The 56805-nt window shown below is 68.0% G+C and carries 58 protein-coding genes and 2 riboswitches (1 of these 60 only partly in view); of the genes, 24 read left to right on the top strand and 34 right to left on the bottom strand.

The window, feature by feature from the left end:
• From ACM9NP_RS16305 to ACM9NP_RS16290, 4 genes are all read right to left on the bottom strand, one after another.
• Positions 1-580 carry the 5' portion of an ABC transporter permease gene (locus tag ACM9NP_RS16305; protein WP_415647559.1) on the bottom strand. It extends 1274 nt beyond the left edge of the window, so the window shows 580 of its 1854 coding nt (coding positions 1-580); it begins with the start codon at positions 578-580; the stop codon falls past the left edge of the window.
• Between the two features lie 3 nt (positions 581-583).
• Entirely contained in the window at positions 584-1342 is a 759-nt protein-coding gene (locus ACM9NP_RS16300) for an ABC transporter ATP-binding protein (RefSeq protein WP_415647558.1), read from the bottom strand.
• The gene (locus ACM9NP_RS16295; protein WP_415647557.1) at positions 1342-1920 is read right to left on the bottom strand and encodes a PadR family transcriptional regulator; all 579 of its coding nucleotides are present in this window, start codon (positions 1918-1920) and stop codon (positions 1342-1344) included. Before ACM9NP_RS16295 ends, ACM9NP_RS16300 begins: the two co-directional genes overlap by 1 nt.
• A gap of 335 nt (positions 1921-2255) precedes the next feature.
• The gene (locus ACM9NP_RS16290; protein WP_415647556.1) at positions 2256-2843 is read right to left on the bottom strand and encodes a TMEM165/GDT1 family protein; all 588 of its coding nucleotides are present in this window, start codon (positions 2841-2843) and stop codon (positions 2256-2258) included.
• Positions 2844-3359: 516 nt separating this feature from the next.
• On the opposite strand from ACM9NP_RS16290, the gene ACM9NP_RS16285 reads away from it, so the two are divergent.
• The 7 genes from ACM9NP_RS16285 (at position 3360) to ACM9NP_RS16255 (ending at position 12617) form a co-directional block, all read left to right on the top strand.
• On the top strand, positions 3360-4151 hold the full coding sequence (locus tag ACM9NP_RS16285; RefSeq protein ID WP_415647567.1) for a DUF817 family protein: 792 nt from the start codon (positions 3360-3362) through the stop codon (positions 4149-4151).
• 176 nt (positions 4152-4327) lie between these two features.
• Positions 4328-4443: riboswitch (cobalamin riboswitch) on the top strand.
• Between the two features lie 128 nt (positions 4444-4571).
• Complete coding sequence (locus ACM9NP_RS16280; RefSeq protein ID WP_415647555.1) at positions 4572-5885, top strand: prenyltransferase/squalene oxidase repeat-containing protein; 1314 nt, start codon at positions 4572-4574, stop codon at positions 5883-5885.
• A complete protein-coding gene (locus tag ACM9NP_RS16275) occupies positions 5882-6757 on the top strand; it encodes a hypothetical protein (protein WP_415647554.1) in 876 nt (291 codons plus the stop codon). The genes ACM9NP_RS16280 and ACM9NP_RS16275 overlap by 4 nt, the downstream gene beginning before the upstream one ends.
• A complete protein-coding gene (locus tag ACM9NP_RS16270) occupies positions 6718-7887 on the top strand; it encodes a CbiQ family ECF transporter T component (protein ID WP_415647553.1) in 1170 nt (389 codons plus the stop codon). The genes ACM9NP_RS16275 and ACM9NP_RS16270 overlap by 40 nt, the downstream gene beginning before the upstream one ends.
• On the top strand, positions 7884-9500 hold the full coding sequence (locus ACM9NP_RS16265) for an ABC transporter ATP-binding protein (protein ID WP_415647552.1): 1617 nt from the start codon (positions 7884-7886) through the stop codon (positions 9498-9500). The genes ACM9NP_RS16270 and ACM9NP_RS16265 overlap by 4 nt, the downstream gene beginning before the upstream one ends.
• An 80-nt stretch (positions 9501-9580) precedes the next feature.
• Positions 9581-10384 carry an ECF transporter S component gene (locus ACM9NP_RS16260; protein ID WP_415647566.1) on the top strand — a complete coding sequence of 268 codons (804 nt, stop codon included), beginning with the start codon at positions 9581-9583 and terminating at the stop codon, positions 10382-10384.
• Between the two features lie 160 nt (positions 10385-10544).
• Positions 10545-12617: an Hsp70 family protein gene (locus tag ACM9NP_RS16255; RefSeq protein WP_415647551.1), complete on the top strand. Its 2073-nt coding sequence runs from the start codon at positions 10545-10547 to the stop codon at positions 12615-12617.
• A 2-nt stretch (positions 12618-12619) separates the two neighbouring features.
• On the opposite strand, the gene ACM9NP_RS16250 is transcribed toward ACM9NP_RS16255, so the two are convergent.
• The 6 genes from ACM9NP_RS16250 to ACM9NP_RS16225 all read right to left on the bottom strand — a co-directional run bounded on the left by ACM9NP_RS16250 (position 12620) and on the right by ACM9NP_RS16225 (position 18426).
• Positions 12620-14233, bottom strand: a complete 1614-nt coding sequence (locus ACM9NP_RS16250; protein ID WP_415647550.1) for an MDR family MFS transporter — start codon at positions 14231-14233, stop codon at positions 12620-12622.
• Positions 14234-14235: 2 nt separating this feature from the next.
• Entirely contained in the window at positions 14236-14748 is a 513-nt protein-coding gene (locus tag ACM9NP_RS16245) for a MarR family winged helix-turn-helix transcriptional regulator (protein ID WP_415647549.1), read from the bottom strand.
• 155 nt (positions 14749-14903) lie between these two features.
• Positions 14904-15896 carry a phage baseplate protein gene (locus ACM9NP_RS16240; protein WP_415647548.1) on the bottom strand — a complete coding sequence of 331 codons (993 nt, stop codon included), beginning with the start codon at positions 15894-15896 and terminating at the stop codon, positions 14904-14906.
• A gap of 97 nt (positions 15897-15993) precedes the next feature.
• Positions 15994-16800, bottom strand: coding sequence for a class I SAM-dependent methyltransferase (locus ACM9NP_RS16235; protein ID WP_415647547.1), 807 nt, complete (start codon positions 16798-16800; stop codon positions 15994-15996).
• 63 nt (positions 16801-16863) lie between these two features.
• Positions 16864-17484, bottom strand: coding sequence for a YigZ family protein (locus tag ACM9NP_RS16230; protein ID WP_415647546.1), 621 nt, complete (start codon positions 17482-17484; stop codon positions 16864-16866).
• Between the two features lie 3 nt (positions 17485-17487).
• Positions 17488-18426, bottom strand: coding sequence for a phosphotransferase enzyme family protein (locus tag ACM9NP_RS16225; protein WP_415647545.1), 939 nt, complete (start codon positions 18424-18426; stop codon positions 17488-17490).
• Between the two features lie 136 nt (positions 18427-18562).
• Between ACM9NP_RS16225 and ACM9NP_RS16220 the strand changes: the two genes are divergently transcribed.
• From ACM9NP_RS16220 to ACM9NP_RS16195, 6 genes are all read left to right on the top strand, one after another.
• Positions 18563-19255: a DNA methyltransferase gene (locus tag ACM9NP_RS16220; RefSeq protein WP_415647544.1), complete on the top strand. Its 693-nt coding sequence runs from the start codon at positions 18563-18565 to the stop codon at positions 19253-19255.
• Entirely contained in the window at positions 19252-19554 is a 303-nt protein-coding gene (locus ACM9NP_RS16215; protein ID WP_415647543.1) for a thiamine-binding protein, read from the top strand. The genes ACM9NP_RS16220 and ACM9NP_RS16215 overlap by 4 nt, the downstream gene beginning before the upstream one ends.
• Position 19555: 1 nt before the next feature.
• Positions 19556-20659 (top strand): winged helix DNA-binding domain-containing protein, encoded by a 1104-nt coding sequence (locus ACM9NP_RS16210; protein ID WP_415647542.1) that lies wholly within the window; start codon positions 19556-19558, stop codon positions 20657-20659.
• Positions 20652-21203 carry a GNAT family N-acetyltransferase gene (locus ACM9NP_RS16205; protein WP_415647541.1) on the top strand — a complete coding sequence of 184 codons (552 nt, stop codon included), beginning with the start codon at positions 20652-20654 and terminating at the stop codon, positions 21201-21203. Before ACM9NP_RS16210 ends, ACM9NP_RS16205 begins: the two co-directional genes overlap by 8 nt.
• 90 nt (positions 21204-21293) lie before the next feature.
• On the top strand, positions 21294-22841 hold the full coding sequence (locus ACM9NP_RS16200; RefSeq protein WP_415647540.1) for a helix-turn-helix domain-containing protein: 1548 nt from the start codon (positions 21294-21296) through the stop codon (positions 22839-22841).
• A gap of 133 nt (positions 22842-22974) precedes the next feature.
• Positions 22975-23514, top strand: coding sequence for a PadR family transcriptional regulator (locus tag ACM9NP_RS16195; protein WP_415647539.1), 540 nt, complete (start codon positions 22975-22977; stop codon positions 23512-23514).
• Here the strand turns inward: ACM9NP_RS16195 and ACM9NP_RS16190 are convergent.
• Complete coding sequence (locus ACM9NP_RS16190; RefSeq protein WP_415647538.1) at positions 23491-24366, bottom strand: helix-turn-helix domain-containing protein; 876 nt, start codon at positions 24364-24366, stop codon at positions 23491-23493. The two genes, ACM9NP_RS16195 and ACM9NP_RS16190, sit on opposite strands and share 24 nt — an antisense overlap.
• A 315-nt stretch (positions 24367-24681) precedes the next feature.
• On the opposite strand from ACM9NP_RS16190, the gene ACM9NP_RS16185 reads away from it, so the two are divergent.
• Genes ACM9NP_RS16185 through ACM9NP_RS16175 form a run of 3 tightly spaced genes read left to right on the top strand, consistent with a single transcriptional unit; the run spans position 24682 to position 27469 of the window.
• The gene (locus ACM9NP_RS16185; protein ID WP_415647537.1) at positions 24682-25308 is read left to right on the top strand and encodes a GOLPH3/VPS74 family protein; all 627 of its coding nucleotides are present in this window, start codon (positions 24682-24684) and stop codon (positions 25306-25308) included.
• A gap of 47 nt (positions 25309-25355) precedes the next feature.
• Positions 25356-26882, top strand: a complete 1527-nt coding sequence (locus ACM9NP_RS16180; protein ID WP_415647536.1) for an APC family permease — start codon at positions 25356-25358, stop codon at positions 26880-26882.
• A complete protein-coding gene (locus ACM9NP_RS16175) occupies positions 26879-27469 on the top strand; it encodes a GNAT family N-acetyltransferase (RefSeq protein ID WP_415647535.1) in 591 nt (196 codons plus the stop codon). The genes ACM9NP_RS16180 and ACM9NP_RS16175 overlap by 4 nt, the downstream gene beginning before the upstream one ends.
• 102 nt (positions 27470-27571) lie before the next feature.
• Here ACM9NP_RS16175 and ACM9NP_RS16170 read toward each other — a convergent pair whose 3' ends face one another.
• Entirely contained in the window at positions 27572-28363 is a 792-nt protein-coding gene (locus tag ACM9NP_RS16170) for a helix-turn-helix domain-containing protein (RefSeq protein ID WP_415647534.1), read from the bottom strand.
• 127 nt (positions 28364-28490) lie between these two features.
• Here ACM9NP_RS16170 and ACM9NP_RS16165 point away from each other — a divergent pair, with 127 nt between their 5' ends.
• Positions 28491-28853 (top strand): nuclear transport factor 2 family protein, encoded by a 363-nt coding sequence (locus tag ACM9NP_RS16165; protein ID WP_415647533.1) that lies wholly within the window; start codon positions 28491-28493, stop codon positions 28851-28853.
• 318 nt (positions 28854-29171) lie between these two features.
• Complete coding sequence (locus tag ACM9NP_RS16160) at positions 29172-30347, top strand: pyroglutamyl peptidase (RefSeq protein ID WP_415647532.1); 1176 nt, start codon at positions 29172-29174, stop codon at positions 30345-30347.
• Positions 30348-30408: 61 nt separating this feature from the next.
• Here the strand turns inward: ACM9NP_RS16160 and ACM9NP_RS16155 are convergent, their stop codons facing one another.
• The 4 genes from ACM9NP_RS16155 to ACM9NP_RS16140 all read right to left on the bottom strand — a co-directional run bounded on the left by ACM9NP_RS16155 (position 30409) and on the right by ACM9NP_RS16140 (position 34380).
• Complete coding sequence (locus tag ACM9NP_RS16155) at positions 30409-30846, bottom strand: Lrp/AsnC family transcriptional regulator (protein ID WP_415647531.1); 438 nt, start codon at positions 30844-30846, stop codon at positions 30409-30411.
• A gap of 91 nt (positions 30847-30937) precedes the next feature.
• On the bottom strand, positions 30938-32542 hold the full coding sequence (locus ACM9NP_RS16150) for a carboxylesterase/lipase family protein (RefSeq protein WP_415647530.1): 1605 nt from the start codon (positions 32540-32542) through the stop codon (positions 30938-30940).
• Positions 32539-33120, bottom strand: coding sequence for a TetR/AcrR family transcriptional regulator (locus ACM9NP_RS16145; protein ID WP_415647529.1), 582 nt, complete (start codon positions 33118-33120; stop codon positions 32539-32541). Before ACM9NP_RS16145 ends, ACM9NP_RS16150 begins: the two co-directional genes overlap by 4 nt.
• A 114-nt stretch (positions 33121-33234) precedes the next feature.
• Complete coding sequence (locus tag ACM9NP_RS16140) at positions 33235-34380, bottom strand: acyl-CoA dehydrogenase family protein (protein ID WP_415647528.1); 1146 nt, start codon at positions 34378-34380, stop codon at positions 33235-33237.
• Between the two features lie 135 nt (positions 34381-34515).
• On the opposite strand from ACM9NP_RS16140, the gene ACM9NP_RS16135 reads away from it, so the two are divergent.
• The gene (locus ACM9NP_RS16135) at positions 34516-35418 is read left to right on the top strand and encodes a 5'-3' exonuclease (RefSeq protein WP_415647527.1); all 903 of its coding nucleotides are present in this window, start codon (positions 34516-34518) and stop codon (positions 35416-35418) included.
• Positions 35419-35576: 158 nt separating this feature from the next.
• Here the strand turns inward: ACM9NP_RS16135 and ACM9NP_RS16130 are convergent, their stop codons facing one another.
• From ACM9NP_RS16130 to ACM9NP_RS16095, 8 genes are all read right to left on the bottom strand, one after another.
• A complete protein-coding gene (locus ACM9NP_RS16130) occupies positions 35577-36893 on the bottom strand; it encodes a phosphotransferase (RefSeq protein WP_415647526.1) in 1317 nt (438 codons plus the stop codon).
• Positions 36886-37638 carry an SIR2 family NAD-dependent protein deacylase gene (locus ACM9NP_RS16125; RefSeq protein WP_415647525.1) on the bottom strand — a complete coding sequence of 251 codons (753 nt, stop codon included), beginning with the start codon at positions 37636-37638 and terminating at the stop codon, positions 36886-36888. Before ACM9NP_RS16125 ends, ACM9NP_RS16130 begins: the two co-directional genes overlap by 8 nt.
• The gene (locus ACM9NP_RS16120) at positions 37616-38626 is read right to left on the bottom strand and encodes a DMT family transporter (protein WP_415647524.1); all 1011 of its coding nucleotides are present in this window, start codon (positions 38624-38626) and stop codon (positions 37616-37618) included. Before ACM9NP_RS16120 ends, ACM9NP_RS16125 begins: the two co-directional genes overlap by 23 nt.
• Positions 38614-39456: an ATP phosphoribosyltransferase gene (gene hisG / locus ACM9NP_RS16115; protein WP_415647523.1), complete on the bottom strand. Its 843-nt coding sequence runs from the start codon at positions 39454-39456 to the stop codon at positions 38614-38616. Before hisG ends, ACM9NP_RS16120 begins: the two co-directional genes overlap by 13 nt.
• Positions 39457-39492: 36 nt before the next feature.
• Positions 39493-39756: a phosphoribosyl-ATP diphosphatase gene (locus ACM9NP_RS16110; protein WP_415647522.1), complete on the bottom strand. Its 264-nt coding sequence runs from the start codon at positions 39754-39756 to the stop codon at positions 39493-39495.
• A 91-nt stretch (positions 39757-39847) separates the two neighbouring features.
• A complete protein-coding gene (gene ribH, locus ACM9NP_RS16105; RefSeq protein WP_415647521.1) occupies positions 39848-40330 on the bottom strand; it encodes a 6,7-dimethyl-8-ribityllumazine synthase in 483 nt (160 codons plus the stop codon).
• Between the two features lie 2 nt (positions 40331-40332).
• Complete coding sequence (locus ACM9NP_RS16100) at positions 40333-41562, bottom strand: bifunctional 3,4-dihydroxy-2-butanone-4-phosphate synthase/GTP cyclohydrolase II (RefSeq protein ID WP_415647520.1); 1230 nt, start codon at positions 41560-41562, stop codon at positions 40333-40335.
• Complete coding sequence (locus ACM9NP_RS16095; RefSeq protein WP_415647519.1) at positions 41559-42140, bottom strand: riboflavin synthase; 582 nt, start codon at positions 42138-42140, stop codon at positions 41559-41561. Before ACM9NP_RS16095 ends, ACM9NP_RS16100 begins: the two co-directional genes overlap by 4 nt.
• A 95-nt stretch (positions 42141-42235) precedes the next feature.
• Positions 42236-42386, bottom strand: a riboswitch (FMN riboswitch).
• 629 nt (positions 42387-43015) lie between these two features.
• On the opposite strand from ACM9NP_RS16095, the gene erm reads away from it, so the two are divergent.
• Both erm and ACM9NP_RS16085 read left to right on the top strand, forming a co-directional pair.
• Positions 43016-43783: a 23S ribosomal RNA methyltransferase Erm gene (gene erm, locus ACM9NP_RS16090; protein ID WP_415647518.1), complete on the top strand. Its 768-nt coding sequence runs from the start codon at positions 43016-43018 to the stop codon at positions 43781-43783.
• Between the two features lie 7 nt (positions 43784-43790).
• The gene (locus ACM9NP_RS16085; protein WP_415647517.1) at positions 43791-44564 is read left to right on the top strand and encodes an SDR family NAD(P)-dependent oxidoreductase; all 774 of its coding nucleotides are present in this window, start codon (positions 43791-43793) and stop codon (positions 44562-44564) included.
• A gap of 24 nt (positions 44565-44588) precedes the next feature.
• Here the strand turns inward: ACM9NP_RS16085 and ACM9NP_RS16080 are convergent, their stop codons facing one another.
• The 5 genes from ACM9NP_RS16080 to def all read right to left on the bottom strand — a co-directional run bounded on the left by ACM9NP_RS16080 (position 44589) and on the right by def (position 49393).
• Positions 44589-45626, bottom strand: coding sequence for a response regulator (locus ACM9NP_RS16080; RefSeq protein ID WP_415647516.1), 1038 nt, complete (start codon positions 45624-45626; stop codon positions 44589-44591).
• Positions 45623-46339 (bottom strand): ribulose-phosphate 3-epimerase, encoded by a 717-nt coding sequence (gene rpe, locus ACM9NP_RS16075; RefSeq protein ID WP_415647515.1) that lies wholly within the window; start codon positions 46337-46339, stop codon positions 45623-45625. Before rpe ends, ACM9NP_RS16080 begins: the two co-directional genes overlap by 4 nt.
• A gap of 224 nt (positions 46340-46563) precedes the next feature.
• A complete protein-coding gene (locus tag ACM9NP_RS16070; protein WP_415647514.1) occupies positions 46564-47922 on the bottom strand; it encodes an RsmB/NOP family class I SAM-dependent RNA methyltransferase in 1359 nt (452 codons plus the stop codon).
• Positions 47919-48845 carry a methionyl-tRNA formyltransferase gene (gene fmt / locus ACM9NP_RS16065; RefSeq protein ID WP_415647513.1) on the bottom strand — a complete coding sequence of 309 codons (927 nt, stop codon included), beginning with the start codon at positions 48843-48845 and terminating at the stop codon, positions 47919-47921. Before fmt ends, ACM9NP_RS16070 begins: the two co-directional genes overlap by 4 nt.
• Positions 48842-49393 (bottom strand): peptide deformylase, encoded by a 552-nt coding sequence (gene def, locus ACM9NP_RS16060; RefSeq protein ID WP_415647512.1) that lies wholly within the window; start codon positions 49391-49393, stop codon positions 48842-48844. Before def ends, fmt begins: the two co-directional genes overlap by 4 nt.
• 140 nt (positions 49394-49533) lie before the next feature.
• Here def and ACM9NP_RS16055 point away from each other — a divergent pair, with 140 nt between their 5' ends.
• Positions 49534-50010, top strand: a complete 477-nt coding sequence (locus ACM9NP_RS16055) for a Dps family protein (protein WP_415647511.1) — start codon at positions 49534-49536, stop codon at positions 50008-50010.
• A 265-nt stretch (positions 50011-50275) separates the two neighbouring features.
• Here the strand turns inward: ACM9NP_RS16055 and ACM9NP_RS16050 are convergent, their stop codons facing one another.
• The gene (locus ACM9NP_RS16050) at positions 50276-52183 is read right to left on the bottom strand and encodes a primosomal protein N' (RefSeq protein WP_415647565.1); all 1908 of its coding nucleotides are present in this window, start codon (positions 52181-52183) and stop codon (positions 50276-50278) included.
• A gap of 350 nt (positions 52184-52533) precedes the next feature.
• Here ACM9NP_RS16050 and ACM9NP_RS16045 point away from each other — a divergent pair, with 350 nt between their 5' ends.
• Both ACM9NP_RS16045 and ACM9NP_RS16040 read left to right on the top strand, forming a co-directional pair.
• Positions 52534-52734, top strand: coding sequence for a hypothetical protein (locus ACM9NP_RS16045; RefSeq protein WP_415647510.1), 201 nt, complete (start codon positions 52534-52536; stop codon positions 52732-52734).
• A gap of 304 nt (positions 52735-53038) precedes the next feature.
• On the top strand, positions 53039-53440 hold the full coding sequence (locus tag ACM9NP_RS16040; protein ID WP_415647564.1) for a nuclear transport factor 2 family protein: 402 nt from the start codon (positions 53039-53041) through the stop codon (positions 53438-53440).
• A 198-nt stretch (positions 53441-53638) separates the two neighbouring features.
• Here the strand turns inward: ACM9NP_RS16040 and ACM9NP_RS16035 are convergent, their stop codons facing one another.
• The 4 genes from ACM9NP_RS16035 to ACM9NP_RS16020 form a co-directional block, all read right to left on the bottom strand.
• Positions 53639-54757, bottom strand: coding sequence for a serine hydrolase domain-containing protein (locus ACM9NP_RS16035; protein WP_415647509.1), 1119 nt, complete (start codon positions 54755-54757; stop codon positions 53639-53641).
• A 34-nt stretch (positions 54758-54791) separates the two neighbouring features.
• Positions 54792-55421: a hypothetical protein gene (locus ACM9NP_RS16030; protein WP_415647508.1), complete on the bottom strand. Its 630-nt coding sequence runs from the start codon at positions 55419-55421 to the stop codon at positions 54792-54794.
• A complete protein-coding gene (locus ACM9NP_RS16025) occupies positions 55418-55924 on the bottom strand; it encodes a SigE family RNA polymerase sigma factor (RefSeq protein WP_415647507.1) in 507 nt (168 codons plus the stop codon). Before ACM9NP_RS16025 ends, ACM9NP_RS16030 begins: the two co-directional genes overlap by 4 nt.
• A 443-nt stretch (positions 55925-56367) precedes the next feature.
• Positions 56368-56613, bottom strand: a complete 246-nt coding sequence (locus tag ACM9NP_RS16020; RefSeq protein WP_415647563.1) for an SUKH-3 domain-containing protein — start codon at positions 56611-56613, stop codon at positions 56368-56370.
• Positions 56614-56805: the final 192 nt, after the last annotated feature.

Here is a 56805-nt window from a genome sequence, read left to right as displayed (position 1 = left end):
GCTTCTCGTCGCCTTCGAAGTAACAGGGGGCGAAGCAGGACTTTGGATACGGCGGGGTGTTCGCGGTGACCGCGACGCCGACGACCTCGAAGGTATTACCGTCCAATGTGATCTTGTCGCCGGTGCCGAGCGCGAGCGCTTCGGCGAAACTGGCCTCGATCACGGCGCCGCCGTCACGAACCCAGACCCCGTCGGTCAGCGCAGGTTGGTCGACCCCCGCAGGGGCGGTGCCACGGCCCTGGGCCCACGCGACCGCGGAGACTCCGTCGGCCGACAACACCGATTGCGAGTAGGGAAACGGGCCGCTGTGGGCGGCGACGCCGGGTTCGTCGGCGAGCGCTTCCAGACTGGCGATGTCGGCGGGTTCGTCCTCGACGGGCGCCACGCTGGCCATGACGTCCGGCCCGGACGTGGCCTCCCGAGTCCCCTCGAACGGCTGACTGACCACCCCTTGCAATACGAGCCCAAGGGTCAGCATCGCAGTGGCGGACGTGAGTGTGAGCAACAGCAGCGCGGCCTCGGCCGGGCGGCGACGCAGGTCTCGCATCGCGAGTCGACACACCAGCAGGATCCTGCCCATCGGTCAGCCCCCCATTCCGGTCAGCTCGCCGAGCCGACGGCCACCACTGTGGCTCAGTCGGGTTTCCTCGACGAAGACGCCGTCCCGCATCGAGATGAGCCGGTCCGCGGTTGCCGCGACCCGCGCGTCGTGTGTGGCGATCACCAGGGTCTGACCGGCGGTGTGCAGGCCGTCCAACAGCCGCAGCACTTCTGTGGTCGCCGCAGTGTCCAGATTGCCGGTCGGTTCGTCGGCAAAGACCACCAGCGGGTCATTGACGAGCGCTCGGGCGATCGCGACCCGCTGACGTTGACCGCCCGACATTTCGGTCGGCAGGTGCCCAGCGCGGTCGGCCAGACCGACGCGCTCCAGGAGCTCGGACGCGCTCCGCCTCGCCGCGCGCGGTGAGACTCCAGCCAGTAGGGCGGGCAGCTCGACGTTCTCGACGGCGGTGAGCTCGTCCATGAGGTGGAAGGCCTGGAACACGAAGCCGATGTTCCGGCGGCGCAACAGAGCCAGCGCCCGTTCGTCCATTATGTCGACGCGACGTCCCGAGATCCACACCTCCCCGCCGGAGGGCCGTTCCAGGCCGCCCAGCACGTGCAACAACGTCGACTTTCCACTTCCGCTGGGGCCCATGATGGCCAACGTCTCGCCGGCCGTGACCTCCAGACGGACTCTCTCGACGGCGTGCACCAGCCCGGCTCCCCAGCCGTACTGTTTTCGCAGTTCATGAGCGCGCAATACCGGGTCACTACTCGACGGTGATTCGATGATCTCCATTAAAATCCTTTTCGGATAGTCCAATGTTGAGCGCATGCCTCGAGCCAGTGAAGGTCGGCCTGGAGTCTGAGCACCACGCCTTCGAGCAAGAGGCCGGCGGCCGAACCTTCCGGCTCGGCCAAAGCGGCCCGCTGCACCGCGGCGAGTTCGGCGAGGACGGCATGACGCTGCACATCCACGAGTCGTTCCGGATCGCCCAGCCCGGCCTCCGCGGCGGCCACGAGCTTCAAGTGGAATTCGGCCGGTGCCGGCTTCGGCCAACTCATGTCGCCGAGCCACTCGGTGACACGTTCCCGCCCGGCGGCGGTCAACTCGTAGACCTTGCGATCCGGCCGGTCGGACTGGCCGACTCGCCGTGATGTCACCAGTCCGGCCTTGTCGAGCCGATTCAGCGTCACGTATACGTGACCCGCGTTCAGCACCTCCGCCAATGGGCCGAGCGCGACCTGAAGCCGCGCCCGCAGCTGATAGCCGTGGGACGGCTCCTTTGCCAGCAGCGCCAGCAACACCTCCTGCACGACCCGCAGCTGATAGCCGTGGGACGGCTCCTTGCCCGATGTGTCGACAGCCTGAGACACGAGACCCTCCCTAACCGTTAGGTACGAAAGATAACCGTTAGATAGGGAGCTGTCAATTGCCTGATGCCATCGAGGTCCTTGTGGGTATGAAGCCGAGGAAGCCGATCGGGCGTCACTGGTTTCGGATCTTGGCCGACGTTCTCATAGAGGCGCGCCGATTGGCGGGCTCCCGTCGGGGCCGCCGGTTCGGTGGTGGTGCCGTGGTCGCCCGAATCCCGGGCTGCGACCCGGCCGACGTGTTGGAACGGGATCATTAGCCACATAGGACCGGCGATCTGAGCGGTACTCCAGTGGGAGCGGGCCCCCTGAGCAGCCCGCGCCCACTGGAGTGGGCCTCAGCCGAGTTGACCGATGGCGTCGATCAACAGCCAGACGCCGAAGATGACGAACAGGGCCGCCGCACCGTACTTGATGGTCTTCTCCGGCAGGCGCTTGCCGAGCGCCCGGCCGACGAGGATGGCCAACGCGTCGGCCGCGACCATGCCCAAAGTGGAGCCCAACCACGTTCCGAACCACCCGTACTGGGTGGCCAGGGTGATCGTGGCCAGCATCGTCTTGTCGCCGAGTTCGGCGAGGAAGAACGCCGCGCCCACCGCGATGATCGCCTTCTTGTCGGTCTTCTCGGCCTTCTGTTTCTCCTCGTCCGTGAGGGAGTCACCGCGAAGTGTCCAGGCGCCGAACGCCAGGAACGCGACCGCCGCGATCAGGGCGATCCAACCGGTCGGCAGCGCGGCACCGAGACCGTAGCCGACGGCGACCGACACCGCGTGCACGACGGCGGTGGCGATGGTGATGCCGATGAGCACCGGCCAGGGCTTGAAGCGCGTGGCGAACGTGAGCGCCATGAGTTGTGACTTGTCGCCCAACTCGGCGACGAAGATGACACCAAAGCTCACCGCGAGCGCGATGAAGAACCCGGTCATGAGAGGGGAAGCCTTCCCGGTCGACGCCGGGACGTGATTCGCGCAAGAGGCGACCTCGGCCCGGCTGTGGATACAGCTGGAGCCGAAGGTCTCGTCCACCCTGGGGCCAGGGCCGCATGACCGGACGGGCCCGAGGACGCGTCAGTATGTCGATCATGCGCTTGGAGGACTACTCCCCTTCGCAGCCAACACCTTAACCCGCCGAACCGTCCGAGCGACAGGGGTCGTGACCGAGCCCACGGGCGCCCGGGAACGCGACGGATCGGGATGCTTCACCGCCCCGGGGCCCTCGGCCGGCGCTTCACCCGGACGCGAACGCGGAGCGCCCGGTTCTCGACACGAGCGTTCCCAGGACACCGCTGAAAACAGCGAATCGTCCGACTGCCGGTCACACCCGTTCCTATGTACGGTTCGGCGAATGGAACTCGACCCCACCGTCGCCGGACTCCTCCCCGACAGCGCGATCCCGACGACGTTCAAGCGGCACGACGCCGTGCCGAGGCGCGCGTGGTGACGATGATCCGCCGACCGCGCCGAGCGGCGCACGTCGTCGCGCAGCTGGTCCGCTTCGGTTGGCTGGAGGCGAAGGCGTGTGCCTTCGCCGTCGCAATCGTCGCGGGGCTGGCACTCTCGACGCTCGTTCCGTTGCCCGTCAACCGCTTCGACGCCTTGGCCGTCTACGGCGTGGCCGTGACGCTGCTGTTCTGGTTCGCGGGTTGGGACGATCGCGCCGACACCGCGACGATCCTGTGGTTCCACCTGGTGGGCCTTGGCTTCGAACTCGTCAAGGTGACGATCGGCTCGTGGCACTACCCCGATCCGGGACTGCTCACGATCGCGGGCGTCCCCGTGTTCGCGGGTTTCATGTACGCGGCCGTCGGTAGTTATGTGTGCCGGGCCTGGCATCTTTTGGACTTGAGGCTCGGCGGTTACCGACCGGTGGCGACGGCCCTCGTCGCCGTCGCCGTTTACGCGAACTTCCTGACCAGCGGCTGGCTCGTCGACGTTCGTTCGGCGCTGGCCGTTCTACTCGTCTACGTCACGACGGGCACGCGCGTCTATTTCACCGTCGGAGCGGTGCGATACCGCATGCCGCTCATCGTGTCCTTCGTTCTCATCGCGGTCTTCCTCTGGATCGCCGAGAACGTGTCGACGTTCCTGGGCGCGTGGGTGTATCCGCATCAGGCCCAGAGCTGGCAGCCGGTACATCTGAGCAAACTGTGGGCCTGGGCCCTGCTCATCTGCGTGTCCTTTGTGCTGGTCGCCTCCGGTCGGTGGCGGCGGTCCGAACCGTGGCCGCGCGGATGACGGGTGACACTTCCCCGGCGACGGATCGCACCCCCGCACCGACCGGCGATCGCGATCCACATCGCCCCGCGTATGCTCCCGCCGTCCCCCTTCACGGCCGACTCGGTGCGGGACTGGTCACCACACACATTGTGCGGATACCATCGTGAACAGCCCCCCGCGTCCCGACGCGCACAACTTCATACACAGCCCACGTTTCGGGGGAAGCCGGTGAGAATCCGGCGCTGACCTGCAACCGTGAGCGGCCCATGTGGCCGCGAGCCGGAATACCCGACGTGACGCTTTACCGCTTCATCCCCTGTCATGGTCTACAGGGCGGAGCCCGGTAGCGCGTCCCATCGAATTTCTGTCCTTAATGGATGTCGGTGCGGCGCGCCCGTTCCGGGACTTCTCTGTCGACCAGTCCCGGAAAGGACCCCCATGGTCGGCGCCAGAACCCTCGCCCACCTCGCCGCGACCGCGTTCCTCACCGTCGCGGGCGTCGTGGCGACCCCGACGACCACCCACGCCGACGAGTCGTCCGACCCCGACGCGGTGTCGGCCGCGCTGTGGCTCGCGACCGAAGTCGACGACAACGGCGGCATCCCCGGAATGGTCGGCACCCCCGACTGGGGACTCACGATCGACGCGCTGATCGCGTTGGAGGCCACGGGCGCCGACGCCGAGACCGCCCAAGAGATCACCGCCGCCCTGAAATCGCACGTGCGGGACTACAACAGCTACGACGCCTGGGGCGTGCCCGGCCAACGCATCGCGGGCGCGACCGCGAAGCTCCTGTACGCGGCCGTCATCACCGACTCCGACGCGGAGGCGTTCGGCTCATACGATCTGCGCCAGGAGACGCTCGATCTGGTCGCCGGACCCGAACTCGGCCTCGAAGAGGGACGAGTGAAGGACAAAGTGGATGCTCCGTCTGTCGACAGCAGCAACACCTTCGGACAGTCCCTCGCCGTGCTCGGCCTGTCCCGCAGCGGCGGAGTTCCGCAATCCATCGTGGACTTCCTGATCGATCAGCAGTGCTCCGTCGGTGGGTTCCGGCTCTACCCCTACGCCTTCGGCGGCGGCACCGTCACCGGAGACTGCGACGAACAGGGCGCCGACGCCGTCCTCGACCCCGACTCGACGTCAATGGCGGTGCAGGCCCTGTACGCGGCGGCCGAGCACGACAGCGCCGGAGCCCTGGAAGCAGCCGACAAGGGAGCAGCCTGGCTCGCGTCGATTCAACGCGAAGACGGCTCCTTCGGCGGATCCGGGCCGACCGAGGCGTCCAACACCAACAGCACCGGGCTCGCCGGCCAGGCATTGCGCGCAGCCGGAGAAACCGCCGCCGCCGACCGTGCGGCCGCCTGGGTCCTCGATCACCAGTTGACCTCGGCCAACGCCGCGGCCGCGAGCGCCGAGCTCGGCGCGATCGCCTACAACGGGGAATCCCTGGCGGCGGCGCAGACCGACGGAATCGCGCTGTTCCAACGGGACCAATGGCGCCGCGCGACACCACAGGCACTGCTCGCGCTGGCCGACGTCTCACTCGGCGAGATCGGGCTCGTCGACGTCGATCCGGGCCCCGTCGACCCGCAACCCACCCCCTCGACGCCCGGACCCGGTGCCGGCGGGCCGAACGGGCAGCTCCCGGCGACGGGCGCCCCCGTCCTGCCGCTCGCCGCCCTCGGCATCGGCGCGGCCGGTGCCGGCCTCATCCTGCTGCGACTGTCCCGCAAGGAGAGCACTTCATGAAACCGACCACCGTCCATCGAGCACTGCGCGCCGGTCTACTGACAGTCGCGCTGACACTCGGGCTCACCGTCGTGACCACCACCGCGACCGTCTCCGACGCCTTCGCGATCGACCACAGCAAGGGCACGCCCGGCTTCTGTCCCGACGGCGACGGCGTCACCGTCGTCATCGACTTCCAGGAACTCGGCGGATCGACGATCGTGCGGTGCGCCCCGGGCGACCAGGCGACCGGCCACGCGGCGTTGAAGAACGCCGGTATCGAGATCGCCGGCACGAATCGTTGGGGCGAGGCGTTCATCTGCCGCATCGAGGGCAAACCCGGCCCGGCCGACGAACCGTGCATCGACACTCCCCCTGCGTCCGCGTACTGGTCGTACTGGCACGCCCCCAACAACGGCAACTGGACGTACAGCCAGTGGGGCGTCATGAACCGCAAGCCACCGCCGGGCAGCTTCGAAGGCTGGTCCTTCTCCAAGGACAGGACGAGCACGACGAATCCGCCGCCGCGCGTGGCCCCGTCCCGTCCTGTTCCCGCCGACGATCCCGACGACGGCGGGCCCGATGATGAGCCGCAGCGCCCCGGAAGCTCGAAGCCCGACGACGGAGATAACTCTACGAAGGACACTAAGGAGGAGGACGAGGCGTCGGCCAGTCCTTCCACACTCGACGAAGGGACGCCCGGTCCGAGCGATACCCCCACCGAGGTCGCCGACTGGACCGGAGGCGACGAACTCGCGTCGACCTCGGTCGTCGACGACGGAACCATCCCCGGCAGCACCCTTGCCGGAATCGGCGCCGTCGCGCTCCTGTCGACCTTCGCCGGAATCGGCGCATGGCGACGACGAGCGAACAGATCCGCGTCCTCCGCATGAGCTCACAACTACTGTCACCGCTGCCACGCGCCGTTCACCCCGGCGCGTGGTGGCTGTGGGCGCTCGGTCTCGCCACCGCGGCCAGCCGCACCACCAACCCGATCCTGCTCGGACTGATCCTCACGGTCTGCGCGTACGTGGTCGTACGCCGCCGCGGTGACGCCCCGTGGGCGCTGGCGTTTCGGATGTACCTGCTCCTCGGAGCGTTCATCGTCACCGCGCGGGTGGTGTTCCGGGTCGTCTTCGGCGGCGGACAGGGCGACATCATCCTGTTCACCCTGCCGCAGATCCCACTGCCGGCATGGGCGGCGGGCATCCGACTCTTCGGGCCCGTCGCCGCCGAACAACTCCTCGGCGGCTTCTACGACGGCCTGCGACTGGCGACCATGGTCGTCTGCGTCGGCGCCGCGAACGCGCTGGCCAATCCGAAACGGATGCTGAAGGCGCTGCCCGGCGCGCTGTACGAGATCGGCACATCGGTCGTCGTCACGCTGTCCATCGCGCCACAGCTGATCGAGAGCGTGCAGCGCGTTCGACGCGCGCGTCGACTCCGCGCCAGCCGCCAGAAGGGCATGCGGGCTCTGCGCGGGATCCTGATCCCGGTGCTGGAGGACGCCTTGAACCGGTCGCTGGCGCTCGCCGCGGCGATGGCGTCGCGCGGTTACGGCAACACCGGAACGATTTCGGCGAAGGCACGGCTGGTGACGGGAACGCTCGTCATCGGCGGCCTGCTCGGCGTCTGCGCGGGACTGTACGGGGTGATGGACGCGTCGACGCCGCGATACATGGGCGTGCCGATACTCCTAGCGGGCCTGGTGATCGCGACGGTCGGGTTCATCCTCGGCGGGCGCCGCGTGCGACGCTCCCGGTATCGGCCCGACCGTTGGCGGCTCGGCGAAGTCGTCGTCGCCACCGCCGGAATCACGGCCGGGGCGCTCATGTACGTCACGGCGAGCGTCGACCCGGCCGATCTGTACCCCTCGTTGAATCCGTTGGCGTGGCCGCGAATCTCGGGCCTCGCGGCGGCGTCCATTCTGGTGGGTGTGCTGCCCGCGTGGCTCGCGCCACCTCCGGAATTGACCGCCGACCTCGACGCCGCCACCGTTCCGGCCAAGGAGAAGACCGCGTGATCCGTTTCGATCGAGTGACGTTTCGCTACGCCGACGCGCCGACCCCCACTCTGCGGGACGTGACGCTCGACCTCGACGAGGGCGAACTGTGCCTCGTGACGGGGCCGACCGGCTCCGGAAAGTCCACATTGCTGGGGGCGATCAACGGGCTCGTGCCGCGCTTCACCGGTGGGCACCTGCACGGCCGTGTCAGCGTCGACGGACGGTCCACCGAGGATCTTCCACCGCAGGAGTTCGCGGCACTCGTCGGCGTCGTCGGCCAGGATCCGCTGGCGGGGTTCGTCACCGACACCGTCGAGGAGGAACTCGCCTACGGCATGGAACAGCTCGCCGTCCGCCCCGATGTCATGCGAAAACGCGTCGAAGAGACGCTCGACCTGCTCGGCATCGCCGAACTGCGGCGGAGGGCGCTGCGGACGCTCTCGGGTGGTCAGCAACAGCGCGTCGCCATCGGCGCCGTCCTGACGACGCATCCGAAGGTGCTCGTTCTCGACGAGCCGACCTCGGCGCTCGATCCGACCGCCGCCGAGGACGTACTCGCGGCGATCATCCGGCTCGTCCACGACCTCGGGACCACGGTCGTCGTCGCCGAACACCGACTGGAGAGAGTGCTGCAGTACGCAGACAGGCTCGTCCGCGTCCACCCGGACGGGACCGTCGGCGACGGCGACGCCGCGACGATGATGACCGACTCCGACGTCGCCCCACCAGTCGTGCGGCTGGGCCGGCTCGCCGGATGGGAGCCGCTGCCGTTGTCGGTGCGGGACGCCAGACGACGCGCCGCGCCGCTACGGGAAGCGCTCGCCGACGTGGAACCCCCGCTCGGCGACACGTCCAGCTCATCGGCGCTGCTGAGCGCCCGCCACGTGACAGTCACCTATGGACAAAAGGTCGCGGTGCGGTCGGTCGACGTCGACCTGCACGCCGGCGAGGTCGTCGCGTTGATGGGCCGCAACGGTTCCGGCAAGTCCTCTCTGTTGTGGGCGGTACAAGGCTCGGGGCCGCGTCGATCGGGCACCGTCGACGTCGGCGGCGTCGACCCGATGCGGCAGAGCCCGCGCCGGGCGCGGCAGCTCGTCGGCTTGGTGCCGCAGACCGCGGCCGATCTGCTGTACCTGGACACCGTCGGGGCCGAATGCGCCCAAAGCGACACCGAATCCGACGCGGCACCGGGCACCTGCCGGTCCCTACTGGACTCGTTGTTGCCGGGCATCGACGACCGTCACCACCCCAGGGATCTCTCCGAGGGGCAGAAGCTCGCGCTCGTCCTGGCCGTGCAACTCGTCGCCGCGCCGAACGTGATCCTCCTGGACGAACCGACCCGAGGGCTCGACTACCACGCGAAGCAACGCTTCGCGGGCATCGTCGCCGAGCTCGCCGCCGGTGGCCGTGCCGTCGTCGTCGCCACGCACGATGTCGAATTCGTCGCCACCGCCGCGAACCGCGTCATCGTCATGGCCGAAGGGGAGATCGTCGCCGACGGCCCGACCGCCGAGGTCGTCGTCGCGTCTCCGGCGTTCGCGCCGCAGGTCGCCAAGATCCTCGCCCCGCAAGCGTGGCTGACGGTCGAGCAGGTTGCCGCCGCGCTCCAGGATCGGGAGGTGGCCGCGTGACCACGCCGAATCCGACGCCGACCGTGGCGGACGTCCGTCCGCTCGAACCGCCTCCCGAGCCGACGTCACCGAACCGAGGCGTGCTGCGCGTGCTGCCCCGCACCTGGGTGATTCTGACGATCGCGAGCGTCGCGGGCCTCGCGATGTTCTTCTGGCCGTTGTTCGCCGCGCCGGAACCGGAGGCGATGGCGCACTCGGCCGACGCGCCGTTCATCTTCATCATCGCGATGCCGGTGATTCTCGCGATCGTTCTGGCGGAACTGTCCTCCGGCGGGATCGACCCGAAGGTGTTGGCGCTCTTGGGCGTTCTGTCGGCCGTGAACGCCGCACTACGCCCGCTGGGCGCGGGGACGGCGGGCATCGAGACCGTGTTCTTCATGCTCGTGTTGGCCGGTCGGGTCTTCGGACCGGGTTTCGGCTTCGTCATGGGCACGACGTCGCTGTTCGCGTCGGCGCTGCTGACGGCGGGTGTCGGCCCGTGGTTGCCGTTCCAGATGGTGTCGTCGGCGTGGATCGGTCTCGGTGCCGGGCTCCTACCCCGACGCGTCAACGGTAAGGCGGAGATCGCGATGCTCGCCGGGTACGCCGTCTTCTCGGCCTACGCGTTCGGCTTCATCATGAACATGTGGTTCTGGCCGTTCACGGCGGGCATCGACACGCAGTTGTCGTTCGTTCCAGGTGATCCGATACTCGAGAACCTGCATCGTTTCGTCATCTTCACGCTCACCACGTCGAGCTTCGGTTGGGATACCGGACGCGCGCTCACCAACCTGATCGCGATCCTCCTCATCGGACCCGCCGTGCTCGCGGTGTTGCGTCGGGCGTCGCGACGGGCCGCGTTCGACGCCCCGATCACCTTCACCCCCGTCGGTACCCGCGATTGACCCCCTCCACTGTGAATGATCCGACGGCGGCTCGTCCTCAACGATAGTCCGCCCGCCTGAAGCGGTGCTGAAGTCGCCTGAAACGAACTTCAGCACCGCTCGGGTTTCACGTCGCCGAGCACCCCTTCCATCGTGACGACGCGACGGCTACTCTGGACGGATGCCCGACCCTGGCACCCTCGCCATCGACTTCGGCACCTCCAACACGGTCGCGATGATCGACCGAGCCGGAACCCCGCCCGCGCCGCTGTTGTTCGACGGGTCACCGCTGCTGCCATCGGGTGTGTTCGCCGCGAACGGACGACTGCTCACGGGTCGCGACGCGTTGCGGGGCGCCGCCTCCCGCCCCACGGCGTTCGAACCGAATCCGAAGCGGCGCATCGATGACGGCAGCGTCCTCCTCGACGAGACCGAGGTCGCCGTCGTGGACCTGCTGTCGGCCGTCCTGTCCAGGGTCGTCGGCGAGGCTCGGAACGCCCTCGGCTGGACCATCGAGCGCGCGACGTTGACGCATCCGGCCGACTGGGGCGGACATCGGCTGGCGATCCTCCAACGGGCCGCAGAGAAATCGGGTCTACCGGCGACCTCGCTGGTGGCCGAACCGGTGGCCGCGGCCCACCACCTGCTGCACGGTCGCCCCGACGCGTTCGCCGCCGGTCAACCGATACTGGTCTTCGATCTCGGAGCCGGAACCTGCGATCTGACGGTGGTGACGCGGCACGGCGATGACATCACGGTCCTCGCCACCGACGGCATCGACGATCTCGGCGGCCTCGACGTCGATCAGGCGCTCTTCGACGTGCTCCGATCGGCGTTCTCCGATGATCCGGACGCCTGGGGGCGTCTCACCGATCCCCACGACGCCCGGGACCGCCGTGATCGACGTCTACTATGGGAAGACGTTCGCGGCGCCAAGGAGCTGCTCAGTCGCGAGTCGTCGGCGTCCGTCTTTCTGCCGATCATCGACCGCGACACGCACGTGACACGCGGCGAGCTGGAGGCCGCCGCGCTGCCCCTGATCCTTCGCTCCGTGGACGGCGCGCGACGGCTCCTCTCCCGCGTCGGGCAGCCCTCCCCCACCGTGATCCATTGTGTCGGCGGTGCCAGTCGTATGCCCCTGGTCGCCACCGAGCTGCTGCGACGGCTGGGCCTGCCCGCCGAGCTAACCGAGCAACCGGAACTTGCCGTGGCGTTCGGCGCGCTTCGCGTCGCGACGCGCGAAACACACGGCGAACCACGACTGCCCGTCATGGCGCCCACACCGGTTCGCCACGCGCCACGACAGCCTCCGCCCTCGCCGCCACGGCCCACCGCGCCGCCACCGCCACGTCGGCAGACGGCACTGCCCCCGGTCGACCGCATGGAGTTCGCCGACCTCAACGCCCACGGACTCCTCGCGTACCGCGACGACGACACGGCCTGGGTGTGGAACACGGCCGACGGCGCGATGACGCAGCTCGGTCCAGCGCGCGTCGGACCATTGTGGTCACCGGCGGGCGACCGCGTCGTCAGCGCGTACCAGCGACGGGTCACCGTGTACAGCGCCGCGGGCGGCGCTCCCGTCTCGTTCCGGCATGACCTGACGGCGCATCCGACGCTGGCCTGCTGGGTCTTGGGCGGAGGCGGCATCGTCACGACGGATCTGGCCGCCAAGGGCAAGGTCGTGTTGTGGGACGCGCGCACGGGACGTCGTGCCGCACGTCTGGACTCCATCCTCGAGGTCGCCAACGACTTCGTGACCAACCTGGCCGCGTCACCGGACGGCAGCCGGCTCGCGGTCACCACGACCAGCCGCCTCACGATCCTCGACCTGCCGACCGCGCCCCGGGTGCGCACGGAGCTCGCGCTCTCGGTCGACTGTCTCGCGTGGTCGCCGGACGGGCGAACGCTCGCGTTCTCCGACGAGGACGGCCTCAACTACTGGGACATCGCCGCGGACGACTTCACCGATGTCGACGAGACGCAAGGGAGTTCACGGCACCTGCGGTACTCCCCCGACGGGAGACACCTGGCGAGCGCCGACGATCACGGCCGCGTGACCTGCTTCGACGCACAAACCAGGAAGGCCCTGTGGGCGGCCGATGTGGATCGTCCCGACGGGGAGGTTCGGGACATCACCTTGCTGTGGACGGTGGACGGCGGCACGCTGATCGTGTGGTCGGCCCGTCCCGGGGAGCGGACCTCGACGCACCTGTACGACCCGCGGACCGGGGAGGCTCGGGCCGCCGTCTGAGGTCACCGTGGGGGCGTCGAGGTGTCGTCGTCCAGTTTGGCGACGTCGGTGACGCCGCCCTCGAACGCGTCTCCGGACGGCCGTGACCGCAGCGGAAGCTCCCGAAGGAACAGCACGACGAAGAACCCGACGACGGCGAAGGGCACGGCGGCGAGGAAGGTCGTGTGCAGTGCCTCGGCGAAGCCCGAGACGACCGCGCCGTGAATCGGTCCGGGGAGCTTCTGGATGTCCTCCGGTGTCGCGGACGTCGCGCCGTGCGCGGCGGAGGCGATGCGATCGGGCGGGACTCCGGCTGCCGCGAGCTGGGCGGGGATCGTCTCGGCGAGGCGGTGCGACAGGAGCGCTCCGAAGGTCGCGGTGCCGACGGCGCCGCCCATCGATCGAAAGAACGTCGCGCCCGACGTGGCGACGCCGAGGTCGCTGTGCGGGACGGCGTTCTGCACGGCGAGGACCAGGACCTGCATGACGAGTCCGAGCCCCATGCCGGTGACGGCCATGTAGATGCCCGCCAGCCACAGCGGGGTGTCGACCTCCAGCAGCGACAGAAGGCCCAGTCCGACGGAGGCGATGGCGAGGCCCGCGACGGGGTAGGCCTTGTATCTGCCGGTGCGGGTGATGAGCCGCCCGGAGGTGATCGACGTCAGCAGCATCCCGGCCATCAGCGGCAGCGTCAGCAGGCCGGACGCCGTGGGGGTCGCGCCCTTGACGATCTGCAGATACTGCGGCAGGAAGATGATCGCGCCGAACATCGCGACACCGACGATGAACCCGGCGACGCTGGTCAGGACGAAGGTGTGGTTGACGAACAGGCGCGGCGGCATGATCGGTTCGCCGGCGCGGCGTTCCTGCCAGACGGCGGCGAGGAGCATGATGACCGCGATGGCGGCGAGCCCGTATGTCCGGCCGGAGTTCCAGGCGAACTCCTTTCCGCCGAGCGACAGCAAAAGCAACAGGGCGCTGACCGACGCGACGATGAAGAACGCCCCGAGCCAGTCGATCGTGTGGCGGCGTTTCGGGAACGGGAACTTCATGACCCGTTCGACGACGATGAGCGCGATCAGTCCGATGGGGATGCCGATCCAGAATGTCCACGGCCAGGAGAAATGCTCGACGAGGAACCCTCCGATGAGCGGCCCGGCGACGGTGGACACCCCGAAGACCGATCCGATGTAACCCTGGTAACGCCCTCGTTCGCGGGGTGCGACGACGTCGCCGATGATCGCCTGCGACAACGCCATGAGGCCTCCGACGCCGAGGCCCTGGACGGCGCGCATCGCGATGAGTTGGCCCATGTCATGGGCGAAACCGGCGCCGAGGGACGCGACGACGAAGACGCCGATCGCGAGCTGGAACATGATCTTGCGTCCGTACAGGTCGGACAGTTTGCCCCACAGCGGGGTGGACGCGGTGGAGGCGAGGAGCGTCGCCGACACGACCCAGGCGAGCTGGTCCTGGCCGCCGAGTTCGCCGACGATCGTGGGGAGCGCGGTCGCGACGATCGTCTGGGACAGGGCGGCGACGAGCATGCCGAGCATGAGACCGATGAACACCGTCATGATCTGGCGGTGTGTGAGGTTCGGTATCTCGGGCTCGGCGGCGGGGATCGGGTCGGGCACGGTCACAGTTCCTTCGCGTCGTCGGTAGGACCAGTGTTGGCCGTGGGGCGGTCCGTGCCCTGGGAACGGGAGAATTCGCCGATCCGGGCGCGCATGTCCGAGTCGAAGCGTTCGAGCAGCTCGGCGAAGGTGGCGACGTCGTCGTCGGGCCAGGATCCGAGGAGATCGCGGAGGATCCCTCGGCGTCGGTTCCGGGTCTGCCGCATCGCGGTCTCCCCCGCAGAGGTGAGTCGGAGGAGGTGCGCTCGGCCGTCGGCGGGGTCGCGTTCGCGGGTGACGAGTCCCGCCGCTTCGAGCGATTGGACCTGCCGCGAGACGGTGGAGATGTCCAGGCCGAATACGGCGGCGAGGTCGCTCAGGCGGCGCGGGCCTTCGTCGAAGAGCCGTCCGAGGACGTTGTAGGCGGATCGTTCGAGGCGGTGCGACTTGTCACCGGTCAGAAGATGGACCTTGTGGACTCGGCTGGCCATGACGGTCAGCGCGACCTCCACGCGGCGAATCGCCTCATCGACCACGGTGTCTCCTTCTGATGCGAGGGCTGGGGTGTGGGCGAACACCGGTCCCACAACGGAGGCGACTTTACTTGGTGACACCAAGCATTGGCGCGGACTCCGACACATCCGATCGCCGACGCCGACGCCGACGGNGCCGGCACGGGTTGTGCGGCAGGTCAGCTCGGCTTGTAGTACAGGCTGATCTTGCGGGCGCCGCTCCTGCCCGAGGCGAAACCCATGAACAGACGCGGCTTCGACGTCAATTGCACGGCCATGCCCTCGGGCTCGCGGAAGTCGAGTGAGTACGCCGCCTGCGTCCAGCGGCGCTCCACGAGCGCGCCGGTGCGCATGTCGATCGAGGACAGGTAGGTGTTGCCCCGCTTCGACGGCGGATTCGAGCCGCTCTCGCCGGTGTAGGACGTGCCGACCATCTGATAGACGTAGTCGCCGAGCGAGCAGAAACCCTGGAACACTTCGCCGCTCTTGACACCGACTTGGGGGAACTCGTACAGCGGTGCGCCGTACTTGCCCGCCTTCGCGTCGGCCAGGTCGTAGACGCGGTAACGCGCGACACCCGCGACGCGGTGGCGTAGGACGAGGCGTTTGTTCAACATGTCGACGCTCGGCTGATTGCTCGTCGAGCCCTTCACCGGCCGGTGCACCGGGATCGACGACGAGCCGTAGGTGAGGGTCTTCTTGTTGACGAACTTGAACCGGGTGATGGCCCGGCCGTATCCGGAGGAGGGGTTCGAGTCCGTCTCGGTCCAGATGTAGGCGTCGGCGCCGACGGGTTCGACGCCCATGCCGACCCCGTGACCGAAGCCGCGCAGGAACATGTAGCCGAGTTTGGTGCCCGAGTAGTTGATCTTCGTCAGGCACATGTCGCCCTTGCTGCCGTCGCCAACGACCTGGAGGACGTAGATGTGCTTGTGCGGGTTGTCGAAGGCGAAGGATTGCAGCACGGTCGTGTGGTGGACCGGCTTCTCGCGGATGTACTTCACGGCGGCCGTCGAGAGCTTGAACCGGGGTCCGGCCGCGGCCTGTGCCTCGGCGAACGCGCTCGATCCCCAGAGTGCTCCACCTCCGAGCGCCGTGACCGCGGCCAGCGCGCCACCTCCATAGAGGAGGCCGCGTCGGCTGAGTCCCGCTCTGCCGCGTTGAGAGGTCATCGTGTCGTCCTTTCGTGCGTTACCACGGTGAGGCCCAGCAGAGTAGTGGGTAGCCGCACGTGGCCGTCAAGGCACCGCCACGAATCCACCACAACGGTCAGTCCACTGTGCCAATCGTCAGGAGGTGACTGCTGACGCCGAGCATGCTCGGCTCGGTCTCCGTGCGGCGCAAGCCATCGAGAACGAGCTCGCGGACATTGTCGTCATCGAGGTCGGTGTCGATTCCACTGACGAGCCAGGCGGCGCCCTCGATCGCGTATTGACGTACCTCGTCGAGTCCGGCCCGGGCGCACTCGAGCGCGATCTCCTCGCAACGATGGAAGTAGGCCGTGGTGAACGCGCCGTACGCGGCCGGGGCGTGCACCCCGGTGCGTTCGACGTCCGCGAGGGCGGCGGCCATGCCGGGATGCGCGCCGAGGGCGTGTCGGGACAGCAGGTCGAGGCGCCCCGCGAACCGGCTGATGGTGGCGACGGCGACGAGACCACCGGGCCGGGTCACGCGCAGCGCCTCGACGAGAGCCGCATGTCGATCCCCGGCGTCGACGAGGTGATACAGCGGCCCCAGCAGCAGGGTCGCGTCGACGTGGTCGTCGGGCACGTCGAGGCGGCGTGCGTCGCCCACGGTCGCGTGGACTCCGGGCAGCGTCGCCGCGTGGGTGACCTGGGACGGCACCGGGTCGACGAGGTGCACGCGGTGGCCGTCCTCGGCGAGCCAGCGGGCGTGCACCCCGTAGGCACCCCCGACATCCAGAATAGACAGAGGCCCGGTCGGCAGCACCCTGCGCAGAATGTCCCTGGTGCGCAGGAACTCCAGTCGGCCCGGGCCACTGACGGCGAGCCTGTCGCGTTCACCACCGCGCTCGTAGTAGCCGTGAATCTCGGGTTCGATCGTCGATTCGGTCATGCGGCCCATCGTGACCGCGCGCCCCGTCCGCCGCAACGACATATTCCGGCCCGATCGACCGCGCTACTCGGGCACCTCGACCACGGTGACCTCACCCGGCTCGACGCGGGCGCGACCGGCGGCCCGCGACGCGACCCACGCCGTCAGCTCGTCCACACTCGCCTCCGCGACGGCGACGTCGATGCGCACCTCCGCACCGTAGTCGACGGCCAGCACCGTGTACGGCCCCGCGCGCAACTCCGGCTCCACCCGAGGACCGTCCACGTAGTCCAACGAAACATGCACGATCCGCAACGGCACGAGCGCGACGGTGCCGACGGCGTCGATCGCCTCCGAGACCGCCCGACCATACGCCCGGACCAGACCGCCCGCACCGAGCTTCACCCCGCCGAAATAACGCGTCACGACCGCGACCGTGTCCGTCAGATCGCGATGCCGCAACACCTCCAGCATCGGCACACCCGCCGTCCCCGCCGGTTCCCCGTCGTCACTGGACCGCTGCGCGGCACCACCGGAACCGACGACATAGGCGACGCAGTTGTGCGTGGCGTTCCAATGCAGACGACGCCGCTCCGCGATGAACCCCCGCGCGGACTCCTCATCGGACACCCGGGCGACCGCACAGAGGAACCGGGATCGGTTGATGACCAGCTCGTGTTCGCCGTCGCGCGCGATCGCCCGCACCGATCAGGGCCCCGGCAACGGGAAGCGGTCGACCGTCGCCGACGCCATGTCGATCAACATCCCCGCCTCCCGAGGGTCGTCCCAATCGTCGGACTCCACCAACGACCACACACCGAACTCGCTGAGCATGTACTCGACCGCCACCGGCCACAGTCGCCGCTCCAACGACGTCAACTCGACGAAGCGACCATACCCGGACATGAACCGCCCCCATTGGTCACGATCGAACATCCGCGCCGGAGCCTCCGCGTGCTCGATGTGGAACTGAAGCGCCGCCAACGCCAGATCCAACAACCGGGGCGCGTAGTCCGCGTTGTCCGGATCGATCAAGACGGGCCCGTCGGCCCCGAAGACCAGGTTGTTCGCCTTGTAGTCCATCACCGCGCTCACCGACGGCAGACCCGCGCCCCTCACGATCGGCAGCACCTCCTTCGGAAACAACGCCACCAGCTCGCTCAAACGCGCCACGTGCTCCGGCGCGTGCGCCCCCAGGGTCGCCCGCAAACCCACCTGGTCCGCCGCGATCGACTCACCGTCCGGGTCCGGCCACGAGAACGGCGGCGCCGTCACCGTCGACGTCGCCGCGTGGATCCGCCCCAACAGCGCACCCGCCAGCTCCACCTGTTCGGGCGTCCCCGTGTAACGCTCCCCCTCGACGAAGGGATAGGCCACCCACGTCTCCTCGCCGATCCTCACCGGATTCGACACCAGCGCCGGCAGCGGCCACACCACCGGAACCCCCTGAGCGGCCAGCTCGGTCGTCCAACCCGCGATCGCGCTCGCCGAGGCCGACGTCGACCGCGTCCGCTTGATCACCGCCTCCCGGCCGCCGACCCGGCACCTGAACACCGGAGCGAACGGGTAACACGACTCCTCGGCGACGTCCTCGGCGGCGAAATGCTCCAACACCGGTCCGTACTCGGCCGACTTCGCGGTCGCCATCGCCGGTTCCTTCCCCTGTCCACCAACACGAACCCGCATTCAAACACAGCGTCGCGCCACCACCCGCCACCGGCTAACGCTTGCCAAGCCCTCAACCACGTTGCGAGCGACCACCGCGGCGCATTAGTGTCGAAAGGTGAACACCCGAGCAGGCCGACCTCACGCGATCGGACCGATCCTGTCGCTACCCGCAGAACCGCTCCGCCCGGCCAACATCGGCGAGTTCGAAGACGGCGAATGTTATCCGGAAGCCCTGGTCGAACCGTTCATCCTCGCCTACACCGAACCCGGAGCCACCGTCTTCGACCCGTTCACCGGGTCCGGAACCACCCTCATCGCGGCGGAACGGCTCGGCCGGGTCGGCGTCGGCCTCGAAATCCACCCCGAACGCGTCGACTGGTGCGCCGCGCAACTACGCGACCCCTCGGCGGTCCGCGTCGGAGACGCACGCGCGCTCGACCGTCTCGACCTGCCTCCGGCGGACCTGATCATGACGTCGCCGCCCTACATGACCCGACTCGGCCACCCTGAGAACCCGCTCACCGGCTACCAGACCACCGACGGCGACTACCAGACCTACCTGCGCGAACTGACCGACATCCTCACGAACGCCGCGCGCCTGCTCACCGACACCGGCCGACTCGTCGTCAACGTCGCGAACCTGACCCTCGACGAACATTTCACGCCCCTGGCCTGGGACCTCGGCCAGGCGTTGTCGCGAAGGCTCCAGATCGAACGCGAGATCGTGATCGACTGGGACGTACCACCGACCTGGATCTCCGTCGACTACTGCCTTGTGTTCAGCCGCAACCGAAAGGACCACTCATGACCGCGATGGTCGCATTCAGCGTGACCCCCCTCGGCCTCGACGAACACGTCGGCCGAGTCGTGGCCGAGGCCGTACGGGTCGTCCGCGAATCGGGGCTCGCCAACCACACCGACGCGATGTACACCATCGTGGAGGGCGACAGCCTCACCGAGGTGATGGCGGTCGTGGAACGCGCCATCGCGGCCGTCGCCGAACACGCGCCCCGAGTGAGCGCCGTCGTCAAGGTCGACTACTTTCCCGGACGCACCGACGGCATGACCGCCAAAGTCGCCAGCATCGAACGGCACCTGGGCGCCTGACATGCCGAGACAACTCACCGTCCGCGAACTGAACCGAACCCTCCTCGATCGACAGTGGCTGCTGGAGCGACGCTCCGCGACCGCCGTCGACGTCGCCCAGCACCTGATCGGTTTGCAAGCCCAACAAGGCAACCCGCCCTACTACGGGATCTGGAGCCGGGCAGACGGACCGACCATAGACGACATCTCCGCCGCGATCCTCGACAAACGACTCGCCCGAGTCGTCCTCATGCGGGGAACGATCCACCTCGCCACCGCCGACGACTGCCTCAATCTTCGCGCCGTCGTGCAACCTCACCTCGACCGGACGCTGTGGGACAGCACCTACGGAAAGCGCTCCGCGGGTGTCGACCCCAAGGCCGTCGTCGAGGTCGGACTGGCCGCGCTCATCGACGGCCCGATGTCCAACAAAGACATCGGCGTGACCTTGGAGGAGGCGTTCCCCGGTCACGACGGAAACGCCCTCGCGTACCTGCTGCGCACCCTCACGCCGCTGGTGCAGACCCCGCCGCGCGGCGTGTGGGGACGGGGCGGAACGCTGCGCTACGCCTCCGCCGAGAACTGGTTCGGGCGCCCGCCTGGCACCGACGACACCCCGGACGAGACGCTCCTGCGGTATCTGGCGGCATTCGGTCCCGCGTCCGTCCACGACATGCGCAAGTGGTCTGCCGTGACCGGGCTGGCCACCGCCGTCGACCGGCTGCGCCCGAAGCTGCGCACCTACACCGCCCCCGACGGCCGCGAACTCTTCGATCTCGCCGACGCGTCGATCAGCGACCCCGACACCCACGCGCCCGCTCGGCTGCTCGCCGCCTTCGACAACGCCCTCATGTTGCACACCACCCGCGAGCGGATCATCGACGCTGACTCGAGCAAACGCATCTTCACCAAGAACGGGATCGTCGAGGGCACGTTCCTCGTCGACGGCTTCGTCGCCGGCTCCTGGAAACCGACGATCACGAAGACCTCCGCCTCGATCAGCCTGACCCCGTTCCGCTCGATCGACCGGGAGTGGACGGACGCGCTCGTCGCGGAGGCGGAGCGGATCCTGCGGATCGCGGCGCCGGACGTGGCGGATCGCGACGTCGTGATCGTCGATGACTGAGCGGACCGTGGCGCCGCCGGCGATCCGAACCCGGCCGTGCCGGGAGTCGGATCTGGACACTTTGGATCGGATCTTTCCCTCGCCGAGCGTGAACTCGTTCCACCGGGAGCGGTATCGACTACAGACGGAGGGCGCGGCGACCTACCTCATCGGCTGGGCCGGCGGCGTGCCCATCGGCCACGCGCTGATCAAGTGGGACGGCTGCGCCGACGCCGAGGTCCGCCGCGCGCACCCCGACTGTCCGGAGATCAACGGGCTCGTCGTCGCCGACGAGCTGCGGTCGAGGGGCGTCGGCTCGTTGTTGATCGGCGAGGCGGAACGCTGGGCGGTCTCGCGTGGGAGGGCGTCGATCGGCCTTGGCGTCGCCGACGTGAATCCCCGAGCGAGGGCCCTGTACGAGCGCCTCGGTTATGCCGGCGAGGTGGGCTATCTGGATCGCTACACGTGTGTCGACAGCCTGGGCACGGTGCATCGTTTCGCGGATCCGTGCGTTTTCCTGGTTCGGGCGCTTCCCCGTGAGAGAATGGGCCGAGTCACGTCATGAGACGGATATTACACGCACGAATGTGACTAATCGGGCGCGATCTCCAGACTATGCCGGGAACTAACGTCATATCTGAGATATCTTTGGCGAATGGCTGAGTCTCTTCCGCGCACTGAGGACTATCTGCGTCGCATCGGTACCCTGATTCGCGACGCCCGCAAACACCGCAATCTCACGCAGGCGCAACTGGCCGACGTCCTGGGGACGAGTCAGAGCGCCGTCAACCGCATCGAACGCGGTCAGCAGAACATCTCCGTCGAGATGTTGACGCGCGTCAGTGACGCGCTCGATCAGCAGATCGTCTCGCTCGGTCAGCCCACGGCGATGCACCTGCGGGTGCGTGGCGGTTCGCGGCTGTCGGGAAGCATCGACGTCCGAACCTCGAAGAACGCCGGAGTCGCGCTACTGTGCGCCGCCCTGCTGAACAAGGGAACGACGACGCTGCGCCGGGTCGCACGCATCGAGGAGGTGCACCGGATTCTCGAGGTCCTGCACAGCATGGGCGTCGCGTACCGCTGGCTGAACCCGGACAACGACCTGGAGATCGTGCCGCCCGCGCGGCTGCGGTTGGACGCCATCAACGAGGACGCGGCGCGGCGTACACGCAGCATCATCATGTTCCTGGCGCCGCTGCTGCACGACCACCCGGAGTTCATCCTGCCGTACGCGGGCGGTTGTGATCTCGGCACGCGAACGGTCGAACCGCACATGACCGCGCTGCGCCACTTCGGACTGTCCGTCAAGGCCACCACGGGCGAGTATCACGCGACCGTCGATCCGGGTCGCGGACCGTCGAAGCCGATCGTGCTGACCGAGCGGGGAGACACCGTCACGGAGAACGCCATCATGGCGGCGGCGCGCTTCGACGGCGTGACGATCATCCGCAACGCCAGCTCCAACTACATGGTCCAGGACCTGTGCTTCTACCTGCAGAAGCTCGGGGTCGCTATCGACGGCGTCGGCACCACGACGCTCACCGTCCACGGTCGACCCGTCATCGATCGGGACGTCGACTACGCGCCCTCGGAGGACCCGATCGAGGCGATGAGCCTGATCACCGCCGCGATCGTCACGGATTCCGAGATCACCGTCAATCGAGTTCCGATCGAGTTCCTCGAGATCGAGCTGGCGGTCCTGGAGGAGATGGGCCTGGACTACCGCCGCACCGAGGAGTACCTGGCGGCCAACGGGAACACACGGCTCGTCGACATCACCGTGCTTCCGTCCACACTGAACGCGCCGATCGACAAGATCCACCCGATGCCGTTCCCAGGGCTGAACATCGACAATCTGCCGTTCTTCGCGCTCATCGCCGCGTGCGCGCACGGCACGACGACGATCCACGACTGGGTCTACGACAACCGCGCGATCTATCTGACCGAGTTGAAGAAGCTCGGCGCTCACGTGACCCTGATGGACCCGCACCGGGTGCAGGTGGACGGACCGACGCGGTGGACCGGCGGTGAGGTGATCTGTCCGCCCGCTCTGCGTCCGGCGGTCGTCATCCTGCTCGCCATGCTCGCCGCGCGGGGAAACTCCACCTTGCGCAACGTCAACGTCATCCACCGTGGATACGAACAGCTCGCCGAGCGCCTGAGCCTGTTGGGTGCGGAGATCGAGATCGTCACGGGCGGTTGACCGATCGGATGGCCGGATCGAGGGTCCGGCCATCCACGACGGACACCCCGAAATGGAACCCAGATCAATACATCGACGACGTTATATGTCCCAGGAGCGGTACCGGTCAGTGCGATAGGTCATAATGGTCGGTATGTTGAAGCTCGCCATTCTCGGTTTCCTGCGCGATCACCCGCTGCACGGTTACGACCTGAAGAGCCGAATCGCCGCGCTCACCGGCCACGTCAAACCCATCGCCGACGGCACCCTGTATCCGGCGATCAAAAGGCTGGAGACGGCCGGGCTCCTGACCCGCCGTTCCGCGCCGGGGAAGATCGCCGCGCCGCGTCACATGCTTCAGCTGACCCAGGACGGCATCGACTACCTGCGCAAGCTGCTCCGCGAGCCCGGAGAAACGTTCATCACCGACGAGAACCGTTGGTTCGTGTTGCTCGCCTTCCTACGGCACCTGGAGAATCCGGCGGAGCAGGCGATCGTGCTGCGGCGGCGGTTGACGTTCCTGTCGGAACCGACGCCGCTCTTCTTCGACGTGCACGGGCGGCCGATGGCCGTCGACGACTTCGCCGACGCGTTCCGCCAGGGACTGTTGACGATCGCGCACGCGGCCAACACGGCCGAGTACACCTGGCTGAACACGACGATCGGGGAGCTAGACCGCCACAGTGGGCGGTGATGATTCCGTCGGCCCCGTCTCCGCGATGACGTTCTGATAGAGACGCCCGTGATAGTGCGTCGGTTCGTCCCCACGCGAGACGTCGGCGAGCCGACCGCCCCTGGCCAGTTCCTCCGCCTGCCCCGACAGGCGAACGGCCCTGCCCGGCTGCCCCGCCTGGTCGAGCATGGCCGCTTGTAGGCGCAGGGTGTGCGCCAGGGCCGCAGGGCATTCGGCCTCCCTGGCGGCGTCCTTGGCGGCCTCGTGATGCCGCCAGGCGAGGGCGTCCCGACCGGCCGCGCGGTACAGGCCGGCAGCCAGGCACGCGGCGTCATGGTACACATTGGCCAATTGGCGACGGCGCGACTGTTGAAGACTGAACGCGCGCAGGCTCGTCAGTGTCGACAGGTGCGCGACGAGAGCGGTGAGCGCCGCCTGAGCCCCGATGCTGTCCACAAGGTCTCTAATGTGGTCGGTGTGCGCCATGAGCGCCGCGAGGCTCTGCGGCCCCAGGTCGTCGGCGCGTCTCATCAACTCGCTCATGGTGTCCGATTCCGGGTCGTCCGAACACCGACACGTCCGAGACAGATCCATTCCGATGCCGCACAACGCCCGATCGATCGACAGACCGGTGGCGATCCGCTCGACGACCTCATAGGACGTGACCTTGCGGCGCCCGGCCATGATCTCCCGGATGCGCGCCTCCTGGACCCGGGTGACGGCCGCGATGGCGGCGACACTCCAGCCCCTGGCCTTCAAGAACGAGAAGACGGGACCGAAATCCCTGGTGCGCAAATGCTCCCGAAGAGGCACACCGCGAAAGGACTCCTGAGTCCACCATTGTGGATCGACCACGGGTCCCGCCGTCAACACATCGGCCTCCTCGGACGCACACACTCGAAGTTGCACACAGTAGCGCGACGTGTGTTCGAAATACAGTCCGCCCCGGACAAAGACGGACAACTCACCCAACGAAACGGTCACAAGACAGTACACGCGGCTGATTGACACATATAGATATCGAAGCTAGGTGGGCGTGAGCTGTCATTTCACCGTGAACGTCCATCCTGATCTGGACTCACGACCCGCCGTTCGGCAAGGGTATGTGAGCGCTCGACGACGCCAGGCCACTGTGTCCGGACCATCGCCGCATCCAACCCCCCGAAGTACCCATTAAGGAGCATCATCGTGCAGCTAGCGGATGAATGCTGGCTGGTCGCACACGACGACGTCACCGGCAGGTCGCTGCTGCCACCCCGCATCGCGGGCGTTGCCGCCGCCGCCGGTCTCATGTGCGAGATGATCCACGCGCGGATCGTCGCCATCGATTCCGGACGATTCGCCGTCCGCAATCGCAAGCCCTCCCCCGACCTGCTGCAACACACGATCACCGACTTCCTCATGAGAGAGTCGCACCCGATCGACACCTGGCTGAGGTTCTTCGCGCGTACCGCCGAAGACGACGTCGCCAAACGGCTCATCCGCCGAGGGGTCCTCGAAGAACAACGCAGCCGGTCCATTCTCGGCAAGACCAAGCGACGCTTCGTCCCTATGGCGGCCACCCGCGCCGCGTGGCCAACCGCGCGCCTCGCCAAGCGACTCTCCCGCGCGCAACCCGTCGACTCCAACGACCAGATCCTCATCGGATGGCTCGACGCGGTCGGCATGAACGGCCATGTCCTGTGGGACGACCCACAGCAGGTCGGATCGCGTTACCTCGAGCACATCGTCGCGCATCTGCCCGGGGACTACCGCACCCTGTGCGCCGAGACGAAGACCCTCGTCGGCCAGATCGTGATGGCCAACAACGTCTGACCCCGCTTCACCCCCACCCCCCACCCCCTCGAATGGAGCACCGCCTCGTGTCCGAATCACCGCGATCCGTGGTCGCCGAAGCCCTCGCGGCCGACCGGCTAGGCGCACCCACCGTCGTCGCGTTCGCGATGACGGCCGCCGCGCCCCTCATGACCATCGGTGGCGTCATCACCGTCGGCTGGGCGACGACCGGCGCCGCCACAGGCATCACCGCCTACCCGCTGGCGTTCCTCCTCATCGCCGCCGTCCTGGCGCTCTTCACCGTCGGGTACATGGCGATGTCACGGCGGATCTCCAACGCCGGCGCCTTCTACTCCTACGTCGCGCAAGGCGCCGGCCGCCCCGCCGGTGTCGCCGCGTCACTCGTCGCCCTCGGCGCGTACAACCTGCTCCAAGTCGGCCTCTACGGCATCTTCGGCTTCACCATGCAGGAGTTCCTCACCGCCAAGGCGGGCATCTCCCTCGACTGGTGGATCTACGCGCTCGCCGCGTGGGGCATCACCGCGTGTCTGGGCGTGCTGCGCGTCGACATCAACGGAATCCTGCTCCTGGGCATCGTCGCGCTCGAGGTCATCGCCGTCGTCATCTTCGACTTCCTGTTCGTGACCAACCCGGCCGGTGGAGCCATCAGTTTCTCCACATTCGACCCGGGGAACCTGTTCCTGCCGGGCGTCGGAGCGGTGCTGGTGACCGTCGTGACGTCGTTCGTCGGTTTCGAGGCCGCCGCCGTCTACAGCGAAGAGAGCAAGAACCGGCAGCGCACCGTCCCGATCGCCTCCTACCTCGCGATCGGTCTGATGGTCGTGTTCTACGCGGTCACCTCGTGGGCGATCGCCGTGACGGTCGGAGACGAGAACCTCGTCGCGGTCGCGCAGGAGAAGCAGACCGAGATGATGTTCGGCCTGGCCGCGGACCACTTCGGCAGCACCGTCATCTCCGACCTGGGCATCATGCTGCTGCTGACGAGCGTCTTCGCCGCCATGCTGTCGTACCACAACACGGTCTCCCGCTACACGTTCTCGCTGGCCCGCGAAGGCGTCCTCCCCCGGCCGCTGGCCCGCACGGGCCTGCGCTCGGGCTCGCCCCGTAACGCGTCGGTCCTGCAGTCGTTCATCGGCGTCGCCGTGATCCTGACGTTCGCGTTCATGGGCTGGGACCCGTTGGTGCACCTGTTCTTCTGGCTCGGCATGACCGGTGGCTTCGGCATCCTGCTACTCATCACGGCAACCGCCGTGTCCGTCGTCTGTTACTTCGCGGCGCGGCCCGACGGCGTCAGTGTGTGGGTCCGTCTCATCGCGCCGGCGCTGGCGTCGATGACGCTGCTCGTGATCGTCTACTTCGCCATCGACGCTTACGGCGGGCTCCTGGGAGTCGAGCCGGGCGACCCGGCGTCGTGGCTGTTCCCGTTGGCCTACGCCGTCATCATCGTCATCGGCGTGATCTGGGCGCTCATCATCAAGGCATCGAATCCCACCGTGTACGCCCGGATCGGCCGCGGCGCCGACGAGCGCACCGCGCCGGTGGAGAAGCCCGACGAGATCGTGCCGGTGTTCGTCGGAGGTGGACAGAAGTGACGCCGTTGATTCGCAAGGCGCGGCCCGATGAGGCTGCCGCGATGGGCCGGATCGTCGCGGCGGCGTTCTTCGACCTCGAGGTCTCCCGGTGGCTCGTCCCCGACGAAGACCGCCGACGCGAGATCCTGCCGGTCCACTTCGGTCTCTTCACGGAGCACGTGGCGAAGCACGGCGTCATGTACACGACGAACGACCACGCCGGGGTCGCGGCGTGGCTGCCGAGCGCCGGAGTGCCCGACATCCCCGACTTCGACGAACGCAACGGCGCCGCCTGTGGTGAGCGCGTCGAGTTCTTCGATCTGTTGGGCGCGTGCTTCGACAAGTTCCATCCCCACGATGAGGCGCACTACTACCTTCAGTTCCTGGCGGTGCGTCCCGGCATGCAGGGACGCGGCCTCGGCTCGGCGCTGATGGCGCCACACCACGCGATGGCCGACGAGCACGGCATGCCCGCGTACCTGGAGGCGTCGAACGAGCGGAGCCGGAACCTGTACCTCCGGCACGGCTACGAGGACCGTGGCGACCCGATTCACGCCACGAGCGACGCTCCACCGCTGTTCCCGATGTGGAGAGTCGCAGGGCGGTAGGGGTTCCATTGTGGGGNGGGTCGTCGACGACCTGCCCCACAACGCCGTCCGGGATCGGAATGCCGCGTCTCGACGAGCGGGTCGCGGCTCCGCCCCTGAGCTCTATCGCTGCTGCCGCAACGCGTCCGCGGTCCGGGTGTCGGCGGGGAAGAACGATTCGATGGCCAGTTCGGAGACCGTGACGTCCATGGGGGTACCGAATACCGTCGTGGTGCTGAAGAACGTCAGCGGTCCGTGTTCGGTCTCCAGACGCAGCGGCACGACAAGACTGTGCGTTGGCGCGTGATCGATCCCGCCCGGGTAGCTCCCTAGTTCGGTCCGCAGCCGCTCCAACTCGGGGTCGCCGGTGACGCGGATCTGGTGGTCGAGCCGGGACAGGACATGGCCCCTCCACTGTGGCAGATTCTGGATGCGGGGAGCCATTCCGTTGGGGTGCAGGCTCAACCGCAACACATTGACCGGGGGTTCCAACAGCTCGTCGGCGCACCCCGCGGTCAACCTGTCGATCGCGCTGTTGGCGTCCACCATGTCCCAGTGTCGATCGACGACGACCGCCGGATACGGCAGATGCCCGTCCAGGATCTGGATCAACGCCTGACTGATGCTGCGCATCGACGGTTGTTCCAGTGAGGACTGACCGTAGGCAGGGGCGTGGCCGGCGGCCAGAAGGATGTCGTTTCGGTGCCGCAGCGGCACATCCAGCTGCTCGCACACCTTGACGACCATCGCCGAGGTCGGCGTCGACCGTCCTGTCTCGATGAAGCTCAGATGGCGGGCCGAGATCCGGCACCGGATCGACAAGTCCAGTTGCGTCATGTGCCGTTGCCTGCGCCAATGCCGGATCAACTCGCCCGGGGTGTGGCGGGTGGCGGGTTCGATGGATTGCTGTGCCATGCGACCCAGCCTAAATCCACAGGTAGCGACCTCGATTACCTCGGAGGTAATCGACGAACGCCGCCGACGTCGCCAGGCTGGTGACGTCCCCGCGAATCGGCGGGACCATGACAGACGGAGGAACGACATGAACGACTTCGACGCCATCGCCGCCAAGTACCTGGACGCCTTCAACACCGTCGACGCCGACGAGCGCGGACGACTCGTGGCGGAGCTGTTCGCCGAGGACGTGAGCTACGCCGATCCCATGGCGACGGTCTCCGGCCACGCCGGGGTGGACGCGTTCATCGCCGAAGCCCACCGGCGGTTCCCAGGTTGGGTCTTCGCGCTCGCCGGCCCCGTCGACGGCCACGGTGACCAGGCCCGGTTCACCTGGGGTCTGGGCCCGGAGGGCGAGGAACCACCGGTTGTCGGTTTCGACGTGATCGTCGTCGACGGCGGCCGGATCACCCGCGTCCACGGCTTCCTCGACCGGGTGCCCGGCGCCTGACACCGGCCGGGGACGGGTTCCATCGGCCCCGTCCCCGGACCGGGCCGACACGACCGCGCGACGGCCCACCAGGGTTCCCCGACGACGTGGCGAATCCGGTGGCGCCGCCGCCGTGACGAGCTCGCGGCGCGTCCCCGTCGCTCGGGCGATCGCGCGACGGTGCCTCGGCATCCGGCCGCCAACCGCACGGCCACAGGCGAACTCCTTCGACGCCCGGGCCCGTTCCGATCCGCACACTCCCACCGCGTGGTTCGGCGCCGGCCGACCGAGGTCGTGTCCGGCTCCCGTTCGACCCGGCGAGACTGGCACACTGTGGCGGTGTCTGACGGTCAAGGTGCGGAACTGACGAGGCTGCGATCGAAGCGGGGCGGGCGGCTGGCGAAACGGTTCATCGACGCGGGGGCTCTCGACGATATGACGGCGTCGTTCCCGGCCGCGCTCGCCGCGATCCGGAAACGTCCTGAGGCGGAGCTCGCGATCGACGCGTTCGGGCGGCGACTGTGGCAGCGGTGCGTGGAAATGGCGTCAATAGACCATCCGCGCCGCGAACTCGTGGGCTGGGACGATCGTCCACTGTATTGGGCGAGGTTGGCGATGCTGGCGCAGCTGCGCGATTGGCGTCCCAAGTTCGGCGCGGACGACGAGACTCGCGCACGGTGGGAACGTCGCTTCGAGTGGGCGTCACGCGGGATCACCTCGGTCGGTTTCGGTTCGGAACCTCAGACGGCGCGAACGATCCTGGTCAGTGGTTTCGATCCGTTCCGGCTGGAGGGAGAACCGCGCGCGAGCAACCCGTCGGGGTCGATCGCCTTGGCGCTGGACGGGCAGGTCATCGAGGCGGGTTCGACGACCGTGCGATTCGCGTCGGTGATCCTGCCGGTTCGCTACGCGGACTTCGACGCGGGAATCACCGAGAAGGTCTTCGGTCCGTATATTGAGGACGGTCCGCATCGGGTGGACGCGGTCGTGACGACCAGCCAGGGCCGACCTGGACAATTCGATGTGGAGGGTTTCTTCGGACGCCGCCGCAGCCCGGACGGCACGCGCGACAACGACGGTGTGCTCATCGACAGCGCGCCCGAGTCAGCCGAGGCGGGCGCGGGAATGGCCGCGGGGCCGGAGTTCCTCGCCACCACGCTTCCGGTGGAGCGCATGCTCGCCGCCACGGGCGCCTCCGCCGTCCTGCCGAACCGTTCGGTCGTCGAGGTCGTCGACGGCGCGAAGAGCCCCACCGTCTCCCCAGACGGCCCGACGCCGGGCTCGCGCGCCGTGCGTGGCAGCGGGGGCGGTTTCCTGTCCAATGAGATCGCCTACCGGGTCGCGCTGCTGCGGGACGCGTCGGATCGTCCGCCCAGGACGGGCCATCTGCACGTTCCCCGCCCGGCTCCGCAACTCGACGACGGCGAGTTGACCGATCCCGATTTCGACGACGAACGCGCGGGCGTCGTGGCGCAGGCACGTGAGCTGGTGATCGCCGCGGCGCTCGGCGGCTGAGCACGATCGCCTTGGCCGCGCGCTCTGCGGGCGGTTTGTCGGCCAGGACGTTCGAGACCGCTCAGAGCGGCGCTCGGCCCTCGTACGGTGTCGACAGCACGATGGTCGTGCGGTGCGCGACCCCTGCGAGGCCGCGGATCTTCGCGAGGAGTTCCTCGAGCTCGGTCGGGCCGGACACTCGAACCTTCAGCAGGTAGTAGTCCTCTCCCGCGACCGAGTGACAGGACTCGATCTCGCGCAGGACGGCGAGGCGAGCGGGGGCGTCGTCGGGGGCGGCCGGGTCTATCGGGCGGATCGCGATGAAGGCCGCGAGACTGATGCCGAGGGCGTCATAGTCGATCGTGGCCGTGTAGCCGGTGATGACGCCGCGTTCCTCCAGCCGTTTGACTCGCTGATGTACGGCCGATGTGGACAGTCCTACTTGGGCAGCCAGATCCGTGAACGAGATGCGGCCGTCCTGGGTCAGGGCCCGCACGATGGCTAGATCGAGGTCCTCCACAGTCAGCCAATCTACCCGATCCGGGCCCGTCGACGCCGGTCGCGAGGTCGTGGGACTCCCGTCGGGAAGTCCCACGACCCACGAAGCCCGCTCAAAAGCCGATGGACCGCCAGAATGCCAGGCGGTGGGCCGCGACGTAGTCGGTCGGGGCGATGCCGTTCGGGTCGAGCGACTGCACGTGGCCGTCGTCGGCGAACGGGGGCCATTCCGGCAGGTCGGACACCAGCGGCGCGCCGTGTCGCGCGAAGGAGGTCCAGTACTTGATCATGTCGCGAGACAGTCGTGCCTGCCGTTCGTCCAGTCGCGCCTCGAAGTCGGGATCCCGGAACAGGTAACTGATGTCGGCGTTGTGGTAGGCGCCCGACGGCAGATGCGGCGGGAACGGGAACTCCTCGGGCGGGTTGGTGTCGGCGAACTCGAAGACGAAGACCGGCGCCCGTGAGGCGAGTTGCCCGTTGAGGCGGTGCGCCGGCGCCGCCCACATGCGATCGGTGAAGACCTGCGCCACGGCCAGGCTCGGATTGTCGAAGTCGGAGAGCGGATACTCGGCTGCGACGGCGGCCGCGTCGTCACCGAACGCATCGGCGAGGATCTGGTCGTAGTCACCCTCCGTCAGGATGTCGAACATGAGTTCCCGAATCGCGACGAACGTGCGATGTTCGTCCAATGTAGTTCCGACCATCGTCGGCATCGCCGCGATGTGACCGTCCTGGACGGCTCGTCGCGGTTCCATCGGCAACTGTTCGTTGCCGTAGGCGTAGGACTGGAACAGGTTCATGATGTCGGGATGGTCGAGCAGCTCCCGAACCGACTTGGCGCGCAGGCACTCGAGCGCGTCGTCACCCGCACAACCCAGCTCGGCCGCGACGGTGGCGCCGAGCTCCCGTACCTCGGCGTCCGTCCGCCAGCCGTAGTAGTCGAGTCGCCCGAGGCCCGGGAACAGCGCGTTCGCGGGCGCGTCCATAGTGGCAAATCCACTGTGCATTATGACCTTGTCGAACAGCCCCTGCGACAGCGGCGACATGAGGTGGCCGCTGACAGACGTGGCCCCGAAGGAGACCCCGAACGCGGTCACGTTGCCCGCGTCGCCACCGAAAGCGGTGGCGTTGCGCCGCACCCAGGAGAACGCGGCCCGCTGATCCTGGAGCCCGATCGTCCCCGAATCGGCCAGGTCGGGGTGCCCGAAGGCGCCGAACACTCCGAGCCGGTAGTTGACGGTGACGACCACGATGTCGCCCTCCGCGGCGATCCGCGACGCGTCGAACACGTCCCCCGATCCGATGGAACCGTTGCCGTGCAGCCATACCATCACCGGGAGGTCGTCACCGGGTCGAGCGTCGGGCGGGGTCGTGACATTGAGGAACAGGCAGTCCTCGTCGAGACTGGCCTCTCCCCCGTACGGGGACGCCAGTTGCGGGCAGGCCGAACCCGGCCGGGTCGCGTCGCGGACACCGCTCCACGCCTCGGCGGGGGACGGCGGAAGCCACCGGCGCTCCCCCACCGGTGGCGCGGCGTACGGCACGCCCCAGAACACCCGGTGGTCGTCGTGAACCCGGCCCTTGATGGCGCCGGAGTCGACGGTGACGACCGCCGGGTCGTGCGCGGGTGAGGTGTTCGCGGACGCGTGAGCGGTGGCGCCGACGGCGAGGAGACCGACGGTCAGCGCCGTCAATCGTCGCGGAAGCTTCCTGGTCACTTTCCCTCCACAATTGATAGTGTCGCGGCCACATAGGCGCGTCGACACGCGGGGACATCGGCTGACTGGCCGATGTCGCGGATGAGTCCATCCCTCATGGACAGAATGAATCCGGCGGTGAGCATGGGATCGATTTCGCCGAAGACACCCTCGGATCGCCCGCGCCGCAACAATTCCGCCAGTTCGCGAGTGTCACGGCGGCGCAGGTCGGCGTCCCCGGCGAGATCGGCGCGAACCTGCATCAACACCGACATGTGATCGGGGTGCGCGCCCATGAAGTCGACATTGGATTCACAGAACGCGATGAGCGCGCCCCGAGCGCTGCCATCGTCGGGCCGGGCGAGCACGAAGGCCGAGAAGTCGGCGAGCACGCGTTCGACGGTGGCGTCGAGGAGTTCGGCGCGATCGGCGAAGTGGTACGAGATGAGGCCGGTGCTGGACAGGCCGGCGGACCGGGCGATCCGGGTGAAGGTGGCGCGCGCGAGTCCGACGTCGGCGATCACCCGGATCGCGGCGTCGATGATCTGCGCGCGGCGAGCCGTCTCGGTGACGGTGCGTCCGGTCGATTTTGCTTGCATGAGCAAAATATAGCTTGGCTGAGCAGATACGGTGACGGAGACCCGGAACACGACCGGGGCGCCGGACTGAGTATCCGCTCAGTCCGGCGCCCCGGCGTCGATGCTCGTAAGACGTCAGGAACGACCGAGTGTGCGGGCGATGACGAGACGCTGGATCTGGTTCGTCCCCTCCACGATCTGCAGCACCTTCGCCTCCCGGAAGTACCGCTCGACCGGGTGGTCCGACACGTAGCCGTACCCGCCGAGGACCTGCACGGCGTCCGTCGTGACCTTCATGCACATGTCGGTCGCGAAGAGCTTCGCCTGCGCCGCCTCGACGCTGAAGGGTCGGCCGGAGTCCTTCAGCCGGGCCGCGTGCAACGTCAACGCGCGGGCGGCGCTGATCTGGGTCGCCATGTCCGCCAACATGAAGCCGACGCCCTGGAAGTCGATGATGCGAGTGCCGAACTGCTCGCGCTCCTTCGCGTAGCCCACCGCGTAGTCGAGGGCGGCCTGCGCGAGACCGACGGCGCACGCGGCGATGCCGAGACGCCCGGCGTCGAGCGCGGCCATCGCGATGCGGAAGCCGATGCCCTCGTCACCGACGCGCCGATCCGACTCGACGCGGACGTCGTCGAACACGATCTGGGCGGTGGGCGACGAGTTCAGGCCCATCTTGTTCTCGAGTCTCTGCGGCACGATGCCGGGCGTGGCCGCGTTGACGTGGAAGCTCGAGATGCCGGACGGGCCGGGGCCGCCGGTGCGGGCGAACAGCGTGTAGAAGTCCGCGACACCGGCGTGCGTGATGAACGCCTTCGTCCCGTTGACGCGGTAGGTGTCGCCGTCGGCGACGGCCGAGGTCGTCATCGCCGCCGCGTCCGAGCCGCCCGCGGGCTCGGTCAGGCAGTACCCGCCGAGCAGCTCGCCGCCGAGCATGTCGGGCAGCCACTTCCGTTGCTGCGCCTCATCGCCTCGAGTGGCCAGCGCGAAGCAGGACAGCGTGTGCACGCTGACCGCCTCCGCGACGACGACCCACCGCGCCGCGAGCTCCTCCAACACCTGCAGGTACACCTCGTAGGGTTGGCCCGAACCGCCGAGTTCCTCGGGGTAGGGCAGGCCCAGGAGGCCGGACCGACCGAGGACGCGCAGCACTTCACGAGGAAACTCGCTGCGCGCCTCGTACTCGTCGACCTTGGGGGCGAGTTCGCCGTCGGCGATCTCGGCCGTTAGTTCCACAATGGCCTTGGCTTCGTCGGTGGGAAGAACGCGTTGCACGGTCATCGGTGTACCTACTGTGTCGTTGAAACGGTGGAAGGGTTCGACGGCCGACACGACATCGCGACGCGAACGACGTAACGGCCATCACGGCAGGCAGCTTAACGTTAATTCAGGTCGAGCGTATGGCAGGCTGACCAGATGCTGATGCTGGTGGACAGTGCGGGCCTGTGGTATCGATCCTTCTTCGGACTTCCGTCATCCATGCGATCCCCCGACGGAACCCAGATCAACGCCGTCAGGGGCTTCATCGACGGCCTCGCCACCCTCATCCGGACCCGTGAACCCAGCCACCTCGTGTGCGCGTTGGACGACAACTGGCGCCCCACCTGGCGCGTCGAGCTCCTTCCCACGTACAAGGCGCACCGGGTCGCCACCGACGGCGTCGCCGAGGAGGAGCCCGACCAGATCACCCACCAGGTCCCGATCATCCTGGACCTCCTCTCCGCGATCGGGATCGCCCACGTCGGAGCCACCGACTTCGAGGCCGACGACGTCATGGCCACCCTGGCGGCGCGCAGCACCGACGCCGTCGAGGTCGTCACCGGCGACCGCGACCTGTTCCAGGTCGTGTCCGACGCCGGACGCGTCCGCGTCGTCTACATCGCGCGTGGAATCAGCAAAGCCGAGGTCTACGACGACGCGGCCGTGTTGGCCCGCTTCGGCGTGCCCGCCAAGCATTACGCCGATTTCGCGGTCCTGCGCGGTGACGCCTCCGACGGGCTTCCGGGAGTCAAGGGCGTCGGCGAGAAGACGGCCGCGCGGCTCGTCAACGACTTCGACGGCATCGACGGCGTGATCGCCGCGGCCGCCGATCCCGACGCGGCCCTGCCGCCGCGCGTTCGCGGCGCGCTCACCGCCTCGGCCGGGTACCTCGCCGTCGCGCCCCGGGTCGTCACGACCCACACCGACGCGCCCGTCCCGACCGTCGACGGGGTCCTGCCGAGCGAACCCGCCGACGCGGACGCGCTCGCCGCCCTCACGGAGCGATGGGGCCTGACGAACCCGATCACCCGGTTGCGCTCCGCGCTCGGCTGGTCCTAGGACCCGGCGGGGTACCCCGCTTCCGGTCGCCCCGACGGCGCGAACCACTACCCCTGTCGATCTCCGCTTGGTTGGGCAAAAGTCCCGCTTGGTTGGGCAAATTGCGAAATCACGCCTGTTTCCGACATTTGCCCAACCAAGCGGGAACCTGTATCCGGTCAGGGGCCGCCCGGTCGGTCCTCCGGGTGCGCGGCGCGCCACTCGTCGAGGGCGGCGAAGAACAGCGACAAGGCGTGGGCCTGGCCACGAACGAACGGATCCCGGTCGTCGGGTTCGACCCCGGCGGCCAGATCGCGCGATGTGACGACCTGGTTCAGACAACTGAGAACGGACGCGATGTCGAACAGGTCGCGCAGGGCGATCGCGTCGGCGTAGTCCCGCCAGCGGTCGCGGTACGCCGCCGCCAGGTCCGCCCGTTCCGTCTCGGCGCGGCGGTGCAGGAAGACGCCGACGTCGAGGAACGGGTGCCCGATGGCGCCGTCGGACCAGTCGTAGGCGACGACGACGCCGTCGTCGCGGACGCCGACGTTCTGGTCGTGGTAGTCGCCGTGCATGAGGGACAGCGGGATCGGACCGTGTTCGAGGCGTTCGCACAGTCGGTGGATCGTCGGCAGCGCCTCCGCGAGCGCGTCGTCGTCGGACGCCAGCTCGCGGGCCTGTTCATAGAGTATGGACGGTCGCCGGTCGGGGCAGCCCACCGCGGTGAGGTCCGCGGTGCGCCCGGCCCAGTGTCGTTGGATGTCGGCGAGGGCGGTCAGCGCCGGTGCCGCCGGTTCGTCGGTTCGGTCGCCGAAGGTGGTGACGCGCATGTCTCGCATGAGGATCCAGCCGCGGTCGGTGTCGACGGCGACCGTTTCGGGGACGCCCTGCCCGTGTTCCGTCGATAGCAGGCTGGTGAGGGCGGGTTCGTGCCAGAAGCCGTGGGCGGGCGCGTCGTCGTGGGCGGGGTGGCCGTAGATGGCTTTGGCGTAGAACGCTCCCTCGCCGGTGTCGAGGCGCCATACGGCGGACAGGGCCCAGTGCTGGACGGGGCGGGGGTCGCCGACGGTCGTCGCTCCCGCTGCTGCGGCGGCGTCCCGCATCCAGGTGACGAACGCGTGGTGCCAGCCGGGTCGGGCCCAGGTCGGTCGCTGGTGCGGGATGACGCCGGTGCGGTGTTCCTCGGCGAGTTGGAGCGCCCGGTCGGTGACGGGGGCCGGGAGGTCGAGGTCGGGGAGGTTCTCGAAGGGGACGGTGGGTGCGTCGGAGTGCTCGGCGGTGTCGAACTCGAGGACGACGACGCGTGGTGTGGTGTCGTCTCCGGGGATGGACACCGACGGGCGGAGGAGCGGGGCGTCGACACCGTGCCCTCTCAGCGCGGTGAGGGCGGAGCCGAGGTCGGGGGCTTCGACGGTGGGGACGGTGGTTCCGGCCGTGATGAGGCCGCCGCGGTGTGGTGCCAGTGCGAGGTATCGCGTCCTCGTCGGTTCAGGCATCGGACTCGATGATCGCCGGGAGGCTGACGCCGATGGGGTCGCGGAGGACGGCGTGGGCGCGATGGTCGTACGGGGTGGGTTGCGCGTTGCAGATGACGACCTTCGCGTCGGCGGCGAGGGCGATGTCGACGAGGCCGGCGGCGGGGTGGACGGTGAGGGAGGTGCCGACGGCGATGAGGACGTCGCAGTCGGCGGCGGCTTCGGCGGCGGCCCGCAGGACGTCCTGTTTGAGGTGTTGTCCGAAGAAAATGGTGGCGGACTTGAGGATGCCGCCGCAGTCGAGGCACGCCGGGTCGGGTTCGCCCGCGGCGACCCGGTCGAGGGCGGAGCGCATGGTCGTCTCGGCGCCGCAGGACAGGCATTCGGCGCCGAAGATGTTGCCGTGCACTTCGATGACGTTCTCGGGGGTGGATCCGGCTTTCTGGTGGAGGCCGTCGATGTTCTGGGTGACGATGGCGCGCAGTTTGCCGTGCTGTTCGAGGCTGGTGAGGGCGCGGTGCGCGTCGTTGGGTTCGACGCTCCAGGCGGGGTGTTCGCCGCGTCTGATCCAGGCGCCGCGGCGGATCTCCGGGTCGTTGACGTAGTGCTCGATGTCGACGTATTTGGCGGATTCGGGGTCGGTCGTCCAGGCGCCGGAGGGGCCGCGGTAGTCGGGGATGCCGGATTCTGTGGAGATGCCGGCGCCGGTGAAGACGGTCACGGCGTCGGCGTCGTTGATCCAGTCACGGACTCTCTGGGCGTTCATCGTTCGAGATTACGGCTTCGTCGGGCGCGGTGACGACGGCGGTTCGACCGCTGCGGCCGGCGATCGCGACCGCGACGGCGGTGAGTGCGACGGCGAGGAGGACGGCGGGTCTGGCGGGTTCGCCGGTGCGGAGGAGGTCGAAGACGACGGCTCCGGCGAGTTGTCCGGCGAGGACGCCGAGGGCCATGCGCAGCACTCCGATGGCTTTGACGGCGATCATGGAGACGACGACGAGGGCCGCGCCGCAGGGGCCGCCGAGGTACAGCCAGGGTTCGCTGGGCCATGTGCCGGTGGGGGTTCCGGAGATGAGGGTGACGACCGCGACGATGGCGTAGAGGACGCCGGTGCCGATGACGAAGTTGATGAGCCCCGTCGACAGGGGGTTGCCGGTGACGTCGTTGACGCGTCCGTTGAAGGCGCCTTGGAGGGCGATCCCGACGCCGATGAGGGCGACGACGGGAACGAGCCACCACAGTGTCAGGTCGCCGCCTCGGCCGGTGTTGGCGATGCCGACCGCGACGATGGCGAGTACGGCGCCGATGGTGCGGTTGCGGGTGACGCGGAGTCGTCCGGAGGGGCCGAGGCCGAGGGCGTCGGTGCCGAGTGCGCCGACGGTGTTGCCGCACACTTGCGCGATGGTGAACAGGGCGACGCCGATGAGGGGGACGGCGGTGGCGCCGGCGAAGACGAAGATCGCACCGAAGACGCCTCCGGTGAACATCCACCATGGAAGGACGGTGCCGCGCAGTGCCGTGAGGCCGCGTCGGACGGACGGCGAGGCGAGTAGGGCGATGACGAAGAGGCTGCCTCCGACGGTGTTCGACACCGCCGACGCCCACAGCGATGATTCGAGTCGGGTGCCGAGTTCACCGTTGATCATGGCCTGCGCGGCGGCGCCGCCACCGCCGGCGACGACGAGCGCTTGGGCCAGCCATGGTGGGATTCGCAGCCGGGTGAGGGGTGTGTCGACGGTGGTCACAGTCGGCACGCGTGGATGTCGGTGACGAGGATGCCGCGTGCGCCGATGGCGTAGAGCTCGTCCATGATGGCGTGGACGTCGGCGCGCGGCGTCATCGACTGGACGGCGACCCAGCCTTCGCGGTGCAGTGGTGACACCGTCGGGGATTCGATGCCGGGGGTGAGGGCGACGGCGCGGTCGAGTGCTTCGGCGTGGACGTCGTAGGCGAGCATGACGTAGCCCCGCGCGACGAGGACGCCCTGAAGGCGTCGGATCAGCGGGGCGCACGCGTCATCGGTGCTACCGCGCCTGCGGATGAGGATCGCCTCGGACTCGACGATGGGTTCGCCGAACACGGTCAGACCGGCTTGTCGGAGTGTCGCCCCGGTGGACACGACGTCGGCGACCGCGTCGGCGACGCCGAGGCCGACCGCGTTCTCGACGGCGCCGTCCAGTCGCACGACGGTCGCGTCGACGCCGTGCGCGGCGAGGTCGGCGGTGACGAGGGTCGGGAACGACGTGGCGACGCGTTGACCGGAGAGCGCGGAGATGTCGTCGATGGTGCCGTGCGGCGCGGCGTAGCGGAACGTCGACGTCCCGAAGCCGAGCGCGAGGGTCTCGGTCGCGTCGGCGCCGGATTCGATGAGGAGGTCTCGCCCGGTGATGCCCAGGTCGAGGTCGCCGGAGGCGACGTAGGTGGCGATGTCCTTGGGGCGCAGGTAGAAGAACTCGACGTTATTGCGGGTGTCGACGGCGGTGAGGTCGCGGTCGGCGCGGCGCTGACGGTATCCGGCCTCGGTGAGCATCTCGGTCGCCGAGCGCGACAGCGATCCCTTGTTGGGGACGGCGATACGCAACATGGATATCCTTAACAGACAGTCGATGGTGGATGATTCTTACAGGTGCCGGTACACGTCCGCCGGGGTGAGGCCACGCGCCACCATCAACACCTGCAGGTGGTACAGCAACTGCGAGATCTCTTCCGCGGTGCGGTCGGGACCCTCGTATTCGGCGGCCATCCACACCTCGGCGGCCTCCTCGACGATCTTCTTCCCGATCGCGTGGACTCCCGCGTCGAGCGCCGCGACGGTGTGCGAACCGGGCGGGCGGGCGGTGGCCTTGTCGGAGAGTTCGGTGTACAGCTGCTCGAAGGACTTCACAGAATGTGATTCTGCCAAGGTGATGGCCGAGTGGCCACCCGCAAGAGGTGCGGGGGCGGGTGTGTCGCGACACACCCGCCCCCGCCGTCGCTCAACGGCGGTTCGCGCCGATCGCGGTGACGGCGACTCGGGCGTCCAACGCGGCGATGGTCGCGTCGTAACCCTTGTCCTCGCTGGAGTCGGCCAGCCCCGCGCGGTCGCGGGCCTGATCGAGCGTGTCGACGGTCAGCACACCGTGCGCGACGGGCGTGCGCGCGTCCAGGGCCACGCGGGTGAGTCCCTCGGTGACGGCCTTGCACACATAGTCGAAGTGCGCGGTGTCGCCGCGCACGACGACGCCGAACGCGACGACCGCGTCGCACACCTCGGCGAGGGCCTGCGCCACGACGGGCAGCTCCACGGAACCGGCGACGCGGACGACCTCGACGTCGGTCACACCGCAGTCGGCGGCGGCCTTGGCGGCGCGTTCGACCATCTGGTCGACGAGGTCCTGATGCCAGCGCGTCGCGACGATGCCGAGCCGCAGCCCGCTCGCGTCGACTGTCAATGCTTGCGGCACACCATGTCCGGCCATCGTCATGCTCCTTCGACTGTGGTTGGGGGCAGGTCCAGCAGGTGACCCATCCGGTCGCGTTTCGTGCGCAGGTACGTGAGGTTGTCGGCGCCGGCGGCGCTGGGCAGGTTCACGAGCGAGCGGACTTTGACGCCGTGCGCCTCGAGATCGTCGCGCTTGCGCGGATTGTGCGTCAGCAACCGCACCGATCTGACACCCAGGTCGGTGAGGACCTGCGCCGCCAACCCGAAGTCGCGGGCGTCGACCGGCAGCCCGAGGTCCACATTGGCGTCGACGGTGTCGCGGCCGTGGTCCTGTCGTTCGTAGGCGCGCAGCTTGTCGAGCAGTCCGATGCCTCGGCCCTCGTGGCCGCGCTGGTATACGACGACGCCACGCCCCTCGGCGGCGATGGCCGCCATCGCGGACCCCAGTTGTGGTCCGCAATCGCAGCGCAACGACCCGAAGGCGTCGCCGGTGAGGCATTCCGAATGGACCCTGGCCAGGACGTCCTCCCCGTCCCCGATGTCGCCGTAGACGAGCGCGACCTGCTCGGTGTCGTCGACGAGCGTGCGGTAGCCGACAGCCGTGAACACGCCGGCGGCGGTGGGCATCCGGGTACTGGCGACCCGTTCGACCAGGTTCTCGGTCCGACGCCGATACGCCACCAGGTCGGCGATCGACACCAGCGCGAGATCGTTCTCGTCGGCGAACTCCCGCAGTCGAGGCAGTCGCAACATCACGCCGTCGGCGTCGGCGATCTCGCAGATGACCCCGGCGGGACGGCGCCCCGCCAAACGAGCGAGGTCGATGGCCGCCTCGGTGTGCCCGACGCGTTCCAGCACTCCACCCGCTTTGGCGCGCAACGGGAACACGTGGCCCGGCCGGGCGAAGTCACCGGCGACACGGGCCGGGTCCGCCAGCGCGGAGATCGTCGCGGCGCGGTCGGCGGCGCTGATGCCGGTCGTCGTGCCGTCGTAGACGTCCACGGACACGGTGAACGCCGTGCTCCGAACGTCGGTATTGCGGGAGACCATGTCCCCCAGCACCAACCGATCCATCTCCGACGACGGCATCGGCACGCAGATCAGGCCCCGACACGACGACATCATGAACGCGACCAGTTCCGGAGTGACCGCGTCGGCGGCCGCGACGAGGTCGCCCTCGTTCTCCCGGTCCTCATCGTCGACGACGATCACGGCCTTGCCCACCGCGATGTCGGCGATGGCGCGTTCGATCGGATCCAAAGTGGTCATGCCCGCACCTCCAGCAACCGCTCGACGTGCTTGGCGAGCACGTCGACCTCCAAGTGGACGGTCGCGCCGACCGCCGCCGCGCCCAAGGTCGTCGCGGCCAGCGTCACCGGAATCAACCCCACGGTGAAACCGCCGTCGCGCAAGCCCGCGACCGTCAGCGACACGCCGTCGACCGCGATCGATCCCTTCTCCACGATGTACCGCAGCAACGCCTCCGGGGCATCGATGTGGACGGTCTCCCACTCGGCCTCGGGCCGCCGCGCCGCGATCCGACCGACACCGTCGACATGCCCCTGGACGATGTGCCCGCCGAGTCGACCGTTGGCGGGAAGCGCCCGCTCCAGATTGACCGGCGCGTCGACGACCAGGTCACCCAACGCGGTGCGCTTGTACGTCTCGCCCATGACGTCGACGGTGAACACGTCACCCTCGACCTCGGTCACCGTCAAACACACTCCGTTGACGGCGATCGAATCGCCGTACCGTGCGTCGCTGGTGACGAGCGGACCCCGAACCGACAACCGGCCCGGCTCCACGGCAGTGACACTGCCGCGCTCTTCGACTATTCCTGTGAACATTCCTCGTGTTCCCTCACCTATGCGGTTACGGGCACACGGCAGGCGGGGAAAACAGCGAGTCACGCCATCGGCAAGGGACACCGACGAACGCGGTCGCGCGCCAACTTCCATCCGGACTATGACCGTCGGCCCCGGAATCTCACCGGGTCAACCGATCACTGGGTGCGATCGGGTCGCGGGCTTGGCGGGAGCGAACGACTCCCCCATCACCGCCGGTTCGGAGTTTCACCGACCCCGCCAGCGCGCATGCTGGTCTACACCGAATTCTGCCACGCCACAACGAGCACGACGCGACGGCGTGCCAGGCCTCACACCCCCGACGCCCGGAGCGAAAACACCTTGCCCCACACCAACGCCACCCCTACGATGGCGCGCATGGGAGCAACGTACATCGACGGCCAGGCGCTCGCCGCCGGGCTGGTCAGGGCTCACGCCCTCGTCATCCGTCCCCGGCGTCGGGCCTGATCCGGCCGGAGCACGCCTCATACCGCTGAGTTGACGACGCGCCGCGCGGCGTAGTCGCGCCGTCGCCTGCTCAGGACCAGTCCCGTTCACTCGGCCGCGGTGGTGTCACGACGCCAACCGCCCAGTGCCGAACTCCCCCGCGCGAAAGCCCGCGGGGCGACCTCGTCGATTCGGCACGCCGAATCGCTTTCGAGACAGCGGGATCAGTTCCAGGTATCGCCTCCCCATCGTCGCGTCCCGCATCGGGCGCCGCGGCACCCTTCGGTCGGGTCACCTCGCACAGGGGTCGGCCTCGATGTCCCGTCAGCGCAACTCGACGACCTCTGTAGACATTCCAATGTGTTCACAGAGGTGGTCGACCCTGTCGCGACCACCTCTCGCCGCCCATCACGGGCACCGAGAGGACCACCATGCCCCGTACCCGCATTCGCCTGGCCCAGAACTTCCTCACCCACCCGCAGGACGCCCACTGGATCGTCGACCAAGCCGGAGTCACCCGTGCCGACACCGTCATCGAGGTCGGATCCGGCCGCGGAATCCTCACCGCCGCACTGGCATCCCGCGTCGCCCACCTCACGACCTACGAGATCGACCCGCGCCTCGCCACCGCCATCGAACGCCACTACCGCGACCACCCGACCGTCGACTGCCGACAGCGCGACTTCCTCACCGCACACCCCCCACATCACCCGTTCGCCGTCGTCGCCAACATCCCGTACAACCGCACCGCCGCGATCGTCGACTGGTGCCTCGCCGCACGACACCTCACCACCGCCACCCTCCTCACCCAGTGGGAATACGCCAACAAACGCACCGGCGGCTACCACCGATGGACCCAACTCACCATCTCCGCCTGGCCCCGCGTCGAATGGCGACTCCTCGGCCGAATCCGACGCACCCGCTTCCACCCGCAGCCCGCCACCGACTCCGGACTCCTCCACCTCCACCAGCGCGCCACCCCGCTCATACCGCGCGCCGCCCTCACGGACTACCACAACACAGTCCACTTGGGATTTTCCGGAGTCGGGGGCAACATCGGCGCCTCACTCCGGCGACGACACGGCTCCCGCGCCGTCACCCGCGCCTGCCGCGACGCCGAACTCGCGCCCACCACCGTTGTCGGCCACATCACGCCCGACCAGTGGATACGGCTCTTCCGATCCCTCGCGCGCCTATGATCCCCGCATGACCGCCATCCTCACCGAGCTATTCGGACTCGCCGGCCGCACCGCCATCGTCACCGGAGGCTCCTCCGGCATCGGTTACGCCATAGCCGAGGCACTCGGATCGGCCGGGGCCCGTGTCGTCCTCATCGCACGGCGCCCCGGCCCCCTCGCCGAAGCACACCGCCGACTCACCGAACAAGGCATCACCTGCGCCACCGTCGAAGCCGACCTGAGCGACCTCGACACCATCGACGCCACCGCCGACGCCGCCACCACCGCTCACGGCGAACCCGACATCCTGGTCACGGCCGCAGGCGTCAACCTACGACCCCCACTACCCGAACTCACCACCGCCGAATGGCGCCACACTCTCGACCTCAACCTCGACGCCCCCTACCGCCTCGGACAACGCTTCGGCCCCGGCATGGCCGAACGCGGACACGGACGCATCATCAACATCGGGTCCCAGCAATCGTTCAACGCGTTCGGCAACTCCGGCGCCTACGGCGTCTCCAAGGCCGCGATCTGCGGACTCACGCGCTCCCAAGCCGAAGCCTGGTCACCCCACGGCGTCTGCTGCAACACCCTCATCCCCGGCTTCGTCTCGACGCCGCTCACCGCCGACACCTTCGCGATCCCCGGCCGCGCCGAACAACTCGCCGCACGCACCATGGCCAAACGCAACGGCGAACCCCGCGACTTCGCCGCCGCCGCACTGTTCCTCGCCGGAGCGGGAGCCGCCTACGTCACCGGCCAGACCATCGCCGTCGACGGAGGATTCAGCGTCCACTAAAGACACGAATGCGACGCGCGTCCCTCACGCCGCCTTCGGCTGCCAAGCCGCGTGATGCGGCTTGTTCGGCGCCCACGCCAGATTCGCCAACTCCGAGAAATCCGCGTTCTGAATCTCGTTCCTGCGGTCATACGCCACATGCGAACCCGGATGCGACTTCGCGACGCTCTTCATCTCCGTCGCCACCGCGACCACCTCACGCGGATCCGCGAACTGCCGCTGATTCGACAACGCGACCCCGATCGACAACGTCGGCAACCTCGCCTGGATCTTGTTCCCCTGCCGATCCTTCGACTCGATGTAACCGCGCTCCGCGTCGACCGGGTCGCACAGAGCCGCGGCGCGCGTCTCGAACTCGGCGATCGCGTGGCGGGTGATCGGCGCGACGAGCAAGGGGTCGCACATGATGATGAAGTCGTCGCCGCCGACATGGCCGATGAACGCCTGCGGGGGGCCCGCCGCCAGAGCGGCGCGGTGCAGCGAACTGGCAAGCGACTGCAGGAATTCGTCGCCTCGAACGAAACCATAGGCGTCGTTGACGCTCTTGAACTGGTTCATGTCCACATAGCATAGAGCAAAGGGTTCGCCGCCGCGTACCCACTCCGCGATCTCGCCGAGGATCCGCGCGTTCCCCGGCAGGCCGGTCAACGGCGAGATCTCCCGGATCTCGCGGTGGCGTCGCAATGCCGAGCGCACCCGCGCGACGACCTCCGCCGCGTCGTACGGTTTGACGATGTAGTCGTCGGCCCCCGCCGTCAACCCCGCGATCCGATCCGCGGACAGGCCTTTCGACGTCACCATGATCAACGGCAGACTCGCCGTCATCGGGTCGCCGCGCAGTTGTCGCGTCAGTTCCAGGCCGTCGATCAGGGGTAGCGCCACCTCCATCAAGACCAGGTCGGGTCGGCGTCGCGCGATCTGCGCCAGCGCCTGGTAACCGTCTCTGGCGACGGAGGTCTCGAATCCGCTGTCACGCAACTGCCCGGCCAGGTACTCCGCCAACTCGGTGTCGACATCGACGACCAGGACTAGCTCTGAGGGGGTGTCAGGTGCGCCGTTCATTCCGTCGCCTCATGTGGTCTCAAGGGGGTGGCGGCCTCGGCGAGCGCGCGCAGACGGCGAATCGCCTCGGCAGGGTCATCGGCGCCGTATACGGCCGTCCCTGCGACGAACGCATCGGCTCCGGCCTCGGCGGCGGCGGCGATCGTGTCGACGGCGATACCGCCATCGACCTCGATCCGCAGCTCCACATGCCCACTGTCACGAGCGTTACGCAGCAGACGGACCTTGTCGAGCAGTTCGGGGATGAACGCCTGCCCACCGAAACCGGCCTTGATCGTCATGATCAATACCGTGTCGAACTCACCCAGCATGCCCAGGTACGGCTCGATCGGGGTGTCCCGATCGATCGCCAGCCCGGCCTTCGTTCCGGCCGCGCGGAGATCGCGCGCCAAACCGACCGGGTCGTCGCACGCCTCGGCGTGGAAGGACACGTTGTACGCGCCCAACTCGGCATAGCCGAGCGCCCACCGCTTCGGGTCCTCGATCATCAGATGGCAGTCCAACGGAACGCGTGACACGTCCGCTATCGCCTTGACGATGGGCGGACCCATCGTCAGGTTCGGCACGAAATGGTTGTCCATGACGTCAACGTGCAGCCAATCGGCATCATCGCCAACCCGCTCCACTTCGCTGGCGAGCCGAGCGAAATCGGCGGACAGAAGACTCGGGGCGATGAGTGGTCGATTGCTGCGCACGTTTGACAGTGTAGGCATACGGCGGACCATAGGTACAGGGCCGACTACGCGGGTTTTGGTCACCGTCGCGTCATGGGAGCGCGCCGCACGACAGTCGCGGACACCGTCCGCGCTCTACTCATGACGGACTGTCGACAACATGGCCGGTCACCGACGTATGGGCTCCACCGCGAACGAGCCTGACGCATGACCGGCACCGTCACGGTGGCGTCAACCCGCCACTGATCCATCATGGATGATGATCAGCCGCGGATCAACGCCGCGAACATCGCGTCCGTGCCATGCCGATGCGGCCACAGCTGGGCGCACGAGCCGACCTCGGCCCCGGTCATGCCCGACGGCAGCAACGGCCCGACCGGGATCAGCTCCCGATCCCCCGCAACCGCCTCCACGACCTCGCGCGTCTCGGCGATCACCGGAGAACACGTCACGTACGCCACGACTCCGCCTGGCCGCACCAGTCTCAACGCCCGCTCGAGCAGCTGGCGCTGCAGCACGGCGAGTTCGGTGACATCCTCGGGCTTGCGACGCCATCGCGCCTCGGGGCGTCGACGCAACGCGCCCAGCCCCGTGCACGGCGCGTCAACGAGGACCCGGTCGAACGTGTCGTCGGCGAACCCCGGATCCCGACCATCGGCCAACACCACCTCGACGGGCAGACCCGCCACGGCCGACTTCACCAGGTCCGCCCGATGCGGCGACACCTCCACCGCGGTCACCGTCGCGGCTCGCAACGCCGCCAAGGACCCCAGCAGGGCGGCCTTTCCGCCCGGACCGGCGCACAGATCGAGCCACCGTTCGTCGGAACCGGTCACCGGCGCGTCCGCCAACAGGGACGCCACCACCTGACTGCCCTCGTCCTGCACGTGCGCGCGTCGATCCGCGACCGCCCCGATATCGCCCGGATCTCCGCCATCGAGATACACCGCGTACGGCGACCACTCCCCAACCCGCCCCGAAACCGCGTCCGCCAAGTCCTCGGCGTCGATCGCGCCGGGACGGGCGCACAGGTGCACCTGAGGTGCGATGTTGTTGGCCCCCAGGGCATCCCGCAGCTCACCGGGTGTACCCAGCGCGGCGTCCAGTTCGGCGACGATCCACTCCGGATGCGCGTACTCCAGGGCGAGATCCGCCGCCTGGGCGCCCGTGGCCAAGGCATCCATCCAGGCATGCGAATCCCGTTGACTGATCCGCCGCATCACCGCGTTGACGAACCCCGCCGGCTTGTGCCCGATCGCCTCCCGCGTCAACGACACGGTCGTATCGACCGCGGCGTGGATCGGGACCCGCGTGCACAGGATCTGGTAAGCGCCCAGTCTCAACGCGTCCAACACCGGAGCATCGATAGTGGACAGTTCTCGACGCGCCGCCACCTCGATCACACGATCCAAGGTGCCCCGCATCCGCAACGAGCCGTACGCCAACTCCGTCGAAAACGCCGCGTCGCGACCCTCGACATGCTCCTGCGACAACAGCTTCGGCAACACCAGATTCGCGTACGCGTCATCGGCGCTGACCGCCCGCAACACGTCGAACGCGACACGACGCGGATTGTCCGACGTCAACGCCCGTCCCTGCCCGCCCGGCTCCCGAGGACTCATGCAAACACGATCGCGTCACGCACGTGTAGACCCCGACCCCACGCATCCGCCGCCATCAACTTCTTCCCCGGCGGCTGCACCTCCACCAACCGCACCGGATCCGTCCCCGTCCCCACATGAACCGCCGACTTCGACACCGCTACCTCACCCGGACCGAGCGCCGGCCCTTCCACGTCCACCACGACCGGACCAACCCGCATCCGCTGACCATCCCACGTCGTCCAGGCACCCGGAGCGGGCGTCACCGCCCGAATCCGACGATCCACCGCGAAGGCCGGATCACCCCACCGCACCCGCGCGTCGTCCACCGACACCTTCGGCGCCAGACTCACCCCGTCCGAGGGCTGCGGAACCGCCACGGCGTCACCCGACTCGATCGCGTGCAACACCTGCGTCAACAACACCGCCCCCGACACGGCCAAGCGCCCCAACAGATCCCCGCTCGTGTCGCCACGCGCGATCGTCTCCGTCACCGTGCCGAACACCGGACCCGTATCGAGACCACGCTCCAACTGGAACACCGAGGCACCCGTCACCGCGTCACCGTGCAACACCGCGTGCTGTACCGGCGCCGCGCCACGCCACGCGGGAAGCAACGAGAAATGCAGATTGATCCACCCGTGCGCCGGAATCTCCAACGCCGACTGCGGCACCAAAGCTCCATAAGCGACAACCGGTACGCAGTCGGGCGCGATCTCCCCCAACCGACGCAGGAACTCCGGCTCCGACGGCTTCACCGGCGTCAGAACCTCGACACCGCGCTCATCCGCCCACGCCGCCACCGGCGAGCGCGACAACGAACGACCACGCCCCACCCGTGCGTCGGGCCGTGTCACCACCGCCGCCAACTCGTGGCCGCCGTCCACGATCGCGTCCAACGACGGCAACGCCACATCGGGCGTGCCCGCGAAAACAAGCTTCATGATTTGAAGAAAACCCCACGATTGTCATGCGGACTGACCTTGACCTTGACCTCACTGGTATACCAGTCGGCTTCGCGAATCGCCTTCATCGCGGCCTTCCGGCGATCCCGATCCATGCGCTCGAGGAACAACACACCGTCCAGGTGGTCGGTCTCGTGCTGAATGCACCGCGACATGAGACCCGTCCCCACGATCTGCAGCGGGTCGCCGTACTCGTTGAAGCCCTTCGCCACCACGTTCATTCGACGCACCGTGTCGAAGTACAGCCCCGGCATCGACAGGCAGCCCTCCGGGCCGTCCTGCTCCTCCTCATCGGGGAACTCGAGCACAGGATTCGCGATGTGACCGACGACTCCGTCCACATCGAATGCGAACACCCGCTTGCCGACCCCCACCTGGGGAGCGGCCAGACCCGCGCCGCCCTGCGATCTCATCGTCGCGATCAGGTCCCGAACGAAGAGCCGAAACTCTTTGTCGAAAGTGGTCACTTCGTCCGCCGCCGTCCGCAGCACCGGGTCACCGAACATCCGCACCGGTTGCACCGTCATCGATTCCACACTCCCGCACACGCTCAAGACAACGGCGGCCAGTCTACGCCTGGTCACGGCCCAGACCGGGCGCCGGTCGCACCGGCGGCAAATCCAGCGAAACGCTCACGAAAAGGCATCATCCAACTACGCTGCGGCATATGGCCAACTCGATCAAATCTCCGCTCAACCCGGATCAGCAGAAAATCGCCGGTGAAGCCCTCCAAGGCGCACTCGTCGACCTGATGGACCTCTCACTCGTCGGCAAACAAGCGCACTGGAATGTCTACGGTCGACACTTCCGGTCCCTCCACCTTCAGCTCGACGAGGTCGTCGACCACGCCCGCACCTCCGCGGACACCGTCGCCGAACGCGCCGTCGCGATCGGGGTGTCACCCGACGGCCGCGCGGGAACGATCGCGAAACTCACCAAGATCGAGAACGTCCCCACCGGGCAACTCGCCGACAGCGAGGTCGTGCGCATCCTCGTCGACGCCTTCGAGACCGTCATCGCGCGCATGCGCGAGCGCATCGACGCCACGGCCGACCCCGACCCGGTCACCCAGGACGTGCTCATCGGGATCAGCTCCCAACTGGAGAAGGAGGCCTGGATGTTCCAGGCCGAGCTCGCCCACTAGACCGCACTACCCGACAACAGTGCTGGCCTGGACAATGACGTCCGGGCCAGCACTACGGTGTGGACGGCCGCTCGCCACCATCCCCGGGGGCTCAGGGGCCTCCGGCCTCCTCCCCAAGGTCGACGCTACTCGTCCGAGCTGAATCCACCCTGAACTGTCCTGAAAGCGCTTCAGGTACGGGACACCGCGCGGCCCCGGATCGGACGCCACCGCCACCAGGCCCTGTGGAAACGCTGGCGCCCACGGCATGACCGATCGGCGCCGGTCACAACAACTCCCTCGGGTCGACCCGGACTCGCACCGGGGCGGCGTCCTTGCGAATCGCGCGCGCCGACACCGCCGCGTGCAGCCCCGCCGATAGAGCCGCCCCGTCTCGCCTCGACACCCTCAGCAACAACCGTTCGCTGTGCTCATCGATGGGAACAGGCCCGAGCGGTTCCACCGACGACGGCAGCGCGCACTCGTCGACGAACTCGGCGACGGCCGCGGGCGAACCGGAGACCGCCGCCATCCGCACCGCGGGCGGAAACCGCAGTTGTGACCGCTGATCGAGCTCGCGCGCGGCGAACCACGCCGGATCCCAACGGACGAGCGCCTGAACCGTGGCGAGCCCGCCGTCCGCCACGACCACGACCGTTCCCCCGTCGCGGGCCGGTCGCGCCAACGCCACGGCAGCAGACCAGCGACGGAAGGTCTCCTCCTCGGCTCGCAGGTCGGCTCGGCTCAACAGTGCCCAGGCGTCCAGGAGGAGAACCGCGCCGTAGCCCCCGGGTACGCGGGGTTCCGCGCCCGGTGTCGCGACCACGATGGATGGACCGGCGGGGATCTCGTCGAGGATCTCGCTTCCGCCGGACGTGCGGACGACGGTCGGCGCGAACGCCCGGCCCAGTTCCTCCGCCGTTCGCGCGGCGCCGACGACGACCGCGCGCAGTCTGCGTCCGCCGCATTCGGGGCAGCGGAAGTCCTCCTCCGGTTGACCGCACCATTGGCAGACCGGTGCGGCGGAACGGCTCGAGCGCGCCAATGGCCCACCGCACCGGGAACAGCCCGCGCGGCGACGGCAATCCTGGCAGGACAAAGCGGGGAGGTAGCCGCGTCGGGGTGACTGGACGAGCACGGGCGCGTCGGCGCGTAGTGCGGCCCTGGCCGTCCGCCACGCGACCGATGGAAGCCGCGCGGTCGTGGAATCGGGGTCGGCGGCCAGATCGGAGTCGTCCCCCACCGGTACGACCCGTGGTGCCCAGGAGCGCACGACGTCACGGTCGGCGGTCAACGGTCGGGCCCATCCTGACTCGACGAGGAGTTGCGCCTGAGGTGTGCGGCTGTGCCCGGCGACGATGACGGCCGTGGACTCCAGTTCCGCGCGGGTCAGCAGGACCTCGCGCGCGTGCGGGTAGGGGGCGTGCGGGTCGCTGTGGGATTCGTCGCCGTCGTCCCAGATGCCCACGAGGCCAAGGTTTTCGACGGGCGCGAACATCGCCGCGCGCGTGCCCGCCACGACCGGCACGAGACCGCGACGGACACGCAGGAACGCACGATACCGCTTCGCGGGCCCGAGCGCCGCCGACAGGCTGACGTGCCGATCCGGACCAAGCACATAGGATAGCTGGGCGTCCAGGCGGTCGAGGTCGCGCTGGTCGGGGACGATGAGCAGGGCGCCCTTCCCCGACGCGGCGGTGGCGGCGGCCGCCTCGGCCAGCCGTGTCGGCCAGTCCTCCCCCGGCAGACTGTCCCAGACGACGCGTGGCATTCGTCTGTCACGCAACGCTTCCAGGAAGGATTCGCCGTGCCGGTATCGACGCCATTCGGCGGGCGGCGGATCGACGATCGGTCCGGCTGGTTCTGGTGGTGGGTCCTTCTCGACGCGAGCCTGTCTTGGCGGCACCGCCAGTCGCAGGACGTCCGAGAGGTTGCCCGCGTACCGGTCGGCCACGGCCCTGGCGAGCCGTGCGACGTTCTCGGAGAGGACGGGTTCCGCCGAGACGACTGCGGCGAGGCTGCGCAGGGGTCCGGCGTATTCGTCGCTGGCCGGTCCGATCTCCACGACGAAGCCGGACATGCGTCGGCCCGAGAACGGGACGCGGACGCGGCACCCCGGCACCGGGGCGGGTGTGAGCTCTGCGGGGATTCGGTAGTCGAACAGCCGGTCGAGGTGTGGGAGCGGAGAATCGATGCACACCCGCGCGACGATCGGTCGGGGCGCGTCGAACAACATGCCGTATTTGTACCTCACGGGTGTGACGCCGCCTCGACTCTCGGACACATCCACGAAAGTCCACATTGATCGATTGATCGATGATGGGTGCCGTAGGCGCCTTTTGTTCGGGAACCGAGCGGGTTCGGGTTCGGCGGCGCCGCAAGAGCACCAAAACCTCGGGCTCGATATACCTCTTTGACGTTCCCGTGCGAGATCGCGAACCCGTCCCTCTGGTAATGAACGTGTCAGGAACCGCAAAGTAGGGCTGTTCGGTTGAGCCCGTCGAGTTGTGGTGCCTCGTTTGGTTGGTTATGAAGCCCGCGCGGTTGGATGATCTGGTTTACCACTGGACCTTGCTGGACGACGAGAAGCCGTTGGAGGGAAACAAGTCTGGCGCGACCCGGTTGGGGTTCGTTCTGCTGTTGAAGTTCTTCACTTCGTATGGCCGGTTCCCTCGTGGCCGCGCGGAGTTGGCCGATGATGTGGTCGAGTGTGAGGCCAAGCAGGTCAAGAATGGAGCCGTCTGACCTGTCGTTCTATGAGCGGTCTGGTCGCACTGCGGGGTACCACCGGGCTCAGATCCGTAAGCATCTGGGGTTTCGGGAATGCGGTGTCGCGGACGCGGAGAAGCTGACGACATGGTTGGCCGAGGAGGTGTGCCAGGCTGAACGCATTCCGGAATCAGCGCCTCGTGGCGTATGGCGGCCTGTGACGTATTGGCCAACGGCATCCCAGCACAAGGAGATCGTGGAGTGCCTGGCGGGCAAGGGATCTCGCCTGTGGCCCGACGCCTTCTGCGGCGGCAGCCGCACAGGCGCTTATATTACGTTCATGTCGAATCGTGACCACACCGAAAGCCTCCGCAGCGCTGAACGGCGACTCCAGGCCGCCCAGTTGACGTCCGATGTCGATGCACTGAGCGAACTGATCGACGACGCGGCATGGTTCACGGGCCCAGACGGAAACCTCTACTCCAAGCAGGACGATCTAGGCGCTCACGCAGCCGGACATCAAATGCTGAACCGCGTTGAGGAAGAAGACCTGCGGGTGCTGGCCACCGCACACACCGGTGTCACCTGGTTCCTCGGCACCCTGGCGGGCACCGTCGGCGGCCAACCAATGACCGCCCGCATGCGCTACACCCGAACGTGGGCCCGAGACGACCAGAGCGGCTGGAAGATCATCGCGGCCCATGCCATATTCCTTACCGAAGACACCACCGATGCCAACTAAGAGGCCTACGGCCATCTAAGAGTGCTCATTACGGACAGCACCGAGGCATCAAGACCCTGACGTTGGTGGGTCCGAGGCGTCGCCTGTTTCGCAGCATCCCTGGATCATTGCCTCGGCGCCTACCACGTTATCGATATCGTTCGAATTGCCTCACTGCGTTGCCCACATCGCGCGTCGACCTGACATCGAACCACCGGCTCACGGGTCGAGCAGAAGTCCTAGGACCCGCATCGCCAGATCCGACTCCTCCAGGTTCCATCTGCCCGAACGTGCGACCTCATTGGTGGCCCAGAACACCGACGGGCCGCCCGACACCCGCGCGAACTCGGCATAACTCGCCCCGTTCCCACCGTTGTGCCACGCCACCTCGACGTCCCCGACGTCGAGCATCACCCACCCGTAGCCATAGTGCGACGACTCGGACGCGTCCTCGGCGACCCAGGGCTCGAACAGTCGGTTCCGCGCCGGCGCGGAAAGGACCGCGTCGCCGTCCAGCGCCCTACTCCAAGCGGCCATGTCCGTCGCCGTGGAGAGGACGCCGCCATTACCGAGAAGGTTCCAATAGGGACCATTCGCGCCCCACGTCCGTTCGTTCGGACGGCCGAGTGGCAACCCGTCCGGACCGTGCTCGACAGCGACATCGCGGCGATCCCAGTCGGGAAGGAGATAGCCGGTGCGGCTCATCCCGAGCGGCGCGAAGAACGCGTCGGCAAGGAACCTCTCATACGACCCCGACGTCAGCTCCTCCACGATCGCGGCCAAGACGCTGTAGCCCACATTGGAGTAGACGTATCGAACACCCGGCGCCGCGAGTGGAACCGAGGCCGCCATAGCGTCGATCAACCCCGAGCGGGACAACGGATCGTCGTCCGGACCAAGGGTATCGATCAGCCCAGAGGTGTGCGTGAGCAACTGATGGACCGTGATCTCGGCCTTGTCGCCCATCCCGGTGAAGAAGCGACCCAGTCGATCACCAGGGTCAAGCTCACCGAGCGTCCACAGTCTCACGATCGCGGCGGCGGTGAACTGCTTGGTCACGGAGCCGATGTCGTACACCGTCTCCACAGTCGCGGCCACGCCCCCGACGGGATCGGACTCACCGAAACCCTTCGCGTACAGCGTCTTCCCGTTCGACGTCGCAATCAACGTCAAGCCGACCCCGGGCGGCGCGGCATCCGCGATCAGCGCGTCGACGGCCTCCTCCATCGTCGGCCCGCCGGTCAGCGCCCGGTACGTCACACCACCGAGCGCACCGAGCCCAGCCACTGTCAGGGCCCCGCCGAGAAGACGGCGCCGACTGCCTCGTCGTGTGTCCATCATGTTCCTCCCTCCAGACCGACGTCGGTCGTCCTCAGTAGCCGCACGCGTCGAGCCCTCGATGAAAACTGAAGGACGACACCCACTCGACGAGCTGCCGATCACTCGGCGCCCGGTTCCCGGTCCGCACCATCACGGACGATCCGTCCACAGAAGACTCAATGACCAGCACACGGCGGCCGTCGCGATCCACGGCGAGCCGACCACTCTCGCCGTCGACGACCACCGACTCCACGTCCGTCAAGTCTTCCCACGACACCGCCCCGACCTCGACAGTCACCGTGAACTCCTCACCCCGGACGACGTGTCGCAGGCTCGCGGTCGCGCCATCGGTGACGCCCGTGTTCGCCTCGACGTCGTCCCCAGACAGCATCTCGACCACGGCGACCTCGGTTACACGCCCGTCGACGGACTCCACACACACCTTTACCTCGTCGGCACCGAACATCGCGGCGAGCTCGTCGCTCTGGGGCGTCGACAGTCCGATCCCGACTCCGGTGATCGAGACGGCCGCCACGGCCAAGACCCCCGCGATTCGTTGACGGGCCACTCGACGACGGCCGCGCGCCTTCACCGACGTCAACAGCTCCGTGGGCATGGGAGCGCTCCTCGCGTGCCGCCGCAGCTCACCACGCAACGCCGCGTCGAGTTCGTCGTCATTCATGTCGATACCTCCACAGTTCGGAAGCCGCTCACGACGTCGGGGTGCGTTCGCAGCCAAGCCAGGGCACGACTGGCGTGGACCCGCACGGTCGCGCGCGAACAACCGAGTAGTTCGGCGATCCGGTCATCGGGCAGGTCCTCATAGAAGCGCAGGACGAGGACGGCGCGCTGGCGGCGGGGAAGACACGCCAAAGCCCGCCACAGCGCGTCCTGGTCAACGACTCGCTGGGAATCGTCACCGATGACGCGCGTATCGCCGACGTCCTCGACGGCGCGCTCTCCCGCCGACCGCCGACGCCGCCATGACAGGTACTGCCGCAGGATCGCCTTCCGCACGTACGCGTCGGGGTTGGCGTCCCGTTCGATGCGATGCCAACGTCGATGGCAGCGTGCGAGCGCCTCCTGCACGAAGTCCTCGGCCCGGTGGGAATCGGCGCACAGAAGGAACGCGAAGCGGAGCAAGACTGCCCCACGCGCTCGCACATAGGCGTCGAAATCGTCCATGCCGCTCCCAGTTGTGGTCTCTCACAATGAAAGACGCGGCGTGCGGTGCGAACTGTGTACGCATGCCGCAAGTTCTTTCGTCGTCTTCTATCCGAACCGCCGCGTGGACGCACATTCTCGGCCGTCTAATCGCGTGGCGGCTCAGGTCCGAGCTCTCGGCCCGCCCCGCACGGACCGCCGTCACCGCGTTCGGACGATCCATGATCCGCCCCGAAAAATACAAACACTGTGATTAGCACTCGCCCGCGAAGCCGCCAGAACCTGACACCCCACCACGACCATGTAAGGGACGCCCGAGTCGTCGGGCGGCCCTTCCCCTTGCCCAAGGATCGAACAGGACCAACCGAATGCGACCCGTCCTCACCAACCGATCACACTCGACGACGATCGTCGGAGTGCGGTGGTAGATACCAATTCCGGGATGAATAGTCCAGGGCCGGTGCTCACGCGAACAACGACCCAACGAACGCTAGCTGCGCAACCCGTGGAAGCCTGATCCTCAAACAGGGTTCGCGGCCATGACCCCGAGAACGGGCGCTGGAGATTCCCTTCCCGTGGTCGGGAAACGACAACCCACTGAACTCCGCCAGGAACCGACGCGCCACCCCATGAACAACTATCCCCTCACCCTCGAGCTTCGCGCAGAGCCCCGTCACATCCACCCGACGCCCCGGAAACCACCCCGCCACCGTCAACGTCCGCACCGACTCCACCGACAACCCACTCACCCAGTCTCCATCGTCCCGTTGACAGCCACCCACCCGAACACCTCCGAACCGGCATCATCAATGAGCGCCGTATCGAAACCCGCAATCCCCAACACATCCCGCACCGCGGCATTCATCGTCTCCACAACCGCCCGATCAAGCCAACACACCTCA

This window comes from Stackebrandtia soli (genome assembly GCF_965137155.1).
GTDB lineage: Bacteria > Actinomycetota > Actinomycetes > Mycobacteriales > Micromonosporaceae > Stackebrandtia > Stackebrandtia soli.
The sequence above is the reverse complement of the archived record's forward strand: the minus strand, read 5'-3'. Positions and strand labels throughout refer to the sequence as shown.

Bases quoted from the DNA above. Each gene is read 5' to 3' on its own strand.
- ACM9NP_RS16255 (WP_415647551.1), top strand. From the start codon at position 10,545: ATGCCCGACCCTGGCACCCTCGCCATCGACTTCGGCACCTCCAACACG.
- ACM9NP_RS16080 (WP_415647516.1), bottom strand. From the start codon at position 45,626: ATGAACGGCGCACCTGACACCCCCTCAGAGCTAGTCCTGGTCGTCGAT.
- ACM9NP_RS16275 (WP_415647554.1), top strand. From the start codon at position 5,882: ATGAAACCGACCACCGTCCATCGAGCACTGCGCGCCGGTCTACTGACA.
- ACM9NP_RS16145 (WP_415647529.1), bottom strand. From the start codon at position 33,120: ATGCAAGCAAAATCGACCGGACGCACCGTCACCGAGACGGCTCGCCGC.
- ACM9NP_RS16030 (WP_415647508.1), bottom strand. From the start codon at position 55,421: ATGAATGACGACGAACTCGACGCGGCGTTGCGTGGTGAGCTGCGGCGG.
- ACM9NP_RS16235 (WP_415647547.1), bottom strand. From the start codon at position 16,800: ATGACCGAATCGACGATCGAACCCGAGATTCACGGCTACTACGAGCGC.
- erm (WP_415647518.1), top strand. From the start codon at position 43,016: ATGCCCCGTACCCGCATTCGCCTGGCCCAGAACTTCCTCACCCACCCG.
- ACM9NP_RS16035 (WP_415647509.1), bottom strand. From the start codon at position 54,757: ATGGACACACGACGAGGCAGTCGGCGCCGTCTTCTCGGCGGGGCCCTG.
- ACM9NP_RS16165 (WP_415647533.1), top strand. From the start codon at position 28,491: ATGAACGACTTCGACGCCATCGCCGCCAAGTACCTGGACGCCTTCAAC.
- ACM9NP_RS16240 (WP_415647548.1), bottom strand. From the start codon at position 15,896: ATGACCTCTCAACGCGGCAGAGCGGGACTCAGCCGACGCGGCCTCCTC.
- ACM9NP_RS16210 (WP_415647542.1), top strand. From the start codon at position 19,556: ATGCCGAGACAACTCACCGTCCGCGAACTGAACCGAACCCTCCTCGAT.
- ACM9NP_RS16215 (WP_415647543.1), top strand. From the start codon at position 19,252: ATGACCGCGATGGTCGCATTCAGCGTGACCCCCCTCGGCCTCGACGAA.
- rpe (WP_415647515.1), bottom strand. From the start codon at position 46,339: ATGCCTACACTGTCAAACGTGCGCAGCAATCGACCACTCATCGCCCCG.
- ACM9NP_RS16130 (WP_415647526.1), bottom strand. From the start codon at position 36,893: ATGCCTGAACCGACGAGGACGCGATACCTCGCACTGGCACCACACCGC.
- def (WP_415647512.1), bottom strand. From the start codon at position 49,393: ATGACGGTGCAACCGGTGCGGATGTTCGGTGACCCGGTGCTGCGGACG.
- ACM9NP_RS16025 (WP_415647507.1), bottom strand. From the start codon at position 55,924: ATGGACGATTTCGACGCCTATGTGCGAGCGCGTGGGGCAGTCTTGCTC.
- ACM9NP_RS16280 (WP_415647555.1), top strand. From the start codon at position 4,572: ATGGTCGGCGCCAGAACCCTCGCCCACCTCGCCGCGACCGCGTTCCTC.
- ACM9NP_RS16290 (WP_415647556.1), bottom strand. From the start codon at position 2,843: ATGACCGGGTTCTTCATCGCGCTCGCGGTGAGCTTTGGTGTCATCTTC.
- ACM9NP_RS16055 (WP_415647511.1), top strand. From the start codon at position 49,534: ATGGCCAACTCGATCAAATCTCCGCTCAACCCGGATCAGCAGAAAATC.
- ACM9NP_RS16070 (WP_415647514.1), bottom strand. From the start codon at position 47,922: ATGAGTCCTCGGGAGCCGGGCGGGCAGGGACGGGCGTTGACGTCGGAC.
- ACM9NP_RS16085 (WP_415647517.1), top strand. From the start codon at position 43,791: ATGACCGCCATCCTCACCGAGCTATTCGGACTCGCCGGCCGCACCGCC.
- ACM9NP_RS16170 (WP_415647534.1), bottom strand. From the start codon at position 28,363: ATGGCACAGCAATCCATCGAACCCGCCACCCGCCACACCCCGGGCGAG.
- ACM9NP_RS16040 (WP_415647564.1), top strand. From the start codon at position 53,039: ATGTCGAATCGTGACCACACCGAAAGCCTCCGCAGCGCTGAACGGCGA.
- ribH (WP_415647521.1), bottom strand. From the start codon at position 40,330: ATGGCCGGACATGGTGTGCCGCAAGCATTGACAGTCGACGCGAGCGGG.
- ACM9NP_RS16285 (WP_415647567.1), top strand. From the start codon at position 3,360: ATGATCCGCCGACCGCGCCGAGCGGCGCACGTCGTCGCGCAGCTGGTC.
- ACM9NP_RS16100 (WP_415647520.1), bottom strand. From the start codon at position 41,562: ATGACCACTTTGGATCCGATCGAACGCGCCATCGCCGACATCGCGGTG.
- ACM9NP_RS16225 (WP_415647545.1), bottom strand. From the start codon at position 18,426: ATGGCGACCGCGAAGTCGGCCGAGTACGGACCGGTGTTGGAGCATTTC.
- ACM9NP_RS16195 (WP_415647539.1), top strand. From the start codon at position 22,975: ATGTTGAAGCTCGCCATTCTCGGTTTCCTGCGCGATCACCCGCTGCAC.
- ACM9NP_RS16125 (WP_415647525.1), bottom strand. From the start codon at position 37,638: ATGAACGCCCAGAGAGTCCGTGACTGGATCAACGACGCCGACGCCGTG.
- ACM9NP_RS16270 (WP_415647553.1), top strand. From the start codon at position 6,718: ATGGCGACGACGAGCGAACAGATCCGCGTCCTCCGCATGAGCTCACAA.
- ACM9NP_RS16300 (WP_415647558.1), bottom strand. From the start codon at position 1,342: ATGGAGATCATCGAATCACCGTCGAGTAGTGACCCGGTATTGCGCGCT.
- ACM9NP_RS16135 (WP_415647527.1), top strand. From the start codon at position 34,516: ATGCTGATGCTGGTGGACAGTGCGGGCCTGTGGTATCGATCCTTCTTC.
- ACM9NP_RS16140 (WP_415647528.1), bottom strand. From the start codon at position 34,380: ATGACCGTGCAACGCGTTCTTCCCACCGACGAAGCCAAGGCCATTGTG.
- fmt (WP_415647513.1), bottom strand. From the start codon at position 48,845: ATGAAGCTTGTTTTCGCGGGCACGCCCGATGTGGCGTTGCCGTCGTTG.
- ACM9NP_RS16095 (WP_415647519.1), bottom strand. From the start codon at position 42,140: ATGTTCACAGGAATAGTCGAAGAGCGCGGCAGTGTCACTGCCGTGGAG.
- ACM9NP_RS16205 (WP_415647541.1), top strand. From the start codon at position 20,652: ATGACTGAGCGGACCGTGGCGCCGCCGGCGATCCGAACCCGGCCGTGC.
- hisG (WP_415647523.1), bottom strand. From the start codon at position 39,456: ATGTTGCGTATCGCCGTCCCCAACAAGGGATCGCTGTCGCGCTCGGCG.
- ACM9NP_RS16200 (WP_415647540.1), top strand. From the start codon at position 21,294: ATGGCTGAGTCTCTTCCGCGCACTGAGGACTATCTGCGTCGCATCGGT.